This window comes from Burkholderia sp. MBR-1 (assembly GCF_013822785.1).
Lineage (GTDB): Bacteria > Pseudomonadota > Gammaproteobacteria > Burkholderiales > Burkholderiaceae > Burkholderia > Burkholderia vietnamiensis.
Genome location: NZ_CP053609.1, coordinates 1,986,589 through 2,041,840 on the forward strand (window position 1 = coordinate 1,986,589; position 55,252 = coordinate 2,041,840).

A 55,252-nucleotide genomic window follows, 5' to 3' on the forward strand; every position below is an offset into this window, starting at 1 on the left:
TCTGATCGGACCGCTTCCAGCTCCTTCGGCCGTGGTGATGCGCACGAGCGCGGTGTCGGGCATGTTGCTCGCGTCGGAGATTGCGAGGCTCCAGTCAAACAACCCAATTTCGCTGGTGATTTCTTTCCATATGCGCGGCATCGCATTCAACGCCAAATCGGTTTCAGTCGACGATTCGTCGAGCGACGCGGCATCGGCTTCGCTGAGCTGTCGGCCGCGAAGCAATGCCAGCGATAGCCGGCGCATGAAATCGGCGTCGTCGCCGATCGTGTAGCGCGTCGGCACGTCAAGCGCGATGCGGGGCAGGGTGAGCGGTGCGGCGATCATGGGAGCAGCGGGGCCTGTGTCGACGGCAGGCGCAGGCGTTCAATCGTGCCGTCGTTGGTCGAGGCTGCGCGCGCGACGCTGCGCGCGAGAGGCGCGTCATACTTGCCGATCGAGGTCGGCAGGCGCTGGCCCCGATTCAGCGTGTCGGTGCGCAAGCGCTTTCGAAGTTCGCGGAGCGTCATTTCGGTTGCGGGCAGTAGCGCGCATGCAGCGCATTGATGAACGCGACTTCTTCGTCGAGCAGGGGGCATGCGTGCGCGCGCGCGAATTGCTCGACGTCAAGCAGGTAGGAAAGGATCGGATGCGGCGGACGCGTCGTGCCGTTGATGATCGCGTCGACCATCGCGGAAATGTCGCGCGTTGCCATATCTGTTCCCTTCGTGCCGACGGCGCGGCGGAACGTGTAGACGTTGCGATTACCTTTGACGACCGGGCCCTCGATCTCCGCGTTCGTCAGCTCGGGATACGTCTGCGAATAGAAGTCGCGGACCTGCTGGAGTGTGAAGGTCGGTGCAGGGTCGGCGAGTTTGGCCCCGTTGTACGAAAATTCGCGAACGAGCGTTTCGATTTGCATGTGGGTGTCTCCGATCAGTACAGGTCGACGCCAGCGTCGGTCGATTGCGGTTGCACCGCGCTCGTAGGTTCCGCGGGTGCCGGCGCTTCTGCGGCCGGTGTCTCGCTGCCGTCGCTCGGTTGGCCGGTATCGTCAATGCGCATCTGGCGCGGATCGGTCGGACCGGTATCGGCATCGTCGTTGGCGGGCGGGGTGCTTCCGTCACTGGGCTGCGCGGCTTTGGGCGGGCGTCCGCGCCCGCGACGCGGTGCAGGCAGTGTGGATTGGCTGGCGCTTGGCGCAGGCAATGCGGGTGTGGAATCGAGTTGGTTCGCGGCTGCGCACGCGCGCGCCTGGTCGAGCAGCGACGTCGCGCCCGGCGCGTACGCCTCGACCGCGGCCGCGAACTCCGCGTCGAGTTCGGCCGGAGTTGCGAGCAGCGACAGCGGCCAGCGCTGCTTTTCGCCCTTGCCGTTCGGCAGAGGGGTGACGTTGACGCGCAGGTTTTCGTCGCCTTCGGCCGTGATCAGGATGTTGATGCTCGTGGTGCGCGCGAGCTCGTGCAGTGATGTGAACAAGGACATGCGATTACCTCTCAGGTGAAGTCAGGCCGCGAGGCCGTCGTAATTGCGATCGGCGAAATCGGTATCGCCGGGATAGCGGTTCGAGCCGTCGGCTCGATGCCAGCAAAATAGGGAGCCGCGTCGGTGCGGGAACCAGTAACCGGCGCAGTCGCAACGCATGCGCGTCGTGTTGCGGCGGTTCATCCAGTTGTCGACGCGATATTTCCGGCGGTTGCACGTGCGGCACGCCGGTAGGCGCGTGTAGCGATCGGGATGGCGCCGCAGGCATCGGCGCGCGTCGCAGTGCGTGCAGCGAACGTGGCAACGCGGCATCGATCAGTCCTCCGCGTCGCCGGCCTGCAGCCGTTTTACGTCCACGCGTGCAGCTGCGCGGCGTCGTTCGCGCATTTCTCGCGCACGCGCAGACGATTCGAGCGCGTCCCGCACGCTGGCGCGCTGGATTGCGGTGTCAAAGTCGCCGGTCATGTGCAGCAGTTGCCACTCGACGCGCAGCAGATGGGTTGGCAGGTGATCTTTCTGCATGACCGGCTCACGCGCTGTAGGTGCTTTCGCTCGACGCGACCCGTGCTTCGCCGCTGTACGTCCACGCGACGCAACCGATACCGACCGCGAGCCAGAGCAGCACGATTTTCCAGAGGGGCATGGGTTTCGATTGGGGCGCGCTCATTTGGTCAGCGCCTCATGCGATTCGTTGAGGTGCTCCATGCCGGCGGCATTGGCGAGTGCCGTAGCCAGTTCCGGAAAATCTGCGCGCAGCGTGCCGATCAGGTAGGGGAGGAGTTCGTCGCTCAACTCGCTGTACTTGGCGAGATATTCGGCGCGGGCCCGGCCGGCGATTTCGATGCGTCGCAGAAATTCACCGTGCAGCTGCTTGGCGGAACGAATGTTCTTGTACATAGCGCCCCTCACTGACCGATTGCGGGAGCGATCGCGTCGGCGATCAGGTAAAGCACGGCGAGCGCGACAAGCGGGTGCCAGTCGCGCGCCTGCAGCGCACGTGATTTAAGCCACGTGAATCCGTTGCGTTGGAACAGGATCGTAAGCATCGAAATTCGCCTCGTTGTATGCGCAGCGAACGGGCTGCGAACAGGCGAATTTAAGCACACTTAATTTCACGATGCAAAGAAAATTTAGTGGGCTTAAGTTGACGGGCGATCTAGACTGCGGGCATACTGGATATGCATACAGTATCGAAAGCGTTTTGTAGAAAAAGACTGAGGGTGCGCGTCGATGAATTTGGACGAACAGATGAGCGAGGGCCGTATCAATCCGGGGGATCTGGCCGTGATTAGCCGATGCGCCAACAAGGCGCACATCGGTCTGGTGGTGCGGGTAATGGGGGCGCACGAGACGCCCGAATACGACTGGGACGTCGAGTTGCTAGGGATGCCCGTCAAGGGCTACGCGGCAAGGCATGACCGCGTAGGAGTGTTTAGGTGCGCGGCGGTTTTCGATTGGAATCTGAGTCGTCTGGTGGCGTCGGCGCATTCAAGTCGAGCAGATCACCGCGAGCTCTCTCGTGCATAGCCAACACTGCCTTTAGAGGCGCGTGCACGGCTGTGACCGCGAGTTCGCCCATGCCCAGGGCAATCGCCTTTTTGAGATCGGCATAGAACGCCTGCGCTTCGTGCGGCAGATCGTCCTGGGCGTCCTTCATCGGCCCGCGCTTATCCCAAAGCCAGTCGGCGCGCACGCGCAGGAAGCGCGCAACGCGGAACACCGGCGCGGCCTTCAAATTCTCAACGTTCACTTTGCCGCTCGTCCATTGCGAGACAGCTGACGGGGAAACTCCTGCCTTGGCGGCGATTTCCTTGTCGTCGATCGACGCCCCCAGTTCTGCCTCGCGAAGCGTCTTGGCATACCGGAGTCGTCCTACGAAGGTGTCTAGGTCGTTCATTTCAGCAGGCTAAACCTTGGCAGATAAGAGCACTTCACTTTTGAAATTAAGTGTGCTTAAATTCCGTCCATGGAAAACGACCTGCGCATCGCGTGTGCGAGCGAAATCATTGATCGATTGGGCGGGACCGGGGTTGTCGCTGATCTCTTCGAGATTGACGACGCGGCCGTGTCTCAGTGGCGCCGGAATGGCATCCCGAAGCCGAGGATGCAGTTCATTTCTGTTGCGCGGCCGGACGTGCTTGTTGGCCTGGGGCCGCTTGATCGCCCGGAGCGGAATGGTGCGGACGGGAGCATGTCGCGTCAGCGCGCGGGCATTCGATCGCGGTCGCGTCGCACGCCTGCCGCATGAAAGCGGCAAACGAGCGCGAGGCCTGCGCGTCGCTCAAGGCGCGCCGGATCGCGTCACGCATGTGTCGCTTGAGTTGTGGCTTCGGGGTCGCTGTTGCGTGCTGAATTCTGAATTTTTGCGTTTTCATGGTGATGCTCCGTTTGGCGATGGAGCAATTTTCTCGGAAACGCGAGCACGTTAACAGTATGAAAAACGGTGAAATTCAAGGGGTAAATGTGGCTCACCATTACAGTCAAACCGCATGGATTGACGTCCTGTATACGTCCGTATCAAACACGCCCGGGAAAGTCGAAGACGCTGCCCGCTTTCTTACCGAGCGGAGAGGCACGCGAATTTCCGGCGAGCATCTGCGGTTGCGGTTGCGGGAGGTCGAGGGGGCGCGTATTACAGGCGAAATGTTCGAGCTGCTAGTCGAATGGATGCTCGAAAAGAAGCAACCGCATGCGCTCGATGCTGTGTACGCGTTCAACGCTCGGTTCGGGCTCGTCGCAACGGAAACGGTCGCCGATGCCGAGTCGGATTGCGTCCGTGCGCTTGTCGACTCCGCGCTTACGGTAAGTACGAAAGCGGGCAGCCTGGCCGAAGAGGTCCGGCGCGCTGCTGAAGATGGGGTGATCGAGCCGCGAGAAGCCGAGGCCATCGAGCAAGCCGGGCGCGCAGCGCAACGCCAGATCGAACAGACGATCGCAATCGCCCGACGTTCCGCGCAGAGCCGCCGCCGTCGCCGCGGCGCGTAATTGACCTATTCCCGGAGGTTCTCCTGATGGGCGCACACGACCCATTGGATGCGCACGCCCGTACGTCGGCGCCCGAAGCCGAGCAAAGCATCCTCGGCGCATTATTGCTCGATAACGGCGCGCTTGAGGAAATTGCGGGCATCGTCTCCGATGCTGATTTTACGATCGGCGAGCACGCGTTAGTGTTCAAAGCGATCCGTGAATTAATTCAGTGTGGCGCGCGCGCAGATGCCGTCACGGTATTCGAGCGTCTGCATTCCGTCGATGCGAAGGTTGATCAGCCGCTCGCGTTCTTGACTGATCTGGTTCACGCAACACCTAGTGCAGCGGGTGTTCGCCATTACGCTGAGATTGTGCGCAATCGCTCGATTTCTCGGCGGATGCTGCGCGTGTCCGAGCGGCTGCGAAATGCCGTGTTGAAGCCCGGCGGCAAATCCCCTCTTGAACTGTTGGACCTCGCGCAGGGCGAGCTGCTAAAAATTGCGGATACGAGCAGCGCGGCCGATGACGAGTTTCGGCCAATCTCGGCTGCTCTGACGTCCGTAATTCAGCGGATCGACGATCGTTATCACGCCGGTGGCGCTGCACAAGTCGGTGGGACGGCAACGGGCTTTGTCGATCTTGACCGCCATACCGACGGAATGCATGGCGGTGAGCTGATCGTCGTCGCTGGTCGCCCGTCAATGGGAAAGACCTCGTACGCCATGAACATTGCGGAACATGTTGCGGTCGAGTTGCGCATGCCCGTTGCGGTGCTGTCGTTGGAAATGCCTGACGACCAGCTGGCGACGCGGATGCTTGCCGGAACGTCGCGGATCAATCAGCACAAGCTGCGAACTGCGAGTTTGCGTGACGATGACTGGTCCAGGTTGACGCATGGCACACAGATTCTCGTTGACGCTCCGGTGTACGTGCTCGACAGCTCGTCCGTCACGCCGTTGCAGTTCAAGGCAAAGCTCCGTCGCCTGCAGCGCGGCGTCGGAAAACTTGGCCTGATCATCGTCGACTACCTACAACTGATGTCGGGGGATGGCGGATCAGGTGAAAACCGCACAAGCGAGGTATCGCAAATTTCGCGCGAGTTGAAAAAGACGGCGAAGGAATTCGACGCGCCCGTGATCGCGCTGTCACAGCTAAATCGTGGGCTCGAGCAGCGCCCGAACAAGCGGCCCATGATGTCCGACCTTCGCGAGTCCGGCGCGATCGAACAGGACGCTGACGTTATTCAGTTTATTTACCGAGATGAGGTGTACAACCCGGATAGCGCGGACCGGGGTACCGCGGAACTAATTATCGCAAAACAGCGGAACGGACCACTTGCTACGGTGAGATTGGCATTCCGAAATGAATTAGCGAGATTCGAGAATTTTGCAGAACCTACAGGGGCGTATTAATGGCGGGAGTGCCAACATCATTTACCTGGCGCCGGGCGATGACCGCGAGCGACTTGCCTGGTACGACCAAGCTCGTATTGTTCGTCATAGCCGAGTATGCGAACTCGATCGACGACACTTGCTGGCCGTCTATCGATGAAATTGCCGGGCGCGCGACGTTGACTGCGCGCGCCGTGTCAAAGCATCTCGGCGTGGCGGAGCAGGCAGGCTGGATCAAGCGGTGGAAGTCGCGAAAGAGCGGACGGAAGTGGGCGCACGGCCATTATCGTCTGACGGTGCCGGAGGACGTTGCGCGTCGCGCGCGTGATGACCTGAACCTCGACATTGCCGGCGCTGACTTCGATGAGTCGGAACCACGTTCCGGTAATCCGGGGGAGTTTGAGGAACTACGTTCCGGTAACCAGGGCGAGTTCGGCGAACCTAGTTCACGTGTCTCGCCGAAGGCCGGCGATTCTGAGGGTAATCCGGGAAGTTACAGGAACCACGTTCCAACTAACAACCCAACAAACAGAAATTACGAAACTTCTTCTCTCTCTCAAACGCCGTCGGTATACCTGGGCGGTGAAGGTACAAGCAGAGAGGGAAATCGTCAAGAGGGCTTCGCGGAGCTCGCGGCGTGGATGGTTCGGCGTCTTCGCGACAGCGATCCGGGGGGGCGCGAGCCGGATCTTCGTGAATGGGCGTCGGACGTTGATCGCATGTTGATGGACGGATTCGACCCGCAGCAAATCGCAAAGCTGTGGGCGTGGTCGCTGCGCGACGGATTCTGGTGTTCCGTGATTCGCTCGCCGGCGCGCCTTCGAAAGAATTGGGATCAGGTACGCGCGAAGCGAAACCAATCGCTGCGGCGCGAGCGGCAGCCTGCGAATCAGCAAACGCACGACGACCGATGCTGTGCACATGTCGACGGCGACGGCACGCGATGTACCAACGTCGCCACATCGATTCTCGGCGCGGGGTCGACGCGTCGCGGTTATTGCCGGCTTCACGTCGGCCTCTACGAAAATTGAAGCGGGGGAACAATGTCGATTGAAAAGAGATTGGAAAATTGGGCGCGTGCGCAACGGAACGGCGGTGGCGAAGGCGGTAGCGATTCGCTTGTCGCGAGCATCTACTTTCCATCGGTCGGCGGGCGTTCGGTCGATTCGACGCTCGATCTTGAGGACGCGAACAAGGTTGAGGTCGCGGTGCGTAAGTTGATGCCGTTGGATCGCAAGCTGCTGCAATTGCACTACGTTTGGCGCAAACCGCCATTCGTGATCTGCCGTCGGCTCGGACTCAAGGTGCGGCCGACGACAATCTTCGATTTCGCGTTCGCGCATGCGAAACGCGCCGTCGAGGAGAAGCTGGTGCAACCGCCGCCGCGCTACGTCTCGGTGCAGACGATCATCGATAAGATCGCGGAAGGTGTTGCAGAATCGAAATAGCTGTTCTACACTTCGATCCACAATTTGATCCGGTGAGTTTTACCGAGTGCGTGCGGCCTTTGCCGGACCGTCGCTCGCCCCGAAGAATCACGAAGCCTCGACTGCGAAAGCGTCGGGGCTTTTTGCATTGGAGTTCGTGATGCCGAAGAAAGCGCCGACACCTTGCCGGCATCGCGGCTGCGGCCGACTCGTCGACTCGCCGGGGTTCTGCGAGTTGCACAAGGCTGACGCCGTAGGCTGGCGACCGGATCGCGAACGAGGCGACCGCCGGGCCCGCGGCCTTGACCCGAATTGGGAGCGCACGCGGGCCGAGATCATGAAGCGCGACAAGGGCTTGTGCCAGTCCTGCTTACGTGCCGGGCGGGTCGTGCTCGCGACGTCGGTCGACCACCTCGTCAACCGCGCCGAAGGCGGCACCGACGATCACTCGAATCTCGAGGCGCTGTGCGACAAGTGCCATAAGGCGAAGACGGCGAAGGAAGCCGCTCGCGCCCGAGCGCGCCGACGGCGCGCGGGCCGGAAGGCGCCCGCGGTCGACGGGGTGCTCGACTGCTGGCCGACGCCCGGGGGGTAGGGGGTTCAATCTCTGCCGCCTCTCTGCGCTCGACCGCACGTTCAGCTTCGATTTTATGGCGACCATTTTTCAGAGAGGGGGGGGTTAAGACCTTCGCCTTGTAGAGCCGATGAAACAAGCCGATCCGGCTTTTTCGTCGGCTTTTTCTTTGGGAGGGCTCTATGGCCTCGTATGACGGCGAAAACGACGTGTCGAACGTGCCGGACGCGTCGGACCCGGGCGCATCGGTTGGAAAGCAAATCCAGTCGCCGAAGCCGCCGCCAGGTGTGCACTTCGATTCCCAGCATCGCAAGGTGTGGGACTACCTCTGTGCGGCACTGCGGGATGAGGGCGTGCCGCACCGTACCGCGGGCGTCACCCTCGCGATCGTTTGTACAGACTTCGTGCGCTGGGTCAAAACCGAGGTGCAGCTGCGCGACTACGAGCGGATTAACAACGGGTCGTTCATGACGACGACGCCGAACGGTCACACGCAGCCGCACCAGCTGTACTACGCGGCGAAGGCGTTGAAAGAGGGGTTGCTCAAGTGTCTGCCGGAAGCATGTTTGACGCTGCCGTCGATGCTGATCGCGAAATCGAAGATGCAGGACGAGAATCCTCAGGACGATTTGTTCGATCAACTGACGGGACACGCACAGTCCCATCCGAGCGCCTTGCACGTCTGACGCCGGGCGAGCTGCAGCGGTGGGACGTCGAGTACGGCCTCCCGGTGCTGCGCGGCGAGATCGTTGTCGGCGAATTCGTGTTTCTCGCGGTGCTGCGGCATTACGAGGATCTGGTCGACGGGCCGGCGCGTGGGCTGGTGTTCAGTCCCGCCCACGCCTGGCACTGCGTCAACTACATCGAGTCGACGTTCTTTCACATCAAGGGCGCGCTCGCGGGCCAGTGCTTGACGCTCGATCCGTGGCAGTTGTTCTTCACGGCGGTGCTGATCGGTTGGCGCCGGGCCGGTTCTGGCCTGCGTCGGTTCCGCGTCGGGTACGAGGAAGTCGCGCGGAAAAACGGTAAATCGACATGGAAAGCCGGCCTGGCCGACTACCTGTTTCTGATGGACAGGGAGATCGGCCCGGAGGTGTACACCATCGCGACGACGCGCGAGCAGGCAATGAGCGTGTTCAAGCCGGCGCTCGACAACTACAAGCGTCGGCACCGGCGGTCGAAGAAATTCGCGAAGGTCGTGCGCATCTACGACGGCGCGAACCAGGAGCGCATCGCGGTCGGCAGCGGCGTGTTCAAGCCGCTGCCTGCAAACGCCGAATCGCTCGACGGTCTGAACCCGTCGGTTTGCGTCGTCGACGAGCTGCACGCGCATCCGACGCGCGAGGTGTGGGACGTGATGGAGTCAGCGTTCGGCGCGCGGCTTCAACCGCTGCTGATCGCGATCACGACGGCCGGCTACATTCTCGACGGAATCTGTACCGAGATCCGCGGCTATCTCGTCGCGATCCTCCGCGGACAGAAAACGGACGACGCGTTTTTTGGCTTCATTTTCACGCTCGACGTCGGTGACGATCCGTTCGATCCGAAGGTATGGATCAAGTCGAATCCGAGCCTCGGCAGCGCGAAGACTGCCGATTACATGATCGCGCAGTCGACGAAGGCGCGGGAATTGCCGAGTGCGAAGGCGAATTTTCTGACGAAAGACTTGAACGTGTGGGTGAGTTCCGCTCTCACGTGGTTCGACGTCAACGTATGGGACGAGGGCGGGGAAGAATTCGATCCGCGCCAGCTGCGCGGCCGGCGCTGCTTCGCGAGCCTTGACCTTGCGAGCACGACCGATATTACGGCGCTCGTACTCGTATTTCCGCCGATGGACGACGATGACGAGTGGTTCGTCATCGCTCATTGCTTCGTGCCGCGCGCCAAGGTCGACGGACAGTCACGCAGCGACATGGCGCCCTATGCGAAATGGGAGCGCGAGGGGTGGCTGACCGTTACCGAGGGTGACGTGCTCGACTTCAACGTCGTGCGCGAGGCGGTGATCGAGGCCCGCGACACGTACGAGCTGGTTGAGTGCGGCTTCGACGTGTGGAACGCAACGCACCTCGCGAACGAGCTGATCGAGGAAGACGTCCCGATGGTGCAGGTGCCGCAGAGCGTCGCCGGCCTGTCGCCAGGCGCGAAATTGCTCGAGCGGCTTGTGTACGGCAAGAAATGGCGGCACGGCGGTAATCCAGTGTATCGATGGTGCGCACAAAACGTTGCCCTCTACATCGACGGTAACGAAAACATTAAGCCGGACAAAAAGCGATCCAGCGGTCGTATCGATCCGATCGTCGCGACCTGCGGTGCGCTCAGTCGCGCGCTGTTGCATGAATCGCCGAACGATCCGTACGCGGAGCGCGGCCTCAGGAGTCTGTAATGCGTGAAATTTTCAACCGTATCCGGCGCGCGCTGGAGGCATTGTCGCGCCCGCGTCCGCCGTTACGCATCGTGCAGCGTCAGCCCGTTGGGGACGACGGCGCACTGCAGCTGGAAGACGGCGACATTGTTGTTGTTCGTTGTAGTGCGGAGCCGTCGAACGAGTTGCGCGCCATCCTCGAGCGGCAATTTGCGGCGGCGTTTCCACGTGATGTTCGTGTGGTCGTGCTTGGGCCGGGCATCGATTTCGATGTGTTGACGTCCGAGGCCGTAGTGGCGCGCGAGGTGGCGTGATGGGATTTCTCGCAAAAAGCGCGAATCCTTCGATCGTCGACTCGCCGCAGGCGCTGGCCGACATGCTTGGGCTGTCGTACGAATCGGTCACGGGCGTGAACGTTTCGCCTGAAACGGCCATGCGCTTCACCACGGTGTTTTCGTGCGTCCGCGTGATCGCCGAATCGATCGGACTGATGCCGGTGACGCTCAAGCGACGTGTCGGTGACAGCCGCGTTGACGTTCCGAACCATCCGCTCGACCGCATTCTCCGTGTCGCGCCGAACGAGTTCATGACGGCCGCCGAGTGGCACGAGCTGGTCGGCATGTCCCTCGCGCAGGACGGCAATTTCTACGCATGGAAAAACATAGTGCGCGGCGAACTGCGTGAGCTGCTGCCGATGCGGGCCGCCTGCGTTTTGCCGAAGCTCGACGAGAACTGGAGCGTCACCTATCAGGTGACGTTCCCGAACGGCACGACGCGAACGCTGCCCGCTTCGGACGTGCTGCACATCCGGCTCTTTTCGCGTGACGGTTTGGTTGGCCTCAATCCGATTCAGCAAAACCGGGATGCGATCGGGCTGGGTATTGCCGCCGAGCGGCAAGGGGCACGCTGGTTCAAGCAAGGCACTCGGCTGTCTGGCGTGCTGTCGACCGATGGCGCGCTGAAGGATGACGCGTACAAGCGCATCCGCACCGATTGGGAGCGGACGTATAGCGGTGACGAAAACGCGTGGAAGGTCGCGATCCTCGAGGCCGGGCTGAAATTTCAGCCGGTGGCGATGAGCGCCGCGGACGTCCAATGGATCGACGGTCGCAAGATGCAGCGCTCCGAGATTTGCGGGCTCTACCGCGTGCCGCCGCACAAGATCGGTGACCTCGAGCGGGCGACGTTCACGAATATCGAGCAGCAGAGCCTCGATTTCGTTATCGACTGCATCGTGCCGTACGTGGTGAAGATCGAACAGCGATACCTCGTGTCACTGATGAGCCAGAAGGACCAGGCCGACCACTACGCGCGCTTCAACCTGAATGCGTTACTGCGCGGCGACATGCAAACGCGTGCCGCGTTCTACATGCGGCTGCAGCAATGCGGCGCGCTCAGCGCGAACGAGATTCGCGCGCTCGAAGACATGAATCCGCGTGAAGGGGGCGACGTGTACCTCACGCCCGTAAATATGGCGGTCAACGGCGAGGCCGGAAAGGACAAGGGCAATGCTGGTTAAACGAATGGACTGCGGCTTTGAAATCAAGGCCGTGAAGGATACGGGCGAGTTCGAGGGATACGGCTCGGTGTTCAACGTGATCGACTCGTACGGCGACATCGTGCAGCCGGGCGCATTCACGAAAAGCCTGTCCGCGTGGGCGGCGAAGGGGCGCATGCCGGCGATGCTCTGGCAGCACCAGGCGTCCGAACCCATCGGCGTGTACACGGCGATGCACGAAGACCAGTACGGCCTGTTTGTCGCCGGCAGGCTGCTGGTTGACGACGATCCGCTCGCGAAGCGTGCGCATGCGCACATGAAGGCCGGTTCGATCTCTGGTCTGTCGATCGGATACTCGCTGGCAGAAGGCGGTTACACGTACGACAGCGGAAAGGGTGCATTCCTCCTGAGCGAGATCAATCTGTGGGAGGTGTCGCCCGTGACGTTTCCCGCAAACGACGACGCCCGCGTGCAGACCGTGAAGAGCGCGCTTGCGGCGGGCACGCTTCCCGATGCGCGCACGTTCGAATCGATGCTGCGCGATATGGGGTTCAGCGAGAAGCAGGCGGGAATCCTGATCTCGAAGGGATACCGGGCGCTCGACGGTCGCGGCGACGTCGATCCGGATGGGCTGGCTGATTTGAAGTCGGCAATTTTGGCGCGCGGCACGGCGCTCGTTTAATTCACAAGGGGCATTACATGGAAGCATTGCGCGAAATCAAGGAGCTGGTCCAGCAGCAGGGCCAGGCGTGGGAAGAGTTCAAGAAGCAGAACGACGCACGCATCGCGGTACTCGAGAAGGGCGGCACGGGCAGCGACTACGACGCGAAGCTCGCGAGCATCAACACGGCGCTCGACGAGCTGAAGAGCGCGCTGAAGGACGTCGAGACGAAACGCAATCGTATCGATCTGCCGGGCGTTGGCGGTGAAGACGATCCGGAATACAAAACGGCGTTCGTCGGCTTCGTGCGCAAGGGCGCGAACGAGCACGAGCTGCGCGAAAAGGCGGTCAACACCGGCAGCGACGCCGACGGTGGGATCGCGGTGCCGCAGGAAGTCGATCGCAACATCCTGCAGCTGCTCGGCCGTGAAACGCCGATGCGTGAAGTCGCGGACGTCATCACCGTCAGCACCGAGGACTACAAGAAGATCGTGAACCTCGGTGGTACGGGCTCCGGATGGGTCGGCGAAACGGAGCAGCGGCCGGGCACGACGAATTCCAAACTCGCCGCGATCGCGTCGTACTTCGGCGAGATCTACGCGAATCCGGCAGCGACCCAGCGATCGCTCGACGATCTGTTTTTCGATGTCGAGGCATGGATCTCGTCCGAAGTGGTGAAGGAATTCACCGAACAGGAAAACGCCGCATTCACCGGCGGCGATGGGGAAAAGAAACCGAAAGGCTTTCTCGCGTACGACGTCGACAACAAGCGTGACGACAAGCGGGCGTTCGGCACGCTGCAATTCGTCGGGTCCGGCGCGGCGGCGGCGATCGGGGGCGACGGTCTGCTCGACCTGGTGTACTCGCTGAAACGCGGTTACCGCAAAAACGCAACGTTCATGCTGAACGGGCTGTCGGTCGCGGCTGTCCGCAAGCTGAAGGACGAGCGTGGCGACTACCTGTGGCAGCCCGGCCTGCAGGCGGGGGAGCCGGACAAGCTGCTCGGCTATTCGGCTGTTGAGAACGACGACATGCCGGATATCGCGGCCGGCGCGTATCCGATCGCGTTCGGCGACTTCAAGCGCGGCTATCAGATCGTGGACCGCATCGGCATCCGCGTCCTGCGCGATCCGTACACGAACAAGCCGTACGTGCAGTTTTACACCACGAAGCGCGTCGGTGGCGGTGTTGTCGACAGCAATGCGCTGAAGTTGCTCAAGGTCGATGCGGCCGCGGCCGGCGGTGCGTAATTCATCCAGCAGCGAGCGGCCGGCGTGTCCGGCCGCATCTACGAGCGAGGGAGGGATGATGCAAAAGCGTGAACTGTTCCGGGCCGCGCATGTACCGGGCCCGCGTGACGCTCGCGGGCGCCTGCCGCGGCCCCGGCACGCGCCGAGCGCGGCGCGCCTGATGCCCGGTGAAAACCGTGTCCCCGAGCGCGCGACGAAGGGGCGGGAATCGTGATCGATCTGGCGAGGGCGAAGCTGCAGTGTCGCGTGGACGACGACGAAGAGGATGCGCTGATCGAGGGCTACATCGGGGCAGCTCGGATCGGGATCGAGAAGTACCTGAAGCGCAAGCTGTACGACACGCCGGAAGCGCTTGCCGCGGCCGACGATCCGTCCGGCCTGGTGGTCGACGATGCTCACGAGCACGCGATGCTGTTGCTGATCGGCGAATGGTACGCGCATCGCGAGTCGTCCGGGCCGTCAACGGGTGAGTTGCCGCATGCCGTGACGTGGCTGATTTCGTCCGATCGGTTCTATACGGTGTGAGCGATGGAAGCAGGAAAATTTACGGAACGGATCGAGATCGAGCGGCGTACCGGCGCGACGAACGAGAACGACGAGCCGCTGCCGGATGCCTGGGAGCTTCATGCCCGGGTTTGGGCCGATGTTCGGTTCGTGAATGGTATCGAGCACGTTGTTTCGGGCGCCGTGCGTAGTGCGGCTGTCGCGAGCTTTCGTATTCGCTTCCGTCGCGACGTCGACGCCGAGATGCGCATGCGCTATCTCGGCGCGCTGTACGACATCGTGGCCGCGTTGCCTAACCGCGCGAAGGGCTACATCGATCTGACCGTCAAGAACGGGGAGAAATATGTCTAGCGTGCAGATTCTGGGGCTGGGCGACCTGCGTGCGGATTTCGAGAAGCTGGCGAAAGCGCAGTCAACGAAAGCATTGCGGCGCGCGACCGTGGCGGGGGCGAAGGTCATTCGCGACGAGGCACGCGCACGCGCGCCGAAGAAAACGGGAAAGCTGCGACGAAACATCGTGTCAGCTGCGCTTCGCCAGAAGGACGCGCCCGGTGTCGCGACGGCGGGTGTGCGCGTGCGGACGAAGGGCAAGGGCGATTCGCCCAGCAATGCGTATTACTGGCGCTTCATCGAGCTCGGCACGCAGCATATGCGGGCGCAACCGTTCGCGCGTCCGGCGTTCGACGCCTCGATCGGCCAAGCCGAGGGTGCGATTCGCACTGAGATCGCGCGCGCGATCGACGCAGTGATCGGGGGTGGCCGGTGAGCGCCCTCGTTATCCGCAACGCGATCGGCACGGTTGGAGCCGCGAAGGGCTATGTCGGCGCCGCAGCAGCAGCAGCGAAATCGCCGTACTACGTGGTATCGCGAGTGAGCGGCGCGCGGGACATGGCGATGGGCGGTGCGACCGGCGGCAAATCGGGTGTGTTCCAGGTCGACGTCTACGCCAGCACGTACACGGACGCCGACGCGCTCGCCGACAAGGTGATCGATCGTGCGTATGCGGCTGAGCAGTTTTCCGTCGGCGGGGTGAACGACCTGCCGGACGACTATTCGAGCGATTCCGGTGATTTTCGGGTGAGCCTCGAAATATCCGTTGAATTCTGACGGAATCCGCTGTGTGTACGGCCCGCCTCGAGCGGGTCTTTCTTTTTTGTGAGGGGCTTATGGCCGAGAAGAGCAAGCGCATCAAGGCGCAAGGTACGAAGGTCGAGATCTCGAAAACGTCGTCGTCGAACCTCGACGACGAGGCGCTCGTATTCGTCGATCTCAACACGACGAGCAAGACGATCAACTGGCAAGGCGGGCAATCGTCGGAAATCGACGCGACGACGCTCGCCAGCGACGAGAAAGAATCCGAGCTCGGCCTGCCCGATCCGGGCGAGTTTTCGGTCGACGGCAACTATTCGTCGGACGACGCCGGCCAGGTCATCCTGCGCGCTGCGCGCGGCACTGGCGACAAATACGTGTTCCGCGTGACGTTTCGCGACAAGTCTCAATTCCTGTTCATCGGCATGGTACGCCAGTACACCTGGTCCGCCGGCGTCGATGGCATCGTGACGTCGACCTACAGCGTCCGTGTCAGCGGCGCGCCGAAGGAAGTGCCGCCGCCGGTCGTACCGGCGGGTTAATCGATCTGAAAACGTAAGGAAAGAGTGATGACGAAAACCCCGACGGTCGCCGGCGCGCTGCGTGCGGCGATTCTCAATCCGTTGACCGGCTGGCGACACCAGATGGTGTCGATGCCGGAATGGGGCGACGTGACGATTGCGGTGCGCGAACCGTTGCTTGCCGACCGCGCATTCTGGCTCGAGCCGCTGCGCCTCGCTGCCGGCGTCGAGCCGGGCGACGACGAAGAAACGGCCCGCGCCAAGTATGCGCGAGTCCGCCCGGACGAGCACGTGCTCGCCTCGGCGCGCCTCTTCGTTCGCGTGCTCTATGTCGAAACGGCGGCTGGCTGGCGTCGCGAATTCGAGGACGGAGACGCACGGGACGTGGCGTCGGCGTTCGGATCCGCGCACGAACGTATCGTCAACACGGCGCTCGAGCTCGGCAACATGAAAGCCGACGCGGAGGACGATGCAAAAAAAGCCTCCGCCGAAACCCTGATCTCCGACTCGAACTGACGCTGGCATTGCGGCTCGGCAGGACGCTTGCCGAGCTGCGCGCGGACATGTCGACGGCGGAGTTCGCCTTGTGGCAGGCGTTCGATGCCGAGTCACCGATCGCCGATGATCGTTACGACCTTCATGCCGCGATGGTCGCGTCGGCCGTATTCCAGGCGCAAGGTGCGAAGGTCAAGGTGGCCGACATGATGCCGAACTGGTCAGGGGAATCGGCAGAGGCTCAGGAGGTCGCCGACGATCCTTTCTTCGCAGGCCTAATGAGATTGGTAAAGTAGGCGGATAGGAAATATGGGAACGAGTCTCCGCGAGCTGATCGTCAGCGTTACCGCGAATACGACCCAATACGATCGACGCATGCAGCAGCTTGGGTCGACGGCCAGCGGCTATTTCAACGCGGTCCGGGATGGGGGGCGGGCCGCTGATGCGGCGTTCGCGTCCAACGCGTCGAGCGTGCAGGTGACGGTGCGAGCGATCGAGGCCGCGCGCGGATCGCTGACGGCATATGCGCAGGCTGCATCCGCAGCGTTCGGCGTGCACCAGCTGATCGAGTATGCCGACGAATGGACGAACCTGAGCAACCGGCTCAAGATCGTTACGCGGGATCAGATCGATTTCGCCATTGCGCAAGGCGACGTACTGCGGATCGCACAGTCGACCCGTCAGCCGCTCGACGCGACGGCCGAGCTGTATCAGCGGATCGCGAACAACACATCGCACCTCGGCCTGTCGATTAAGCAGGTCGGCCCGCTGGTCGAAACAATCAGCAAGGCGGTTGCGCTGTCGGGCGTGTCTGCCGACACGGCGCGCCTCGGTATCGTGCAGTTGGGGCAGGCGTTCGCGTCCGGCCAGCTGCGCGGGCAGGATCTAAAGAGTGTGCTCGAGGAACTGCCGGGCGTTGCCGACGCGATCGCGCGCGGGATGGGCAAGGGCACGTCCGAGCTGAAGGCGCTGGCGGAGGACGGCAAGCTGACCGTCGAGAGCCTGATCGACGCGCTGAAGAATGCCGGATCGAGCACCGACGCGCTGTTCGGTAAGGTCGACATGACCGTCGGGCAGGCGATGACGCGCCTGCAAACCGAGATCATCGCGTATGTCGGACGCGCGAACGACGCGACGGGTGCGAGCGCCAAGCTCGCCCAGAGCGTGGTCTACGTTGCCGATCACCTCGACGCGATTGTCTCGATTAGCGCGTCGCTCGCGGCCGGTCGGCTTGGCGTGTATTTTGCGCAGACCACGGTGGCCGTCAGCAAGTCGGCCATCGCGTGGAACGCGGAGCGGCAGGCGCTGCTCGCGAAGGCGCAGGCGGAAAACGCTGCTGCGCTCGTCACGATCACGAAGGCGCAGAGCGACCGCGACGCGGCGGCAGCGAAGCTGCAGAACGCGCAGGCGGCAGAGGTCGCCGCTGCGGCCGAACTGGCCGGCATGCGTGCGATGCGCGAAAGCCTCGCGATGCAGTCAGCGCTGACGGCCGGTTCGATCCAGTACACGCAGGCGAAGCTCGCCGAGGCGCGTGCGATCGAGGCTAGCGCCGTGGCGCAGGTCGCGACAGCGCGCTCGAATCTGGCGAACAGCCAGGAGATCGGCACGCGGATCGCCGGTACGCCGTACGCGGCGTTGATCGCGCGCGAGACTGCAGTTGCACAGGGCGAACTCGAGCGGGCCGAGGCATCGCTCGCGCTGGCGCAGCAGCGCCGCGTGGCACTGGAGGCTGCAGCGGCAAAGGGTACGGTCGACCAGACACGCTACGCGGCGGCGCTAGCCGAAACCGAGAAGGGGCTTGCGGTCGCCGAACGCGAGGTCGCAGCGGCGACGCAGGCCCGCGAGCGGGCCGAGCGCGGGGCGACGGCCGCGACGGCGGGCCTCGCTGCAGCGACCGAGCGCGCGGCGGTGGCGCAGACTGCGGCCGCGCGCGCCGGCTCGCTGATGCGCACAGTGGGGTCCGGCCTGCTATCGGTGATGGGTGGCCTGCCCGGCATCATCGCGACGGTTGGCACGGTGGCGCTCGGCGCTGCGGTGAACTGGCTGGTATTCCGCGATCACGCGAGCAGCGCGACATCGAGCCTGATCGACATGCAGGCGCCGCTCGACCAGATCATCGAGAAGTATCGGCAGCTGTCGCCGTTGCTGCAGGAGGTCGAGCGCAATCGGGCGAAGCAGGCGCAGGCGTCGGCGCGCAGCGACGTATCGGACGCGTACGCGGGGCTCGCGGCGCGCGCATCCCAGAGCGTCATCGTTCCGGGCATTGGCGATAGCGCGCCGATCATCACGGACGAGAATCAGGTTGCGCTCGATCGGTTCATCGAAGGGCTGAACCGGATCAAGACCGAAAATCTCGGCGTCGACGAGAAGTCGCGTGAGCTGGCGGCGCTGGTCGGCGTGTTCGTCGATGCAACGAAGGGCGGTGATGAACTTCGCGCCGAGCTGGTGCAGGCTGCGTCGGCGATTGACACGGCTGGCGCCGCAGCTGATAAGGGCACGCGCACGCTCGCCGCGATGGATGCTGCTGCGCGCGGTGCGGCCGACGGTATTCGACTGCTCACCGAAGAGAACAATTTCTTCGCCGGCGGCATGGCGGCCGAGGCCTGGAACAAGTACGTCGAAAAGCTGAAAGAGGCCTCCGACGTTATCGGTATGACCGCGCAGCAACGCGCCGAATACGAAGCAAAAACGAAGGGCGCGAATACTGCAGAGGCGCGGCAGGCAGGCTTGATCGCTGGGCGCGCGGACGCATACAAATCGCTCGAAAAAGCGATACAGGACAAAGATGCTAAGGCCGAGGCCGGCGCGCGGCGGAACATCGACAATCTGACGCGCGAGCTCGCGCTGATGAATCAGCAGATGGTCGTCGCCGCGGCATTGGCGGAATTTCAGGCGGATCTCGTCAGCAAGAAATTCGAGAAATTCGGGTTCAACGCTGACGCTGCGCTCGCGGCCGCCGCTGCGCGCGGCAAAAAGGCGTTCGACGACACGGTGTCGGAATCGGCCGACCAGGTCGCTCGCATCGGCGTCAACGCGCCGGCGCTCGCGCACAAAACCCGGGCCGGCGGGTCGCGTGCCGAGCCGGAAAGCCAGCGCATGCTCGACAACATCGCGCAGCGTATTGCGCAGCTGCGCGTCGAGGCGGTCGCAACCGACAAGCTCACGCAGTCGGAGAAGGATCGGATCGGGTTCGACCAGAAGCTGACCGACTTGGCCGCGAAGCGCACGAAGCTGACCGACGGCGACAAGAGCCTGATTCGTGACCAGGCTGCAATTCGCGCGGCATACGACCGCGCGGTGCAGCTGGAGAAAGAGGTTCGCTATCACGAAGCGATCAACAAGCTGAAGGAGCGCAGCGCGCAGATCGACGCGGAGCTGGCGGACTATGCGACCGAGCGGCAGCGCGAAGTCGCGCGCGAGCTTGCCGCGATGCCGATGGGCGACAACGCGCGCGAGCTCAACCAGGCGACGAGCCGCGTCGGCGACGAATTCCGGCGCCGGCGAGACGACTTCACGAAGGGCGCGCGGAAGGACGGCACGCTCGGCTCGCCGGAGTACCTGGCTGAGATCGACCGCATCAACCGGGCCGAGGCTGATCAGGTCGAGCGCGAACGTGGGTATGTCGAGCAGCGTCTCGCGGTGCAGCGCGACTGGCGCGTCGGCGCGAGCCGTGCAGTGGCGCTGTATCAGGAATCTGCGGAGAACGCGGCTGGTCGCGCGGAGGAAGCGTTTACGAGTTCGTTCCGCAGCATGGAGGACGCGCTCACCTCGTTCGTGTCGACCGGCAAGCTGGATTTTCGCGGGCTGGTCAACAGCATGATCACGGACCTTGCGCGCTTTGCCGCGCGCGCTGCGATGGCTCCGGTGTTCAGTGCGCTCGGGTCCGCGCTTGGGCTTGGCGCAGCCAGCGGGGGCGGATTCAGTTCTGCGTCATTGCTCGGTGGTGTGGCCGGCGGTCTGTCGGACATGGCAGGAGCGACCGGCGGTAACGCGTACGGCTTCCACCTTGCGACGGGCGGGCGGGTCACTGGGCCGGGCACGTCGACGAGCGACAGCATTCCGGCGTGGCTCTCCAACGAGGAATTCGTGGTGAAGGCCGCTGCGGTGCGCAAGCCTGGTGTGCTTCGACTGCTCGAGGCGATCAACAGCGGACAGGATCTCGGCTTCGCGAAGTTTGCGAACGGCGGTCTGGTCGGTGGTGGGGCAGCCGTCGGTGGCGCGCTCGGCGCACCGGGCGCGGGAGTCGAGCTGAATATTCCGGTGACGATCGAGGGCGGCACTGGCAACGCGGCGCAGATGATGGCGAGCGCGGAGTTCGTGAAGCTGCTAACGCAGATGTTGCGCGGATTGGTGGCGGCCGAGAGTCGTCAAGGCGGATCGCTCTGGAAAATGAAAAATGGGATGGGGTGATGACCGATACGTTTATTTGGTCACCGACGGTTGAAGGCTTTGGCGGCGATACGACGCTGCGTGTGCGCAAAGCCGCTTTCGGCGACGGGTATACGCAACGCGCGGCCGACGGCCTAAACAACCGGGTGCCGTCGTACAACCTTCGATTCGTAGGGAAAGCCGAGATGATTTCCGCAATTCTCGAGTTCCTTGATGTGCATGCCGGCGCCGTGTCGTTTTTCTGGACGCCGCCGCTTCGACCGCAGGGACGATTCGTGTGTGAGAAGTACACGGAGCCGGTAAAGAACGGCAACGTGTACACGATCACGGCGCAGTTTGAGCAGACGTTTTCGCCGTAAGGAATCTCATGGCAAAGCTTCAGAAAGTAATTCTCGGGACGCCGCCCAAGGGCAGCGACGGCGATCCCGTTCGCGTCGCTAATTCGAAGGCAAATGCGAACGTTGACGTGCTCGATCGGCAGTCGGCGCTCGTATCGGCTCCGATGATCACTGCATCACAGACGCTCGGCGAGGAGCATATTGGTCGAAGGGTCAGCATCAATATTGCTGTCGGCGGTACGATCAAGCTCCGCAAGGTATCCCAGTGCGAACCAGATTCGATCGTGTGGCTCGTCAACGTCGGGGTAAAGCGCGTGCTGTTAGCGCCCGGCGACGGTTCCGGCGATACAGTGTCAATATCGGGGCTAAATCCGGGCGAAGCGGTGGCTCTTGATGCGGACGGCGCTAGCACGTGGCGAGTACTGATGCGTGGTCGTACTAACAGCGACAACGAAGTGGTCAACGGAAACTGCACCGTTAACGGCAATGAGATGGTGGGGGGTACGTTGAGCGTGGCGGGGCTGGCTGTGTTTACATTGCGCCCCACGTTCGCAGGAAATACACCGTGGGATACTGGAAACTTAGCCCAGCCAGCCACTCTCAATACAAATCAAACATTTGCGGCGGCAAAGACGTTTGGTTCAACTGTAACTCTTGCACAGGCATCCAATGTCAGCCCATCGCTCGTGTTGAACGCTAACGGATATGCTCCATCTATTCGGAGCATTACAAACACGTTTTCTACAGATTTTGTTAATGGCGCGGGCAACGCGGTAAATTTTTCGGTATTCGATACCGGGGCTGCTTACGCTCGCGCTTCATTCACAGTCGGCGATACTGGAAATGTAGACAAGATTACTGTCAAAAACTTCGGCTCAAACCAGGGGGGCGGCCTGGTATTCATTCCAAGTTCAAGTGCCAATAACCCAGTTGTATTCGGGGCATTTGGTGGCGGTGTGTCTGGTTCTATTTCGGTTAGCGGTAGTACCACGGCTTACAACACCACTTCTGATTATCGCTTGAAAGCCAATTATTTCCCGATTTCGAGGGCGCGTGAATCCATCCGCAGGATTAAGTTCTATACTGGCGAGTTTGTGGGTGCGCCTGGCGTTCTCCACGATTATGTTATCGCACATGAGCTTCAAGAAGTAATACCTGAGGCGGTGACCGGGGAAAAGGACGCGATGGGGGCGTGGCATCCGGTATATCGTGATGGCTTTCTCCCGGTAACACAGAAGTGGGTTGATGTTGTCGTGGGATATGCCAGCGATGGTGAGCCGGAGATTAAAAAGCAGATCATCACGGTTCCAACTCCGGTTGAGCCGGGAGATGTGATTGATGTAGTTCAGGAAATCTCTCCGCAGGCAGTGGACTATTCGAAAATCGTTCCTCGCTTAGGTGCTGCCGTCCAGGAGCATGACGTGATCATTGAATCAATCTTGACTCGTCTCGAAAAACTGGAGTCGCTGTGATGATCGCGGCCGACATCCAGAGGCTTGATCCTGGCGCACGGGTCGAAGTTTTCGAAGTCGATTGCACTGCAGTCGGTGGCGACATGCTGCGCTTTCACGGGCATCTTCAGTCAACGTCTGTCTGGTGGCAGGGCAACGAGTACAAGCCGTGGCCGATTCAGGCTGCCGGCTTCGAGCGGACGTCGGACGCCAGGCAACCGGCGCCAACGCTGACGGTGGGCGACATCAACGGCACGATTACGGCGCTGTGCGTTGCGCTCGACGACCTCGTGGGCGCGAAGGTGTTCCGTCGGCGCACGCTGGCGAAGTATCTCGACGCGGTGAATTTTCCCGACGGAAACCCGACCGCGGATCCGGATGAGCAATGGCCGGTCGAGCAGTGGCGCATCGAGCAGAAGAGCGACGAGCAGCCCGGCGTGCAGGTGGAGTTCACGCTGTCGTCGCCGCTCGACTTCGGCGGGCAGCAGGTGCCGGCGCGCCAGATCGTCGGGACGTGCCAGTGGCGCTATCGCGGGCCAGAGTGCGGATATGCCGGCGCGGCGTACTTCGACAAGAACGACACGCCGGTGAGCGATCCGGCGCTCGACCGCTGCAGCCAGAAAATCAGTGGGTGTGAATGCCGGTATGGCGTGAACAACCCGCTCCCGCACGGCGGTTTTTTGTGCGATACGCTCGCCTAGACCGTCGACTATCCCCTTTTCACGGACCCGCCAACCGGCGGGTTTTTTTATGGACGAACGAATCAAGCAGGCGATCGCGACACACGCGCTCGCCGAGTACCCCCGCGAGTGCTGCGGGTTCGTCGTCGGTACGGCTGCCGGCGATGTGTATGTGCCGGGCCACAACATCGCGGCGGCGCCCACCGAGCAATTCGCGCTTGCAGCCGAGGCTTACGCGGCCGCGGAGGACATGGGAGAGATTCTCGCGGTCGTCCATTCGCATCCGAACGGAACGGCTCAGCCGAGCATGGGGGACCGCGCGATGTGTGAGCGCGCAGGCATCCCGCAGTGGGTGATCGTCTCGCTCGGCGTGCAGACCGACGGATTGATCGGCATCGACGACTGGTGCGAGTTCGGGCCGAGCGGGTACGTCGCGCCGCTGTACGGGCGGGAATACGTGCACGGCGTGCTCGACTGTTACTCGCTGGTTCGTGATTGGTATCTCGCCGAACGCGGAATCGTGCTGCCGGATTTCGAGCGCAAGGATGGGTGGTGGGCGGACGGATATTCGAACCTGTATATCGCGCACTACCAAGACGCGGGATTTCTCGATATGGGCCGCGACGCGCTGCTTGAGCCGGGCGATGTGCTGCTGATGCAGGTCCGGAGCAAAAACGGCGTGCCGAATCACTCAGGCGTGTATCTCGGTGACGGCATGTTCGCGCATCACATGTACGGGCGGCTGTCGTGCCGCGCGGTGTGGGGTTCTATGTGGCGGGATAGCTGCGCGACGGTGCTGCGGCACATCGGAGGTGCGAAGTGACGGAAATGTTGCGCGAGGTGAGGCTTTACGGGATTGCGGGCGCGCGATTCGGCCGCGTGCATCGCCTGGCCGTCTCGTCGACCGCGGAAGCCGTGCGCGCGCTGTCGGTGCTGATACCGGGCTTTCGGAAATTCCTGCTCGACGCGCGCGACAACGGGCTGACATTCGCGGTGTTCAACGGTCGCCGAAACCTGACTGAGGACGATCTCAGTGCGCCGGTCGGCGGCGACGCAATCCGAATTGCTCCGGTGATCATCGGCAGCAAGAGCGGTGGGTTGTTCCAGACGATCCTCGGTGCGGCCCTGATGGTCGTCGGCGCCGTCGCATCGTTCTACGGGCAACCGTGGGGCGCTCAACTGATGGGGCTTGGCGCGTCAATGGCACTTGGCGGAGTCGTGCAGATGCTCAGCCCGCAGCAGGCCGGCCTCGCCGGTGCGGCCGACAACGGTACCTCGTACTACTTCAACGGGCCGGTGAACAGCGCGGCGCAGGGTGAGCCCGTGCCGCTCGTGTACGGCGAGATGGTCGTCGGGTCGAAGGTTGTCAGCTCGGGCATCTACACAGAGGACCAGGTGTGAAAAAGATCTATGCGGAATCCGGGCCGAAGCATATTAGCGGCGCGAAGGGTGGTGGCGGTGGAGGTAGTGGCGGCGGTGAATCGCCGGACAACCTGCACTCGATCGCGCGGGCGAAGGTGCTCGACGTCATTTCCGAGGGGCCGATCGTCGGTCTGGCGAAGGGCATGCAGTCGGTCTCTTTCGATGGCACGCCAATTCAGAATGCCGACGGCTCGGTCAACTTCCAGAATTACAGCGTCGACGTTCGCACCGGCACGCTCGATCAGGAATTCATGCCTGGCTTTCCAGCGGTCGAGCGCGAATCGGCCGTAGGGGTGCCGCTGACCTCCGATGCGCCGTGGGTGCGGCAGGTGCAAAACACGCAGCTGTCGGCGGTTCGTATTCGTTTCGGAGTGCCGGCGCTGCAAAAGAGCGATCCGACGGCCGGCGTGTTTGGCTATCGCGTGGAATACGCGATCGACTTGTCGGTTGACGGAGGCTCGTACGCGCAGGTGCTGTCGTCGGCATTTGATGGCAAAACGACGTCGCTTTACGAGCGCTCGCACCGCATCGAATTGCCTCGGGCCACGACCGGCTGGTTGGTGCGCGTGCGCCGCATCACGCCGAATGCGCACAGCTCGCTGATTGCCGACACGGTGAATGTCGAGGCGATCACGGAGGTGATCGACCGCAAGTTGCGGTATCCGATGACGGCGCTCGTCGGCATGACGTTCGATGCTCGATCGTTCTCGCAGGTTCCGGTGCGGTCGTACCACGTTCGCGGCCTGATCGTTCGGGTGCCGTCGAACTACGATCCCGAGACGCGCACGTACTCGGGGGCTTGGGACGGGACGTTCAAGCCGGCGTGGACGAACAACCCGGCGTGGATTTTCTACGACCTGCTCCTGAATGATCGCTACGGCCTCGGCAAGACAGTCGACGCATCGATGATCGACAAGTGGGGGCTGTACGAGATCGCACGCTACTGCGACGTCATGGTGTCGAATGGAAAGGGCGGCGTTGAGCCGCGCTTTACGTGCAACTGTGTGATTCAGTCCGCTGCCGACGCGTTCAAGGTGTTGCAGGACATCGCCGGCGTGTTCCGCGGCATTTCGTACTGGGGGCCGGGTGCGGTGATCGCTTCCGCGGACATGCCGTCCGATCCAGTCTACGTCTACACGGCGGCGAACGTAATCGACGGGGCGTTCCGCTACGTGGGCAGTGAGCGCAAGACGCGATACACGGTCGCGCTTGTCAGCTACAACGATCCGTCGAACCAGTACAAGCAGGCGGTCGAGTACGTGCCTGACGACGACGGCATCGCCCGGTACGGCGTCATCAAGACGCAGGTAACGGCGTTCGGTTGCACGTCGCAGGCACAGGCCCATCGGCTCGGGCGATGGCTTCTTCTGACGTCGCGCTACGAGTCGGGTACGGTCACGTTCAAGGTTGGGATGGACGGTGTGCTGGTCGGCCCGGGACAGGTGATCGCGATCGCTGATCCGCGAAAGGCTGGTCGCCGCATTGGCGGGCGCATTCGCGCGGCGGCCGGGAACGTTGTCACGCTCGACAAGGCGCCGACCGTGGCGCCCGGCGATCGCTTCACGGCAATCCTGCCGTCGGGCATTGCGCAGTACCGTGCGGTGAAGTCGGTCGATGGGGACGTGCTCACACTCGTCGATCGATTCGACGCTGACCCGGTGCCCGGTGCGGTGTGGATGCTGGAGAACGCGGAGGTCGCCGCGCAGCTCTATCGCGTCGTGAGCATCCAGGAAGGCGACGACGACGGACGCATCGAGTACACGATCACGGCGATGATGCACGAGCCGGGGAAGTACGCGGCGATCGACGATGGTGCACAGATTCAGCAGCGGCCTGTGACTGTCGTCCCGCCATCGGTGCAGGCACCGGCGACGAACGTGCGTATAACGACGTACTCGGCCATCGATCAGGGGATCTCCAAAACCACGATGGTGATCGCGTGGGACGCCGCGGATAACGCTGTGGCGTACCTGCCGGAATGGCGCAAGGACAACGGTGAGTGGATCAGTGTCCCGCGTACGGGCGGCCTGCAGGTCGAGGTGCCCGGGATCTATCAAGGGCGGTATGTGGCGCGCGTGCGCGCGCAGAACGTGATGGGCGTTACGTCGCTGCCGGCGATCAGCGCGGAAACGCAGCTGAACGGCAAAACGACGCCGCCGCCGGCGGTTGCGTCGCTTAAGGCCACCGGTGTCGTATTCGGGATCAATCTGGATTGGGCGTTCCCAGGCGACGGCACGGCCGGCGATACTCAGCGCACGGAGATCTGGTACAGCCGCACGCCGAGCCGCGACGATGCGATCAAGCTGTCGGACTACGCGTATCCGCAGGCTTCGACGTCGCTGCAAGGGCTCGCGGTCGGCCAGGTGTTTTATTTCTGGGCTCGGCTCGTCGACACGTCAGGAAACGTCGGGCCGTGGTATCCGGCGGCCGGACCGGGCGTGCAGGGGCAACCGACCACAGACGAGAACGCGTACGAAGATTATTTCCGGAATCAGATCGGGAAGAGCTCGCTCGGGCAGGATCTGCTTGAGCCGATCGAGTCGATTACCCCTCTCATGGCCGGTGATGCTGAAGAGTATGCCGGCGACGAAACGCAGTACGCGGGTGTCTGGTCGTTGCAGTCCGCGATCGCGGAAGGCGACATGGCCGTTGCCAAGAGCGTCGAGACGGTAGCGGCGCGTTTGCAGTCCGCGGCAGGGACGTTGACTGCGGCGGTGCAAACCGAAACGCAGGCGCGTGTCGATGCCGATAGCGCGATGGCGCAGCAAATTACGACGGTCCAGGCGAAGGCCAACGAAAATGCGGCCGCCGTGCAGACCATTGCGCAGTCATATGCGGACCTGAACGGGCGCGTCGCCGCTTCGTATCAGATCAAAACGCAGATTACGGCGGACGGCCACACGTATGTCGCAGGCATCGGAATCGGCGTCGACAACAACAACGGAATCGTCGAATCACAGGTACTGGTGTCGGTGCAGCGATTCGCGGTGGTCGACCCGAACAACGGCGGTTCGATGATCGTGCCGTTCGTTGTGCAGGGCGGTCAGGTGTTCATCCGTCAGGCGCTCATCGGTGCAGGCTGGATCACGAACGCGATGATCGGCAGCTACATCCAGTCCGACAACTACATCGCGGGCCGGCAGGGCTGGCGGCTCGATAAGAGCGGCTGGTTCGAGATCAACGCTTCAAACGGCAGCGGAAATCGACTGGTGCTCGATGGTAGCAGTGTGCGCGTCTATGACGGAAATGGCGTGCTTCGCGTGCGCATGGGGATGTGGTGATGACGGCAGGGCTTCAAATTTTCGATGGCGCAGGCCGACCGATTCTGGATGCGCAGTCGCGCGCGGGGCGGGTCGCGGGGATCGTGCACACGGGCGGCAATGACGGCAGCGTTGCGGTCGATATGTCCGGCGGGGAGCCGTTTTGGGCGTTTATGCCGGATCAAATTTTTTATCGCGTATCGGGCGCCGAACCGTCACCGGTTGTATCCATCAGCGCGGGCGGTATCAGCTGGTCGTACAGCGCGAACACTAGTGGCTCGAACGCCTATGTCCGCGTTCCGGGTTGGATCGTTTTTGGGGTGTATTGATGCCGGCGGGATTTCAGGCGTTCACCGATACCGGGCTGTATCAGATAGATGGCTCGACACCGAACTATCAAATGGTGCAGGCGATGGCGGCTGCCTCGACGGCCGGCGTGCTTCAGCTGGCTCTCAACGATGCCGGGAAGCCGTTCTATACGACGCTGGCGAACGTCGCGTTCACGTTCAATTCTGCTGCCGGGCCGATGTATGGCGTGTATGCGTCGGACGGTGTTGGCATCACCGTATGGCGCACGTTGCGAAGCGGCAATACATATACGCTCACGTTCATCACCGAAAGTCCGTGTACGGTCTACTTCTTTCTGTTCGATCGCGTTCCGCCGGTGGCCGGAAGTTTCGGCCTACAGGTTTTTAGCGAGCATGCCGAATTGATTGCCGATTCGTCGAGGCCATTTCTCCGCGTGCTCGATGTGATCTACGACGAGTATCTGCCGGGGACGGGGTGGGATACGTTAGGCGCACCGGGTGCTCCGTGGCAGTCGCGCAGTTACGGCGTCCCGGTCATCGTGTCGGCGATTTATCCGGTGCGTCAAGCGTGGAGCTATGACCCTGCAGGCATCGAACTTAGCTCGATTCGCGTGAGTGGAAACACGGTTTCGTGGGGCACAACAATGTACGGAGGGGGGCGGAAACCGAACTGGTCTGGGTTTCGAGAGCAGTGGCACTCGCGCTTCATGGTGCTGGATGCGACGGGGATTGTGTGATGGGCCGCCAACTTGGCGGCCTTTCTTTTTACGGGGCAGGAAACGGGGAGCGGTAATGCAAGAGCACGAAAAGACGATTCTGGAGTTGATCCTCATGGGTGGACTGATTGGCATTGCGAAAGTGTTGGTTGGTAGCGAGCAGTTGACGTTCCGGCTTGTGGCCGGGCGCGCCGTGCTCGGTTCAGCGACGTCGATGGTCGCGGGTCTGGCGCTGCTGCAGATTCCGGATCTGCCGCCAATCGCACTGCTCGGCCTCGGTAGTGCGCTGGGCATCGTCGGGTCGCAGTACCTCGAAGTGCTGCTGCGCCGGAACGCAAAACGAATGTTTGGGGAAAAGTGAATATGACCAATCTGACAGCACATTTCACGCTCGAGGAGCTGACCACGAGCGATACGGCGCGCCGGCGCGGCATCGATAACACACCGTCGGCTGCCGTCACTTCGAACCTGCGCAGGACGGCCGAAACGCTCGAGCGCGTGCGGGATGTGCTTGGCGGGCGGCCCGTGATCATCACCTCGGGCTATCGCGCCGCGCCACTCAATCGCGCGGTCGGCGGCGTTCCGAGCAGCGCGCATCTGTCGGGCTTGGCTGCCGATTTCATCTGTCCGAAATTCGGCGCACCGCTCGACATCTGCAGGGCGATCAGCGCGTCGCCGATCGAATTCGACCAGTTGATCCAGGAGGGCACGTGGGTGCATATCGGCCTCGCGCCGATCGGGACGAAACCGCGGCGACAGGTGCTGACGGCATCGTTCGGCGCGACGAGCGCGACGTATTCGGAGGGGCTATGACCTGGTTCGATCCGCGGGTTTGGCTCGCGATCGTCGCGGCGGTGGTCATCGGTTCCGCGGCGGGATACTTCAAGGGCCATCGCGACGCCGACCAGTCGCGCACCGTAGAAACTCAGGCGCAGCGAATCCGCGAACTCGTCGGCGAGCGCGACGAAAGCGACCGTATCGCGCGTCAACAACAGGGGAATGCTGAAAATGCTGCGAAACAACGTGAACAGGCTCGCGCTGCTGCTGACGCTGCCGATGCTGCTGCTAACAGCCTGCGCAAGCAGGTCGTCGAGCTTGTCGCGCGAGCGCGCGATGCCGCCGCTTCGTCCGGAAGCGCGGCAGCCGGCGGCGCCCTCGATCTGCTTGCCGACATGTTCGGCCGGACTGACGAGGCTGCGGGAGAGTTCGCGCGAATCGCTGACGAGCGGGGTATTGCCGGGCGGCAATGCGAAAGCGACTACGACGCCCTGACGGGCGCGGTGCCGCACTAGAAACAGGGCGGCCGAGTGGCGTGCGGGAACACGTCGCTCGGCCGCTTTTCCACTGTCCGAGCCAGTGAATCGGCCAAGGCCCTGCTTACCTACGTAGGCGGGCCGGATTCTACACCAAGTTTAAGAACGGCTTTCACAATGGCAAATCCGATTATTCCGTGGATCGGCGGTAAGCGCCGCCTTGCAGACCATCTCATCCCGCGCTTTCCGGCGCACGACTGTTACGTCGAAGTGTTCGCTGGCGGGGCGGCTCTGTATTTCATGCGCCCACCGGCAAAGGTCGAGGTGATCAATGACATCAACGGCGAGCTGGTGAATCTGTATCGCGTCGTGCAGCACCATCTCGAGGAGTTCGTGCGGCAGTTCAAATGGGCACTCACCAGCCGGCAGGTGTTCGAGTGGATGAAGCTGACGACGCCGGAAACGCTCACGGACATCCAGCGTGCGGCGCGGTTCTACTACCTGCAGAAAAACTGCTTTGGCGGGATTGTGCACGGGCAGACGTTTGGCACGGCTACCACTGCGCCGCCGGGTCTGAATTTGCTGCGAATCGAGGAAGAGTTATCCGCAGCGCACCTGCGCCTCGCTAGCGCATACATCGAGCGTCTGGACTGGGCGGATTGCATGGATCGCTATGACCGGCCGCACACGTTGTTTTATCTCGATCCGCCGTATTTCGAAACGCGCGGCTACGGCGTCGATTTCCCATTCGCAGAGTACGAGCGGATCGCGGAGAGGCTCCGATGCATCAAAGGGCGAGCTATCGTAAGCCTGAACGACCATGAGGAAATCCGTCGCGTATTCGATGGATTTCACATCGAGACGGTTCCGCTGCAGTACACAGTGGCCGGCTCGCATAGAAGCGTCGAACGGAACGAGCTAATCATCTTCAGTTGGGATGATGCGGCCGAGCCCGCTGGCCTGTTTTAAATCTGGCCCGCGCTTGCCGCGGGCTTTCTATTTCGCGGATATGTAATAGATATGTAAAATCGAGGATCCGGGGATATAACAATTTCTGACCTGAGAACCACAATGAGAATAACTCTGATTGCTGCAGTCTTGACCGGGCTTGCTCTATCGGCCTGTGGAGGTGGTGACAGCTCGTCGACGTCGGCCTCGGCCGGCCCGGCGATTCGGCTTAAGTATTCGGGCGTGCCGTTGGTCGCGACGCAGCGCGCCCGAGCGATGGCGGCCGCCGTAGACTCGTCGAGCGCCGCATCAGCAGCGGTCGCAACTGGCGATGTCCAACCGACCATCACGGCGTTGCAGGACGCGCTTAAGGCGCGTGGGGCAGACATCGCGGTTTATCCTGGCATCGTCAATGGCTCGACGCTGCATGACGTCGTGATGAGCGAAAATGGTGGTGTCGGGCCGACTCTTGCCGAGATCGCAAACTCGAAAACCAATATCAGCGAGTGGGCGCTCGTGTACTTCGAGCTCGACAATATGTCGGGCTATATCGATTCGGCAGAGCGGCGCGCCGCGGTGGAACAGTTCAAGCGTGACCTGCAGGTGTATGGCGCGCGTGAATATCTCAAAGGGCGAGTGATCTTCGCTGCCCGCCCGGTCGTATCGTGCGCCGGAGTCAAGGAGGTCAGGACCATCGACGACAACGGCTATGCCGTCGTGACTTCGTACTGGCCCGCGTCGCAGGCGCTGTATGAAGCGATCGATGGCGCCGCTGTCGATGGCGTTGTGACGCCGATCGGCGGAATTGCGAAGCCTGACGCTCCGCACATGGGCGCTGACTGCAATACCCCGGATCAAGCTGTGCGTGACGCACATCTTGCCAGCATCGCTGACCCGCTTGTCGAGCGCTACAAAGTCGCTTTGGATACGATCAACAAGTGCAAGTACAACCCGGAATCCATCCCGGAGGACGGTCGTTCTGCACAGTGCTGGGGTATTGAGCCCGAAAAGAAGTAGCTACACGTCGCGGGATTCGGAGGCTACCTTGACGCTCGCGCTTAGGAGCCTCCGAAGTGCGATCACTTCCAACACCATTCGGCGTATATCTGCACCGTCGACCTGCTCCGGGTTTTTCCACCAGCACCGCAATGTGCCAGTAGACGGCGAGGCAAATTCCGGAAGTGGGTCGTCGCGCCTAGGATCAGACGCATGCAAGAGGGCTTGCTCGCTAGCCTTTGGCTGCAAATGCCTATCCCTCCGCGTCTCATCTAGACGCCGCGTTCCCTCCTTTCCGTAGCCGTGCCAGCGTTCGGCTTCCTCATCCGTCATCCAAAATTTGCAGTCGATAGCACCGTAGTACAGGTCCACGTACTCCCAGCGGTACTCCCAGAGCGGTTCCACGATTCACCTCAAAATACTGTATGGATGTACAGTATAACCCGCGCTAAGATGGTGCGGTCAATGCGAGCAAATTGGGGACGGCGATGTGCACGAACTACGTCGCGCCGGGCGAGGATCCGGGCCTGAGCGAACTCAAGATCGACAGTTTTCGGGACCTGTACCGCTGGACGCCGTGGAAGCCCGAGATCTACCAGGATTACGACGCGCCGATCGTCGGCTACGTCGACGGGCAGTTCAAACCGTTGATCGCCGGATTCGGCTTCTGGCCGCGCGCGCTGCAGAAGGCGAACATCGAGAAGGCGAAGGAGCAGGGACGCAAGCCGCCGCTCATGCGCAGCACGATGAATGTGCGGGACGATAACCTCGGCAAGTCGCCGCTGTACGCGCCGGCGTGGCGCGCCGGTCGGCGCTGCCTGATTCCGGCAAAATGGATATACGAGCCAAATTGGGAAACGGGGAAACATATCCGGTACCGGATCGGCCTGGCCCGCTGGCGGCCGCTGTGTGTCGCCGGCATCTGGCGCACGCTGCAGCACCCGGGTGGCACCGAGCAGCACACTATGGCGATGATCACGGTGAATGGTGATGAGCATCCAATCATGAAGCATATGCACCGGCCCGGCGATGAAAAACGGTCGGTCGTGATCCTGCGGCCGGCCGACTGGGAAGAGTGGCTGACGACGTCGAACCTTGAGGCAGCGCGCGCTATGTTGCAGCTTTATCCGGACGACGAGATAGTCGCTGAGCCGGCACCGTAAGGGACGGGCAGCCGAATTATTGTGGTGAGACATCGAGCATTATTGCGGACGCGCAAGATTATTCGCTATTCATTGAGGTGAAAAAAGAATGGGATTTCGAAGCTCTCCATTTCTATCGTTTTGAATTTCTTTCCTTCCTTGTGTCTTGCATAGCTTCGTTTTTTATCGGACAGGCGGCTGGCCTGGACGAATCCACCAAGCGCTTGAGTTGTCAGCTGAGAGAGTGCCAGTGCAAGCGGGCCTATCTCGTCCGCCATTTTTGAAATGCCGTTACTGACGTCGGTATCGTCCACTTCAAGTGAGAATGCAGCGAACGCCGCGACATCTGCTGTTCTAAACAATAGCTCGTGCTTATTGCTTCCAACAATTATTTCGAAATTGTTCTGGCTGGTGTAGTCGATTGCATCTGTCCATTCGTCAATTTTTGGATAGTGCATCGCATGTCGATTGCGAGCACGATGTAACCACTTGCTTTGATTAAATGCGGTTGTGAATTCTTTGCTCAGAGACGCAACGCTTTTTTCGGTTTCGAATGGTATGCACCATTTGGAAATAAATTCCTGAACTTGTTTTTGATAGATTTTTTCTTTGGCTTCGTAAATTTTTCCACAAAGCAGGCGTGCAATCTGGTGCATCATCTGGAAAGATCCTGCGCGTTCGATGCTTGTTTGCTCCTTCTTTGGTATGGTGTGCGTTAATATTCGCATAAGCGTAGTAATTTCATTATGTATGTGTGCTAGCAACGTCAGACTGTAAATTTCTTGTTCGCTCAGTAAATTGATAAAGTCGCGATGAATATCGATGCGCTGCGGCTGAACGGCGTATGATTTTGTCATGAACTAAAGTAATTTATTGATTCGGAGAATTTGGCGTCAATTTCTTCAGCGGCGCGCCATTCACCCGTTTTCCGGTCAACGTTCAGCAGTCGCGTAGTGCCTCGCTTTGCGACGAGGACTACACCAATGCCGCCATCGTCGTCGTCCGGTCGGAATCCCGATTGAAAGATGACAATTTTTGAGAATGTGTCTGCGACGAGTTGGCGGGCCAGCATCCGAGCATCATAGTCGAGCTGCTCGACGCCGTTCACTAATTCCCGCCAAGCTTCCGCTGCGGCCGGAGCGACATTCGAAGCTGATGCCGTGAGCTGATGCTCGAACGAGTCGACGGTCCGGCGCTCGCTCGTAAGCTGACTTTCGAGCTCGCGTACGCGACGCAACACGGCGGCCGGCGCCTCGCCGTCATCGAATAGCAATGCGTCAGTGACGCGCTGGACTTGAGCTTCGAGCTCTGCGACCCGTTGGCGCGCGCTTGCCAATTCTGCACGGAACGACACACTTCCAGGGTTGCCTTCTATCAGGCGCGTCAGATTTATCTGATCCGAGCAATAGAGCATCAGGGCACGTTCGACCGGAACGACGCTGCAGCTTCTGCTAACTTTGCATCCGGCGCCTTGGCTGTAGGTGACGCAGTGCAGTCTGCGGTGGCCCGGAGCGGGGCGCCCGTCCGCCATACGCCGGCGCCCCATGAGGTTCTGCGCGACGATTGCGGCGCCGCAGTATCCGCAGTAGGTGATGCCCAGGCCCGTGATGACGCCGGGAATTTCGCCCTTGCCCTTGCGGCGACCGCGCTGCTCGGCCAAGTACCTCAGATCCGCGAATTCGGCAGCCGTGATCAGAGCCGGATAGTACCCCTCGAGCCGGAACGTTTCCCCATCCACTTCGACGGACTTTTCGCCGATCAGCATCCGGTTTGCCAGTAGCCGGTAGATATGGCTTGACGCCGAACGGCCGCTGTCCGTTATCTTGAGCCCGCGGTCGGCGAGTTCGCGCACGATCCGGACCGCACCGTGACCCTGCTTGAACATTTCGATGACGAGGCGTACCGCGGCTGCCCGGTCTTCGGCTAGTTCGAACCCGTCGGCCTCCATTTCCCTCACCCAATGCGGATCCTTTCCGACGCGGATCGGTGCGCGCCACGTGCCTGCGATCCAACCTTGGCACTGCCGCCGGATCGCTGCCTTCACGCGCTTACTCTTCGTGTCTGATTCCTCGTGCGCTCGGATCATCACCAGCAAGCTGTATACGAGATCCATCGGCTGCGTCTTGAGGCGCTCGCGGTTGTACTCGCGTCCGTCGCTGGCCGTCACGACGGTGATGCCGGCGTTCACGATTTGGGCGAGCTGCGCCTGCGCCTGCAGTGGCTCAGCGCGGCTCAAGCGATCCAGACCCTCAACGATCAGCACAGAGCCGGCCGGCACTTGACTATCTTCGACTGCCCGCAGGAACACCCCCAGAGCGCCTTGTCGCACATGGCGCTGATGGTAGGCAGATAGTCCTTCGTCCCGTAGTGATAGGGACGCATCCAGCTCCATCGCGTTGTCGGCAGCCCAGCGGGCGGCGTACTCGAGCTGCCGGTCGACGCTACCGCCGGCCGCTTGTTTTGGGTCACTGAATCGTAAATAGCTGTAAACTCTCGCTTTTGCTGCCACGCCCCACACTCCAGATGTCTCAAAAGAATTCGCCGGCTCACTCGCCGGCACCGCGTATAGGTATGGTATCCCTCGGGTGTCCGAAAGCCCTCGTCGACTCCGAGCAAATCATCACGCAGCTGCGCGCCGAAGGTTATGAAATCTCCGGCACCTACGACGGCGCCGATCTCGTCGTCGTCAACACCTGCGGTTTCATCGACGAAGCCGTGCAGGAAAGCCTCGACGCGATCGGCGAGGCGCTGACCGAGAACGGCAAGGTGATCGTCACCGGCTGCCTCGGCGCGAAGTCGAGCGCGAGCGGCTCCAACCTGATCGAGGAAGTCCATCCGAAGGTGCTCGCCGTCACCGGCCCGCACGCGGTCGGCGAAGTGATGCAGGCCGTGCATTCGCATCTGCCGAAGCCGCACGACCCGTTCGTCGATCTCGTGCCGGCCGCCGGCATCAAGCTCACGCCGCGCCACTACGCGTATCTGAAGATCTCGGAAGGCTGCAACCACCGCTGCACGTTCTGCATCATCCCGTCGATGCGCGGCGATCTCGTGTCGCGTCCGGTCGCCGAAGTGATGCTCGAAGCCGAGAACCTGTTCAAGTCGGGCGTGAAGGAATTGCTCGTGATCTCGCAGGATACGAGCGCATACGGCGTCGACGTGAAGTACCGCACGGGCTTCTGGAACGGCAAGCCGATCAAGACGCGCATGACCGACCTCGTCGCCGCGCTCGGCGAACTCGCCGCCCAGTACGGCGCGTGGGTGCGCCTGCACTACGTGTATCCGTATCCGAGCGTCGACGAAGTGATTCCGCTGATGGCCGAAGGCCCGTTCAAGGGCCACGTGCTGCCGTATCTCGACGTGCCGTTCCAGCATGCGCATCCGGACGTGCTCAAGCGCATGAAGCGCCCGGCCAACGCCGAGAAGGTGCTCGAGCGCGTGCAGAAGTGGCGCGAGATCTGTCCGGACCTGACCATCCGCAGCACGTTCATCGCCGGCTTCCCCGGCGAGACGGAAGCGCAGTTCGAAACGCTGCTCGACTTCATCCGTGAAGCGGAGCTCGACCGCGTCGGCTGCTTCGCGTATTCGCCGGTCGAGGGCGCAACCGCCAACGAGCTCGACGGCGCGCTGCCGGACGACGTGCGCGAGGAGCGCCGCGCGCGCTTCATGGAAGTGGCCGAGGAAGTGTCGGCGCGGCGCATGCAGCGCAAGGTCGGCAAGACGCTGAAGGTGCTGATCGACGAAGTCGGCAACGAGGGCGGCATCGGCCGCACGGCGGCGGATGCGCCGGAGATCGACGGCGTCGTCTACGTCGAGCCGGCGGCGAAGGCATCGAAGCGCTACAAGGTCGGCGATTTCGTGTCGGTGAAGATCACCGGCGCGGACGGCCACGATCTGTGGGGCGAGGTCTAGGCGATGAGCGCCGCGGTTCCGGAGATACTCGCGCTCGGCGAAGCGATGATCGAATTCAATCAGTCGCAGCCGGGCCGTCCGGAATTCCTGCAGGGTTTCGGCGGCGACACGTCGAACTTCTGCATCGCCGCGGCGCGCCAGGGCGCGTCGACCGGCTTCGTGTCGGCGATCGGCGACGATCCGTTCGGCCGCCTGCTGGCCGGGATGTGGGCAGACGAGCACGTCGACACGCGCTACGTGCGCGTCGACCGCAGCGCGCCCACCGGCGTCTACTTCGTCACGCATGGGCCTGACGGCCATCAGTTCGACTACCTGCGCGCGGGCTCCGCGGCGAGCCGCTATACGGCGGCCGACCTGCCGCTCGATGCGCTGGCCGCCGCGAAGGCCGTGCACCTGTCGGGCATCAGCGTGGCGATCAGCACGGCCGCATGCGATGCGGCGTTCGCGGCGATCGTCCACGCGCGCAGCAACGGCGCGCTGATCAGCTTCGACACGAACCTGCGCCTGAAGCTGTGGCCGCTGGCGCGCGCCCGCGCGGTGATCCGCGAAGCGCTGTGCCACACCGACATCTGCCTGCCGAGCTGGGACGACGTCGCCGCGCTCACCGGCGCGAACGATCGCGACGCGATCGTCGACGCGATGCTCGAACTCGGGCCGCAGATCGTCGCGCTGAAGCTCGGCCGCGAAGGCGCGTATGTGGCGACGCCGAGCGAACGGCGTGTGGTGCCGGGCTTCGCGGTCGAGGCCGTCGATGCGACGGGCGCCGGCGATTGCTTCGGCGGTGCGTTCGTCGCGCGGATCGTCGCGGGCGACGATCCGTTCGCCGCCGCGCGTTATGCGAACGCAGCGGCGGCGCTGTCGACCACCGGCTACGGCGCGGTCGCGCCGATTCCGCATCGCGACGCGGTCGAACGCTTGCTGCGGGGCTGACGTCGATGGCCGGGATACGGCCGCGATTTTCGAGCGAATTTGAAGAAGGGAGCAACACAACGTGCGGCAATACAAGCAGTGGCAACGGATGCTGGCGCTGGCCGGCGTGCTTGCGGCGAGCCTCGCGCTGCCGCGCGCGGTCGTCGCGCAGGCGGTCGCGCCCGGCATGCAGACGGACGAAGGGGCGCCCGCGCGGCCGCTGCGGCCCAATCCCGAATTCGCGCGCCTGCCGCGCTACGAAGGCATGCTCGGCGACCGCCCGATCGTCGCGCATCTCGGCCCGAAGACGGACGAGGAGGGCGTGCACGGCGAATACCAGTTCGTCGATACGGGTGAGGTGATCCTGCTCGCCGGCGATCGCGACGGCGACACGCTCGAAGTCGAGGAATCGAACGACGGCACCAACATCACCGGAGTATGGGTCGGCCGCTTCGATGCGACCGGCGACCTGAAGGCCGACCGGATGAACGCCGACGAATCGGACCCGCAACCGGTCGTGCTGCGCGCCGCGCCCGGCGCGCGCGCGGCGCTGCAGGTGCGCGACGGCCGCGTGCAGGAAATCGAGACCGTCGGCGGCGTCGTCAACCTGCGTACCGACGACTGAGCACCCGCTGGCTCGGCGCGCGCGGCGCGCATTGTATCGGGCCAAGCGCGGCGAATTTGACTACCCTAGCGACATCTTTCGCAACCGAGCCTCCTACCGGCCTGCCGACATGACTGCATCCAATCCGAAGCGCGCCCTCCAGACCCGTATCGTTCAACCCGACGATGTCATTCCGGACGGCTTCCGTTCGTTCGTGCCGCCGGTCGCGCGCGCGTCGACGGTCGTGTTCCCCGATCTCGCGACGATGCGCGCGCTCGTCTGGCACAACGACAACCAGTGGCGCTACGGGCTGCACGCGACGCCGACCTCGCTCGCGCTCGCGCAGCGGCTCGCCGAGATCGAGGGCGGCACGCACGCGCTGCTGCAGCCGTCGGGCCTCGCGTCGATCACGAACGTCTATTTCGGCATCGTCAAGGCGGGCGACGACGTGCTGATCCCGCACAACGTCTACGGCCCGAACGCCGATCTGGGCAACTGGCTCGCGAAGGACTTCGGCATCAGCGCGCGCTTCTACGATCCACTCGTCGGCGCGGGGATCGCCGATCTGATCCAGCCGAACACGCGGCTGATCTGGATCGAGGCGCCGGGCTCGGTGACGATGGAAGTGCCCGACGTGAGCGCGATCACGTCGGTGGCGCGCGCGCGCGGCATCGTCACCGCGATCGACAACACCTATTCGGCCGGGCTCGCGTTCAAGCCGTTCGAGCATGGCGTCGACATTTCCGTGCAGGCGCTGACCAAGTATCAATCGGGCGGCAGCGACGTGCTGATGGGCGCGACGATCACCGCGAACGCCGAGCTGCACGCGCAGCTGAAGCTCGCGCGGATGCGCTGCGGGATCGGCGTGTCGGTCGACGATTGTTCGCTCGTGCTGCGCAGCCTGCCGAGCCTGCAGGTGCGCTTCGACGCACACGGCAAGAGCGCGCTCGCGCTCGCGCAATGGCTGAAGACGCGCCCGGAGATCGCGACCGTCCTGCATCCGCAACTGCCCGATTGCCCTGGGCACGCGTCGTTCATGCGCGACTTCACCGGCGCCGGCGGGCTGTTCTCGGTGGTGTTCGACGAACGCTACGACAGCGCGCAGATCGATCGTTTCGTCGAAGCGCTCGAGCTGTTCGCGATCGGCTGGAGCTGGGGCGGCGCGTGCAGTCTTGCGATGCCTTACGACGTCGCGTCGATGCGCACGAACTGGCCGCATCGCGGCACGCTCGTGCGGTTCTACGTCGGCCTGGAGGATGAAGCCGACTTGCGCGCGGACATCGAGCGCGCGATGCAGACAACGCTCGGCAGCTGACGCAGCCGCAGCACCCGACGCGGAAAACGAAACGCCGGCGCGATCGAGTATCGCGCCGGCGTTTTCGTTTCTGCCGCGTGCCGCTCAGAACAGCCGCAGCAGCCCGTCCAGCCCGACGTGATCGAACGCGACGGTCGCCGCCTCGCGCACCACGGGCTTCGCATGGAACGCAACCGACAGCCCGGCCTCTGCCATCATCTTGAGGTCGTTCGACCCGTCGCCCATCGCGATCGCGCGACCGGGCTCGAGGCCGAGCGACGCGCAGGTCTCGCGCAGCAAGCGCGCCTTCACGTCGGCGTTGACGATCTCGCCGAGCACCTTGCCGGTCAGCTTGCCGTCGACGATCTCGAGCGTGTTCGCATGCGCGTAGTCGAGGCCGAGGCGCGCCTTCAGGCGTTCGGTGAAGAACGTGAAGCCGCCCGACACGAGCAACGTTTTCAGGCCCGCGGCCTTCACGCCGGCGAGCATCGTCTCGGCGCCCGGCGACAGTTGCAGCCGTTCTTCGTACACGCGCTCGAGCGCATGCGCGTCGAGCCCGGCGAGCAGCGCGACGCGGCGCGTCAGGCTCTCGTTGAAGTCGCGGATCTCGCCGCGCATCGACGCTTCGGTGATCTCCGCGACCTGCGTTTTCAGCCCGCAGAAGTCGGCGATCTCGTCGATGCATTCGATCGTGATCAGCGTCGAATCCATGTCCATCACGACGAGCCCGAAATCGCCGAGCGTGCGCCCGGCATCGACGAAGCCGAAGTCGAGCGCGTGCGTGCCGCAGTACGCGTCGATATCGAGCCGCTGCGCGGGATTCGCGTTTTCGATGCGCAGCGCGTGATCGTCGGTCTGCACGATGCGGGTGCCGCGCGACAGCGCGAGCAGCGGTTTGTGATGGGCGTCCGACAGCGGCGCGAGACTCTGGATGACGAGGTTGTGGGTCATGACGGAATGATTGAAAGCGAATGAAACGCGTGTGCGGCCGCGGCGGCGCCGGCGTGCGGCGCTGCTGCGTCGAGAACGCGCCATTGTATCCGGTTGGTATCCGGCCGGGCCGCGATCGGCTTGGGGCGCTATTCCACTATCTCCGTTCCGAGCGGTCCCAGTACGGCGGGTCGCCAAAGTGTTCGGCCAGGAACCCGATGAACGCGAGCGTCTTTAGCGGCACGTGCGCGCGGCTCGGATAGACGGCCCAGACGGCGACGTCGTCCGCGAACGGGTAGTCGTCCAGCACGGTGACGAGCGCGCCGCTCGCGAGCAGCGGGCCGACGTCCCAGGTCGACTTGATCGCGATGCCGAAGCCGTCGACGAGCGCTTCGCGGATCGCCTCGCCGTTGCTCGCGACCAGCCGCCCGCCGACACGCACGGTCAGCGGCCCTTGCGGCGTGACGAACGACCAGTCGCGCTGATCGCCGAGGATCACGCATTCGTGCTGCGCGAGCTCGGCCGGATGGCGCGGCGTGCCGCGCTCGGCCAGATACGCGGGCGAGCAGCACAGCACGCGCCGGTTCGCTGCGAGCCGGCGCGCGACCAGCGTCGAATCCTTCAGCGCGCCGAGCCGGATGGCGACGTCGTAGCCGTCGTCGACGAGGTCGACGATCTCGTCGGACAGCCGCAGGTCGAGCGACACGGACGGATAGCGGCGCAGGAACGCCGGAATCACCGGCGCCACGTGCTGACGGCCGAACGACGACGACATCGACACCTTCAGCCGCCCATACGGCTCGCTGCGCCCGTGGCCGACGCAGGCGCGCGCGGCGTCGGCGGCCGACAGCAGCGCGTCGGCGCGGGCCATGAACACCTCGCCGTCCTGCGTGAGGCTGATGCGGCGGGTCGTGCGGTGCAGCAGCCGTGCGCCGAGCTGGCGCTCCAGCTGCGCGATGCGCGCGCTCGCCACTGCCGCCGACACGCCGAATTCGCGCCCGGCGGCGCTCACGTTCGCGAGCAGCGCGGCACGCACGAACAGGCCGACGTCGAGCAGATCGAGCGGCTTGTCGGGCGCCGGGACCGGATCGGATGACATTGTTCGGATATTCCTGAAAATGTTTAAGGAAATATAGCGGTTTTCTCGAAGGATAGCGGGGTCTACGATCGTGGTCATGGGGCTGCGCCGCGGCCCGCCTGATTTCCGTGGAGGATGTTCGAGATGAAAGCCGTTGGACTGACTCGTTACCTGCCGATCGACGATCCGCAGGCCCTCGTCGACGTCGAATTGCCGCAACCGGTGCCCGGTCCGCGCGACCTCCTCGTGAAGGTCGAGGCGATTTCGGTGAACCCGGTCGACACCAAGGTGCGCGCGCCGAAACCGCAGGTCGAGGAAGCGCCGCGCGTGCTCGGCTGGGATGCGGCCGGCACCGTCGTCGCGGTCGGCGCCGACGTCACGCTGTTCCGGCCCGGTGACGCCGTGTTCTACGCGGGCAGCATCACGCGCCCCGGCGCGAACAGCGAATTCCATGCGGTCGACGAGCGGATCGTCGCGCGCAAGCCGGAGTCGCTCGATTTCGCGGCGGCCGCCGCGTTGCCGCTCACCGCGCTGACCGCGTGGGAGGCGCTGTTCGACCGCCTGCGCGTGTCGCCGCAGCGGGCAGACGCCGGCAAGTCGGTGCTGATCATCGGCGGCGCGGGCGGGGTCGGCTCGATCGCGATCCAGCTGGCGAAGACGCTCGGCGGGCTGCACGTGATCGCGACCGCGTCGCGGCCGGTGTCGGCGGAATGGGTCCGCTCGCTCGGCGCAGACGACGTGGTCGACCATTTCGGCGACCTGCCGGCACAGTTGCGCGAGATCGGCCGTCCGAACGTCGACTACGTGCTGATCTTCAACGACACCGACCGTCATTTCCCGGCCGCGGCCGAAGTCATCCGGCCGCAGGGCGGCATTTGCACGATCGTCGAAAACGCGAAGCCCATTCCGGTCGAGCTGCTGAAGGCGAAGAGCGCCGCGTTTCACTGGGAGTTCATGTTCACACGCGCGATGTTCGAGACGCCGGACATGATCGAGCAGCACAAGATCCTCAGCGAGGTCGCGCGGCTCGTCGACGGCGGCACGCTGCGCACGACGCTCGGCGAACAGCTCGGCACGATCAACGCCGCGAACCTGCGGCATGCGCACCGGATGCTCGAGGGCGGCCGCGCGATCGGCAAGCTGGTGCTCAGCGGCTTCTGAGCGAGCCGCGCGCGTAAGCGCGTAAGGCAAGCGGCGTCGCGAGCGCAAGCGGGGTAACACCCGATGCGTTCGCGCCGCATCGCGTGCCGCTTGGCGGTAGACTGGCAGCGCATCATGCATCGAAAACCGCGCGGCATATGCGTGCCGCCGCAAGACAAGGAGGTCAGCATGAGCCAACGCAGCTGGTCGGCCGCCGCATCGTGGTCGGCCGTGTTCGCCGTGGCGTGCGTCAGCGCGAGCGTATTCGCGGCGCCGCCGGTGAAGGGCAGCCTGACGGGCGGCGGGACGGGGCAGCTCGAATATACGGTCAAGGTCGACTCGAAGACCTTCGGCAACACGCAGGAGACCCGCAAGATTCGTTCGGGCGAAACCGACGACTTCAACTGGAAGTCGGTGCCGCCGGGCGGCGCGATCGCGATGCCGAACGGCTGCCCCAACGCCGACAACCTGCCGCGCGACGCCAACGGCGCGATGGTGCGTCAGACCCAGGTGCGGCTCGCGCCGTCGGTCGACGCGAAGGGCATCGCGAACGTTCAGCTGAGCTTCCAGGCGGCCGCGCCGAAGGGCACGCGCAACGTCGGCGCGGGCGGCAAGTCGCTGCAGTGCCCGGACGTCGTGTCGGTGAGCCAGGTCAAGTGGGTGTCGATTCCGACCAACGGCGGCTCGAAGTCCGTCACGATGAGCGACGGTACCAAGGTCACCGTATCGATCAAGCACTGAGGCTGGCCGCCGACCGGTGCGTGCGCAACCATCGCCGTTGCGCGCCGATCGGACGGCCACTTGCCCGCCGCAGCTGCGTGACGCCATGCGGCCGTCACGCAGCTGCGGCGCGGCGGTTCTTCTTCCCAGACGTCATTCCAACCCGATCATGCATGCGCGCGCGGCGGCCTTGCCGCGCCGCGCGTCACGACTTGCGTTCCTCGAGCCGCGACGCAATGAAGCGATGGTCGGGCGAGAACAACCGGCGATACGTCAGCAACACGGCGCCGACGGTGCCGAGCGCGGATGCGGCCGCGATCAGGAACATGATGACGATCTGGTAGCGCACGGCCTGCAGCGGCGACTGGCCGGCGAGCACCTGACCGGTCATCATCCCCGGCAGGCTCACGACGCCGACCACCGCCATCTGGTTCAGCGTCGGCACCATGCCGGCGCGCACGGCCTGGCGCGCGGCGTCCTGCGCGGCTTCCCAACGCGTCGCGCCGAGCGCGAGCGCGGTCTCGACGCGATCGCGCCTGGCGGTCAGCTCCTCCATCATCCGCTCGACGCCGAGCGACACGCCGGTCAGCGTATTGCCGAGAATCATCCCGAGGATCGGGATCGCATATTGCGGCGTGTACCACGGATGGATGCGGATCACGACGAACAACCCGATCGCCGCGACGATCCAGCTGCTGAACCAGATCGACGCGATGCTGTCGACGCGCTGGCCGCGGTAGGCGTGCTTGCCGCGCCCGGCGCCCGCAAAGCCGGCGATCAGCGTCATCAGCGCGGTGAGCGGCAACACGACGCTCCAGTGCGGATGACCGAACACCCAGCCCAGCACGTAGCCGATGGCGAGCAACTGCACGACGGTGCGCACGGCCGCGAGCGCGAGCCGGCGGCCCAGGCCGAGCGACAGCGCCGCCGAGATCGCGCCGTTGATCGCGACGAGCCCGGCCGCGATGCCGACGTCGACGAGGCTCAGGTCCTGCAGCGTCGGGCTCATTGCGCACACTCCGTCGGGTTGGCCGCGTGCAGCACGCCGGCCTGCATCACGAGCTGGATCGTGCCAATGCGCGCGGCCTGCGCGGGATCGTGCGAGATCCACAGGTATGCGCGCGCATCGGGCGCCGCATCGAACCACGCGGCGACGAGCGCTTCGATCGCGCGCGCGGACGCCGGGTCGAGCGCCGAAGTCGGCTCGTCGAGCAGCAGCACGTCGGGCTCGAGTTGCAGCACGCGCAGCAGCGCGACGATCTGCGCTTCGCCGCCCGACAGCTCGCTCGCACGCTTGTCGAGAAAATCCGCGCCGCGGCCGGCGCGCGCGGCGAGCGCTTCGGCGCGCGCGCGGTCGTACGCCGCGTCGCGATAGACCGCGAGCGCGTACGGATAGCGCAGCTGCGCATCGACCGTGCCGTCCATCTGCGCCGCGCGTTGACGCACATAAGCGACGCTGCGCCGGTAGCGCGGAATTGCGCCGCGCTTGATGCGCGCGCCGCGCCAGAGGAGCTGGCCGCCATCGAGCGGATCGAGCAGCGCGAGGGCGCGCAACAGCACGCTCTTGCCGGAGCCCGAAGGCCCCGTGATAGCAATTCGCGATCCTGCGGCGACGCTGAGGTCGGTCGGCGCCAGCAGCGTCTTGCCGTTGGTCGCGTCGCGGCGCGTGATCTGCTGCGCGTCGATGAGAGCGGTCGGGGCGGTCATGTCGAAAATGAAAAAAAGCGTTAATGGCGCCGAAGCGTGGCGCGAGCGTGCGCCATAATACCGATTGAAAAGCCGCCGGTGTCGTGCTCTGTGCGCTCGCGCAAGTGGCCCGACATGGCGCGCCAACTCTGCAGAACAACGACGGAACCGCCATGACGCTCGCCCGCACCATCGGCAAATCGGCTGCATGGATCGTCGGTATCGTCGCGGTGATCATCGCGGCGGCCGGCATCTTCATCTTCACGTTCGACTGGAACCGCGCGAAGCCGTGGGTCAACGAACACGTGAGCGCGGCGCTCGGCCGCCCGTTCGCGATCAACGGCGATCTGAAGCTCGGCTGGCGCCGCCCGATCGGCGAAACCGGCTGGCGTGCGTGGGTGCCGTGGCCGAGCCTGTCGGCGACGCAGTTGGAGATCGGCAATCCCGACTGGGCGCAAGGCCAGAAGTTCGTCACGCTCGACGCGGCGCATTTCGATCTCGCGATTCTGCCGTTGTTCGCGCATCAGATCGTCATTCCGTCGATCGACGTGGTCAATCCCGCGGTGGACCTCGAGCGGCTCGCCGACGGCCGCAACACGTGGACCTTCCAATTCAAGCAGTCGGGGCAACCGTCGAAGTGGCAGGTGCGGCTCAAGAGCTTTGCGTTCGCCAAAGGCACGATCGTCTATCGCGACGCGATCACGAAAGCCGATCTGACGATCGCGGTCGATACGCTCGGCAAGCCGATACCGCTCGGCGACGTGCTCAAGCAGCAGGAACAGACGTCGCGCGCCGCGTCCGCGCAGCGCGTCGGCAAGCGCGGCGCCGCGCAGCTCAGCGCGAAGGCCAATGCCGATGCAGCGTCGGGGGCGAGCGGAGCGGCGGCTGCTTCGGGGGCTTCGGCTTCGTCTGCGTCAGCGGTCGTGCAGGCGTCCGCTGCGTCTAGTGCGCGTGCTGCCTCGGGCGCCACTGCGTCCGCGCAGTCGTCCGGTCCGACCTATGCGTTCGGGCTCAAGGTCGATGGCCGCTACAAGAACGCGCCGGTCAGCGGCACCGGCAAGGTCGGCGGCGTGCTCGCGGTCGAGAACGCGACGCAGCCGTTTCCGCTGCAAGCCGACGTGAAGGCCGGCGACACGCGGCTCGCAATCGTCGGCACGCTGACGGACCCGATGCATCTCGCGGCGATCGATCTGCGCCTGTGGCTGCAGGGCACGTCGATGTCGCATCTCTATCAGCTCACCGGCATCACGCTGCCCGACACGCCGCCGTACGCGACCGAAGGCCGTCTGATCGGCAACTTCAAGCAACATGCGAGCACGTTCCGCTACGAGAACTTCAACGGCCGCGTCGGCGGCAGCGATCTCGGCGGCACGCTCGTGTGGGCGCAGCGCGAGCCGCGGCCGAAATTGTCCGGCGAGCTCGTGTCGAACCTGCTGCAGTTTTCCGACCTCGCGCCGGTCATCGGCGCCGACACCGCCGCGAGCAAGGCGAAGCGCGGCGACACGACGCGCCAGCCGGCCGACCGCGTGCTGCCGGTCGCGACATTCCGCACCGAGCGCTGGAGCGCGATCGACGCCGATGTGAAGTTCACCGGCCGCAAGCTGATCAAGAGCCCGCAGTTGCCGATCACCGATCTGTACACGCACATCCTGCTGCAGGACGGCGTGCTGTCGCTCGAGCCGTTGCAGTTCGGCGTCGCGGGCGGCACGCTCGCGACCGATGCGCGGCTGGACGGCAGCCGCACGCCGCTCAAGGGCCGCTTCACGCTGGCCGCGCGGCACCTGAAGCTCAAGCAGCTGTTCCCGACGCAGAAAGTGATGCAGACCGCGCTCGGCGAGATCAACGGCGACGCGTCGCTGTCGGCGACCGGCAATTCGCCGGCCGCGCTCGCCGCGACGTCGACCGGCGAAGTGAAGGCGCTCGTCACCGACGGCCGCATCAGCCGCCTGCTGATGGAGGCGGCGGGGCTGAACGTCGCGAACGTCGTCTACGAGAAGCTGTTCGGCAATCGCGACGTCAACATCAATTGCGCGGCGATCGATTTCGTCGCGAAGGACGGCATGCTCGACCCGAAGGTGTTCGCACTCGACACCGACGACGCGCTCATCAACGTCGACGGCCCGATCAATCTGCGCGACGAGTCGATCGACCTGAAGATCCATCCGCATACGAAGGGCTTCCGGGTGTTCTCGCTGCGCTCGCCGCTGTATGCGAAGGGCACGTTCAAGAACCCGAAGGTCGGCGTCGACGCCGGCGCGCTCGCGCTGCGGGCCGGCGCGATGGTCGGGCTCGGGCTGATCAACCCGTTCGCGGCGCTGATTCCGCTGATCGCGCCGAGCAACAACCGCGACGTGCCGTGCTCGGAGCTGTTCGGGCAGATGAACGCGAGGACGGCGCAGAAGCACGCGCAGAAGGCCGGCAAGTGACGCGACGGCCGGCCGGGCGCGCGGCGCAGCGCGCCGGCTGGCGGGGCCGGAACGGTGCGGTCGGCAGTTTCGCCGACACCTGCTAAAATACACGGTTTTCCGTCGATTTCTCTCTTACGGGACCTGCCGTGCTTTCTACTGCCAACATCACGATGCAATTCGGGCCGAAGCCCTTGTTCGAGAACATCTCGGTCAAATTCGGCGAGGGCAACCGCTATGGTCTGATCGGCGCGAACGGCTGCGGTAAGTCCACCTTCATGAAGATCCTCGGCGGCGACCTCGAGCCGAGCGGCGGCAACGTCGCGCTGGAGCCGAACGTGCGCCTGGGCAAGCTGCGCCAGGACCAGTTCGCGTACGAGGACGTGCGCGTGCTCGACGTGGTGATGATGGGCCACACCGAAATGTGGGCCGCGATGACCGAGCGCGACGCGATCTACGCGAACCCCGAGGCGACCGACGACGACTACATGCACGCGGCGGAGCTCGAGGGCAAGTTCGCCGAATACGGCGGCTACGACGCCGAGGCGCGCGCGGGCGCGCTGCTGCTGGGCATCGGCATCGAGGAGAAGTTCCACAACGGCACGATGGCCGACGTCGCGCCGGGCTGGAAGCTGCGCGTGCTGCTCGCGCAGGCGCTGTTCTCGAAGCCGGACGTGCTGCTGCTCGACGAACCGACCAACAACCTCGACATCAACTCGATCCGTTGGCTCGAGCACACGCTCAACGAGTACAACTCGACGATGATCATCATCTCGCACGATCGTCACTTTCTGAACTCGGTGTGCACGCACATGGCCGACATGGACTTCGGCACGCTGAAGGTCTGGCCGGGCAACTACGACGACTACATGCTCGCATCGGCGCAGGCGCGCGAGCGTCAGGCCGCGGCGAACGCGCGTGCGAAGGAGCGCGTGGCCGAGCTGCAGGACTTCGTGCGCCGCTTCTCGGCGAACAAGTCGAAGGCGCGTCAGGCGACCAGCCGCGCGAAGCAGATCGACAAGATCAAGATCGAGGAATTCAAGCCGTCGTCGCGTCAGAACCCGTTCATTCGTTTCGAGTTCGACAAGAAGCTGCACAACGTCGCGGTGGTGGCCGAGGAGATCACGAAGAAGTACGAGCGCACGATCTTCCAGAACTTCAATCTGTCCGTGCAGCCGGGCGAGCGCATCGCGATCATCGGCGAGAACGGCGCGGGCAAGACGACGCTGCTGCGCGCGCTGCTCGGCAACCTGCCGCTCGACCACGGGACCGTGAAGTGGGCCGAGAACGCGAACGTCGGCTACATGCCGCAGGACACCTACGAGGAGTTCCCGGACGACATCACGCTGATGGACTGGATCGATCAGTACCGCAAGGACGGCGACGACGAAACGATGGTGCGCGGTACGCTCGGCCGCCTGCTGTTCTCGGCGGACGACATCAAGAAGTCGGTGAAGGTGCTGTCGGGCGGCGAGAAGGGCCGCATGATCTGGGGCAAGCTGATGCTGGGCCGCCACAACGTGCTGCTGATGGACGAGCCGACCAACCACATGGACATGGAGTCGATCGAGTCGCTGCAGATCGCGCTCGAGCAGTTCGAAGGCACGCTGATTTTCGTGTCGCACGACCGCGAGTTCGTGAGCGGGCTGGCGAACCGGATCATCGAAGTGCGTACCGACGGCACGCTGTTCGACTTCGGCGGGAATTACGAGGAGTTCCTCGCGAGCCAGGGGCAGGAGTAATCGCACGGGCGATCGTGCCCGCACCGATTCGCGTGAAGCCCGCCAGATGAATGCCTGGCGGGCTTTTTTGCCTCTGTGGGCGTGCGGCATAAGCGGGCGGGCGGTGCGTACGCCCGTTGAGATATGCGAGCACGGCGGCCATGAATCGTGAACCGCTAACCGTTAGCCCCCCTCAGCCCGAAAAATCCGTCACCACCGTCACTCCGGCGCCTTCGAACCGATCCATGTTCATCAGCGCGTCGATCGACTCGCCGAGACTGATTTCCTTGCCGATCAGGCGCTCCGGCGCGAGCTTGCCGGCATGCACCATGTCGAGCATCGCGCCGTAGCGATGCGCCTGCATCCCGTGGCTGCCGAGAATCTCGAGTTCGTGCGCGATCACCTTGCTCATCGGCACGGCCGGCGTCGCGTGTTCGCCGAGCATCAGCCCGACCTGCACGTGCTTGCCGCGCCGGCGCAGGTTGCTGATCGAGTTGAAGCAGGTGGTCGGATGGCCGAGCGCATCGAGCGAGACGTGTGCGCCGCCGCGCGTGATCTCCTTCACCGCGTCGACGACGTCCGTCACCTGCGACGCATCGACGGTCGCCGCCGCGCCGAGCGCGCGCGCGAGCGTTAGGGCACGCTCGGAAATGTCGATCGCGACGACGTTCGCGCCGATCGCGTTCGCGATCATGATCGCCGACAGGCCGACGCCGCCGCAGCCGTGCACGGCCACCCACTGGCCGGCCGACGTGCGCCCCTGGTCGACGACCGCGCGAAACGACGTCACGAACCGGCAGCCGAGGCTCGCCGCGGTCGGGAAGTCGAGCGCATCGGGCAGCCGCACGAGGTTCAGGTCCGCGTGGTGGATGCCGACGTATTGCGCGAACGAGCCCCAGTGCGTGAAGCCGGGCTGAAACTGGCGCTCGCAGACCTGCTGATTGCCCGAGTGGCATTCCGGGCAATGGCCGCAGCCGCCGACGAACGGCACCGTCACGCGGTCGCCGGCCTTCCAGCGCGTGACCGCCGCGCCCGCCGCGACCACCACGCCCGCCAGTTCGTGGCCCGGCACATGCGGCAGCACGATGTCCGGATCGTGTCCCATCCAGCCGTGCCAGTCGCTGCGGCACACGCCGGTCGCCTTCACCTCGATCACGACGCCGTCGGGTGCCGGCCTCGGATCGTCCACGTCCATCAGCCGCGGCGCCGCGCCGAACGCTTCATAAACGACTGCTTTCACGATCTCCTCCTGGGTCGAATGACTCTTTCAATATAGCGCGGCGATAGTGGATTGTTCTTTCGTCTTGCGATTGAGAAGCGCACGATTCTGAGATAGCCTTGCGACGATCGTGCGATTGCCGCAAGGAGCTTTCATGGAGCAGCTGGACAGGATCGATCGCGGCATGCTGGACATGCTGCAGCAGGACGGGCGCGTGTCGAACGCGCGCCTGGCGGAAGCGTTCTCGCTGAGCGAGACGTCGTGCTGGCGCCGGCTGCGCCGGCTCGAGGAAGCGGGGCTGATCGCCGGCTATCACGCGCGGCTCGATCGCAGAAAGCTGGGGTTCGGCGTGATGGCGTTCGTGCAGATCGTCTGCACGCAGCACAGCGAGGCGGTGACCGCGGAGTTCGAGCGCCTGATCCAGGCGAGCCCGAACGTGCTCGCCTGCGACAACACGACCGGCGAAGCGGATTTCCTGCTGCAGGTCGTGGCAGCCGATCTCGACGACTACAGCCATTTCGTCGAAAGGGTGTTGCGCAAGCTGCCGGGCGTGCTGAGCATTCGCTCGAACCTGTCGCTGCGGCAGCTGAAATCGACGCAGCGGCTGCCGATCGCGTGACGCGCACGGCGGCGCTCAGTCGGCGAGCCGTTTGTCGGCGAGCGCCTTGCAGCAGTCTTCGTACACGCGCTGCACGAGTTTCGCGCGGTAGTCGAGATCGTCGGTATCGACGATCTCCTCGACGGCGTCGCGCGCCCAGGACGCGTCGACGAAGCTCGCGTGCCGTTTCGCGATGTCCTGCGCGAGCGCGGCCAGCTTCGCGAGCGCGAGCCAGTCGGACTGCCGGCGATGGCGGTCGAGCCAGCGGTGCGCGGCCTGAACCTGGAACGCCGCGTCCGGCCAGCATTCATTCAGATAAAACGCGCCGAGATTGCCGCAGGTGAGCCAGCACAGCAGCTCGAGGCGGTCTTGCGAGCCGAGGGTACGGGATGCGTCGGTCATGGCAGCGCTCACGAAAGGCATCGATTCCGGGTGGCGCGGCGTGCAGCGGCCGGCGCCGATACTAAAAACATAGCACGATGCGCGCCACCTGGCGCACCGGCGTCGCGGGCTCGGCTCGGAAGGTCGAACCCGGGGCCGGCGGCGCGCGCACCGCAGCCCCACCGCGCGCCCGCAGCGGGTCGGCCGCGTCGGCTTCCCACGCGTCGCCGCACCCGTCGCACCGTCGTTAGAATGGCCGTTTTCCGGGAGACAGGAAGCGATGAAAATCTACGATCAGTTCTACATCGACGGCGCATGGTGCAAACCGGCCGGAGCCGGCACCATCGACGTGATCGATTCCGCCACCGAGGCGGTGCTCGGCCGGATTCCCGAAGGTGCGGCGACGGACGCACGGCACGCGGTCCGCGCGGCGCGCGCCGCCTTCGACGCGTGGGCCGCGACGCCGCCCGCGACGCGCGCCGGCTACCTGCGCAGGATCGTCGAGCGCTTGCAGACCCGCAGCGAGGAGCTCGCCCAATCGATCACCGGCGAGGTCGGGATGCCGATCAAGCTGTCGCGCGCGATCCAGGTCGGCGCGCCGGTCTACAACTGGAAGGCATACGCCAAACTCGCCGAGTCGTTCGAATTCGAGGCGAAGGTCGGCAATTCGCTGGTGGTGCGCGAGCCCGTGGGCGTCGTCGCGGCCATCACGCCGTGGAACTATCCGCTCAACCAGATCACGCTGAAAGTCGCGCCGGCGCTCGCGGCCGGCTGCACGGTCGTCCTGAAGCCGTCCGAGGTCGCGCCGCTCAATGCGTTCATGCTCGCCGAGGCGATCCACGAAGCCGGGTTGCCGGCCGGGGTGTTCAACCTCGTGTGCGGATACGGCCCGGTGGTCGGCGAGGTGCTGGCCACCGATCCCGAGGTCGACATGGTGTCGTTTACCGGTTCGACGCGCGCCGGCAAGCGCGTGGCCGAATTGGCGGCGGCGACCGTCAAGCGCGTCGCGCTGGAGCTCGGCGGCAAGTCGGCAGCGGTGATCCTCGACGATGCCGATTTCCCGGCGGCGGTGAAGGGCACGGTCAACGCGTGCTTCCTCAATGCAGGCCAGACCTGTTCCGCGCACACGCGCATGCTGGTGCCGCACGCGCGCTACGACGACGCGCGCGCACTCGCGAAGGCGGCCGCCGAAGCCTATGTCGCGGGCGACCCGCGCCAGGAGACGACGCGCCTCGGCGCGCTCGCGTCGGCCGTGCAGCAGCAGCGCGTGCAGGCCTACATCCAGCGCGGCATCGACGACGGCGCCGAACTCGTGACGGGCGGCACGGGCCTGCCCGACGGGCTGACGAAGGGCTTCTTCGTGAAGCCCACGGTGTTCGGCCGCGTCGACCCGACGTCGGCGATCGCGCAGGAGGAAATCTTCGGGCCGGTGCTGTCGATCATCACGTATCGCGACGAAGACGAAGCGGTGCGCATCGCGAACGACACGCCGTACGGGCTGGGCGGCGCGGTATGGGCGGGCAGCGACGAGCGGGCGCTGCGCGTCGCGCGCCGGCTCCGCACCGGGCAGGTCGACATCAACGGCGGCAGCTGGAACAGCGCCGCGCCGTTCGGCGGCTACAAGCAGTCGGGCTACGGCCGCGAGAACGGCGTGTACGGGCTCGAGGAGTACCTGGAATACAAGTCGATGCAGCTCAGGCCGGCGAATCCGTCCTGACGCGTTTCACGCCGCATCGCTCGCCACGGCACGCTCGCGTGCCGTTTTTTTGTTGACGGCCATCAAGATGCACACCGGTGGATCGTCGATCATCGCTGTTCCGATGTTTCGACGAGGCTCCAGATGACCGTACCCACTCCCTTCCCGCCGCTCACGATTCGCGGGCGCACGCTACTGCCGGTGGTGCAGGGCGGCATGGGCGTAGGCGTGTCCGCGCACCGCCTTGCGGGCACCGTCGCGCGCGAGGGCGCGCTCGGCACGATCGCGAGCATCGACCTGCGTCATCACCACGCGGATCTGCTCGCGCGCTGTCGCGCGCATCCCGACCGGGCGACGCTCGAGGCCGCGAACCTCGAGGCGCTCGCGCGCGAGGTTCGCCTCGCGAAGACTTACAGCGAAGGGCGCGGGATGATCGCCGTCAACGTGATGAAGGCGGTGAGCGCCCATGCGGACTACGTGCGCGTCGCGTGCGACGCGGGCGCGGACGCGATCGTGATGGGCGCGGGCCTGCCGCTCGATCTGCCCGATCTCACCCAGGGCCACGACATCGCGCTGATTCCGATTCTGTCGGACAGCCGCGGAATCGCGCTGGTGCTGAAGAAATGGATGAAGAAGGGCCGGCTGCCCGACGCGATCGTGATCGAGCATCCGGCCTATGCGGGCGGCCACCTCGGCGTCACGCAGATCGACGACATGCACGACGCCCGATTCGATTTTGCGCGCGTGCTCGACGAGACGGCGCAGGTGATGGCCACGCTAGGACTCGAGCGGGACACGATCCCGCTGATCGTTGCGGGCGGGATCGGCAGCCACGACGCGGTGCGCGCGGCGCTCGCGGCCGGCGCGAACGGCGTGCAGATCGGGACGCCGTTCGCGGTGACGGAAGAAGGCGATGCGCATCCGAACTTCAAGCGCGTGCTGGCCGATGCGGTGCCCGACGACATCGTCGAATTCGTCAGCGTGACGGGGCTGCCGGCGCGCGCGGTCCGAACTCCCTGGCTCGATCGATACCTGCGTAACGAGGCGCGCATCCGCAGCAAGCTCGGTGCGTTCAAGCAACGCTGTCCGACCGCGCTCGAATGCCTGAGCGTATGCGGGTTGCGCGACGGCATCGAGAAGTTCGGGCACTTCTGCATCGACACGCGGCTCGCGGCCGCGTTGCGCGGCGACGTTGCGAACGGGCTGTTCTTCCGCGGGCGCGAAGCGCTGCCGTTCGGCACGGCGATCCGCAGCGTGCGCGATCTGCTCGAGCTGTTGCTGACGGGCCGTGTCGCAGAGCCTGCGGCAAACCGCCCCATGTTTACGCTCGCTTGATCGATATCAAGATGAAAAAAAGACCCTATTGGGAGAATGGTATCCATTCTTTGGGGGTCCGTACCATGCATAAAGCGATTCAAACATTTGTCACCACCACCGCCGTCGCGGCCAGCCTTATCGCGATGCCTTCGCTGTCCCACGCGGCTTCCGCGGGCGACGGTATCAATCAGGGTGACGTCCTGGTGCGGTTGCGCGCGATCAGCATTCAGCCGAACGAGCGCGGCAGCGACACGCTGGGCGCGATCAACACCGGCGTGAACAACGCGATCGTGCCTGAACTCGACTTCACGTACATGATCCGCGACTACCTGGGGGTCGAGCTGATCCTCGGCACGTCGCGCCATCAGGTCACGTCGAGCCTGGGCAATCTCGGCGGCGTGGGCGTGCTGCCGCCGACGCTGCTGCTGCAATACCACTTCAATCACGCCGGCAAGGTGCGTCCGTATGTCGGTGCGGGTCTGAACTACACGTACTTCTACAACAACGGTCTGAATGTCGGCGGTCAGGGCGTGTCGATC

The 55,252-nt window shown here is 63.9% G+C and carries 62 protein-coding genes (2 of these 62 running past the window's edge); 45 read left to right on the forward strand and 17 right to left on the reverse strand.

Features of this window, described 5'->3' with window-relative positions; translation table 11 throughout:
* The 9 genes from MBR110_RS09135 to MBR110_RS09180 form a co-directional block, all read right to left on the reverse strand.
* Nucleotides 1-327, reverse strand: partial view of a PRTRC system protein F gene (locus MBR110_RS09135; RefSeq protein ID WP_181708999.1) — the 5' end (the start) only. 735 nt of this gene lie to the left of the window's left edge; 327 of the gene's 1,062 nt are visible here — the first part of the coding sequence; it begins with the start codon at nucleotides 325-327; its stop codon lies beyond the left edge, outside the window.
* On the reverse strand, nucleotides 324-509 hold the full coding sequence (locus MBR110_RS09140) for a hypothetical protein (RefSeq protein WP_181709000.1): 186 nt from the start codon (nucleotides 507-509) through the stop codon (nucleotides 324-326). Before MBR110_RS09140 ends, MBR110_RS09135 begins: the two co-directional genes overlap by 4 nt.
* A complete protein-coding gene (locus MBR110_RS09145; protein ID WP_181709001.1) occupies nucleotides 506-901 on the reverse strand; it encodes a PRTRC system protein C in 396 nt (131 codons plus the stop codon). The genes MBR110_RS09140 and MBR110_RS09145 overlap by 4 nt, the downstream gene beginning before the upstream one ends.
* A gap of 14 nt (nucleotides 902-915) precedes the next feature.
* On the reverse strand, nucleotides 916-1,464 hold the full coding sequence (locus MBR110_RS09150) for a PRTRC system protein E (protein WP_181709002.1): 549 nt from the start codon (nucleotides 1,462-1,464) through the stop codon (nucleotides 916-918).
* A 315-nt stretch (nucleotides 1,465-1,779) separates the two neighbouring features.
* Entirely contained in the window at nucleotides 1,780-1,986 is a 207-nt protein-coding gene (locus tag MBR110_RS09160; protein WP_181709003.1) for a hypothetical protein, read from the reverse strand.
* Between the two features lie 141 nt (nucleotides 1,987-2,127).
* On the reverse strand, nucleotides 2,128-2,361 hold the full coding sequence (locus tag MBR110_RS09165) for a hypothetical protein (protein WP_181709004.1): 234 nt from the start codon (nucleotides 2,359-2,361) through the stop codon (nucleotides 2,128-2,130).
* 8 nt (nucleotides 2,362-2,369) lie between these two features.
* Entirely contained in the window at nucleotides 2,370-2,510 is a 141-nt protein-coding gene (locus MBR110_RS09170; RefSeq protein WP_181709005.1) for a hypothetical protein, read from the reverse strand.
* 386 nt (nucleotides 2,511-2,896) lie between these two features.
* Nucleotides 2,897-3,361, reverse strand: a complete 465-nt coding sequence (locus MBR110_RS09175) for a helix-turn-helix domain-containing protein (RefSeq protein ID WP_181709006.1) — start codon at nucleotides 3,359-3,361, stop codon at nucleotides 2,897-2,899.
* A gap of 214 nt (nucleotides 3,362-3,575) precedes the next feature.
* Nucleotides 3,576-3,839: a hypothetical protein gene (locus MBR110_RS09180; protein ID WP_181709007.1), complete on the reverse strand. Its 264-nt coding sequence runs from the start codon at nucleotides 3,837-3,839 to the stop codon at nucleotides 3,576-3,578.
* Nucleotides 3,840-3,897: 58 nt separating this feature from the next.
* On the opposite strand from MBR110_RS09180, the gene MBR110_RS09185 reads away from it, so the two are divergent.
* The 33 genes from MBR110_RS09185 to MBR110_RS09345 all read left to right on the forward strand — a co-directional run bounded on the left by MBR110_RS09185 (nucleotide 3,898) and on the right by MBR110_RS09345 (nucleotide 33,127).
* The gene (locus MBR110_RS09185; protein ID WP_181709008.1) at nucleotides 3,898-4,449 is read left to right on the forward strand and encodes a phage regulatory CII family protein; all 552 of its coding nucleotides are present in this window, start codon (nucleotides 3,898-3,900) and stop codon (nucleotides 4,447-4,449) included.
* 26 nt (nucleotides 4,450-4,475) lie between these two features.
* Nucleotides 4,476-5,843 (forward strand): replicative DNA helicase, encoded by a 1,368-nt coding sequence (dnaB, locus tag MBR110_RS09190; protein ID WP_181709009.1) that lies wholly within the window; start codon nucleotides 4,476-4,478, stop codon nucleotides 5,841-5,843.
* A gap of 38 nt (nucleotides 5,844-5,881) precedes the next feature.
* Nucleotides 5,882-6,853 carry a helix-turn-helix domain-containing protein gene (locus MBR110_RS09195; RefSeq protein ID WP_181709010.1) on the forward strand — a complete coding sequence of 324 codons (972 nt, stop codon included), beginning with the start codon at nucleotides 5,882-5,884 and terminating at the stop codon, nucleotides 6,851-6,853.
* 12 nt (nucleotides 6,854-6,865) lie between these two features.
* Nucleotides 6,866-7,270 carry a hypothetical protein gene (locus MBR110_RS09200; RefSeq protein ID WP_181709011.1) on the forward strand — a complete coding sequence of 135 codons (405 nt, stop codon included), beginning with the start codon at nucleotides 6,866-6,868 and terminating at the stop codon, nucleotides 7,268-7,270.
* 139 nt (nucleotides 7,271-7,409) lie between these two features.
* Nucleotides 7,410-7,844: an HNH endonuclease gene (locus MBR110_RS09205; protein ID WP_181709012.1), complete on the forward strand. Its 435-nt coding sequence runs from the start codon at nucleotides 7,410-7,412 to the stop codon at nucleotides 7,842-7,844.
* A gap of 161 nt (nucleotides 7,845-8,005) precedes the next feature.
* Nucleotides 8,006-8,509 carry a P27 family phage terminase small subunit gene (locus MBR110_RS32080; protein WP_258569955.1) on the forward strand — a complete coding sequence of 168 codons (504 nt, stop codon included), beginning with the start codon at nucleotides 8,006-8,008 and terminating at the stop codon, nucleotides 8,507-8,509.
* Nucleotides 8,510-8,553: 44 nt separating this feature from the next.
* Nucleotides 8,554-10,206 (forward strand): terminase large subunit, encoded by a 1,653-nt coding sequence (locus tag MBR110_RS09215; RefSeq protein WP_181709013.1) that lies wholly within the window; start codon nucleotides 8,554-8,556, stop codon nucleotides 10,204-10,206.
* Entirely contained in the window at nucleotides 10,206-10,499 is a 294-nt protein-coding gene (locus MBR110_RS09220; RefSeq protein ID WP_181709014.1) for a hypothetical protein, read from the forward strand. The genes MBR110_RS09215 and MBR110_RS09220 overlap by 1 nt, the downstream gene beginning before the upstream one ends.
* Nucleotides 10,499-11,704, forward strand: coding sequence for a phage portal protein (locus MBR110_RS09225; protein WP_181709015.1), 1,206 nt, complete (start codon nucleotides 10,499-10,501; stop codon nucleotides 11,702-11,704). Before MBR110_RS09220 ends, MBR110_RS09225 begins: the two co-directional genes overlap by 1 nt.
* Before the next feature lie 4 nt (nucleotides 11,705-11,708).
* A complete protein-coding gene (locus tag MBR110_RS09230; protein WP_258569973.1) occupies nucleotides 11,709-12,365 on the forward strand; it encodes an HK97 family phage prohead protease in 657 nt (218 codons plus the stop codon).
* Nucleotides 12,366-12,382: 17 nt separating this feature from the next.
* Nucleotides 12,383-13,594, forward strand: a complete 1,212-nt coding sequence (locus MBR110_RS09235; RefSeq protein WP_181709016.1) for a phage major capsid protein — start codon at nucleotides 12,383-12,385, stop codon at nucleotides 13,592-13,594.
* 210 nt (nucleotides 13,595-13,804) lie between these two features.
* Nucleotides 13,805-14,119, forward strand: a complete 315-nt coding sequence (locus MBR110_RS09240; RefSeq protein ID WP_258569956.1) for a head-tail connector protein — start codon at nucleotides 13,805-13,807, stop codon at nucleotides 14,117-14,119.
* Between the two features lie 3 nt (nucleotides 14,120-14,122).
* The gene (locus tag MBR110_RS09245) at nucleotides 14,123-14,449 is read left to right on the forward strand and encodes a phage head closure protein (protein ID WP_181709018.1); all 327 of its coding nucleotides are present in this window, start codon (nucleotides 14,123-14,125) and stop codon (nucleotides 14,447-14,449) included.
* The gene (locus tag MBR110_RS09250; protein WP_181709019.1) at nucleotides 14,442-14,864 is read left to right on the forward strand and encodes an HK97-gp10 family putative phage morphogenesis protein; all 423 of its coding nucleotides are present in this window, start codon (nucleotides 14,442-14,444) and stop codon (nucleotides 14,862-14,864) included. Before MBR110_RS09245 ends, MBR110_RS09250 begins: the two co-directional genes overlap by 8 nt.
* A complete protein-coding gene (locus tag MBR110_RS09255; RefSeq protein WP_181709020.1) occupies nucleotides 14,861-15,205 on the forward strand; it encodes a hypothetical protein in 345 nt (114 codons plus the stop codon). Before MBR110_RS09250 ends, MBR110_RS09255 begins: the two co-directional genes overlap by 4 nt.
* A 59-nt stretch (nucleotides 15,206-15,264) precedes the next feature.
* Nucleotides 15,265-15,729: a phage tail tube protein gene (locus tag MBR110_RS09260; RefSeq protein ID WP_181709021.1), complete on the forward strand. Its 465-nt coding sequence runs from the start codon at nucleotides 15,265-15,267 to the stop codon at nucleotides 15,727-15,729.
* 27 nt (nucleotides 15,730-15,756) lie between these two features.
* Nucleotides 15,757-16,224: a phage tail assembly chaperone gene (locus tag MBR110_RS09265; RefSeq protein ID WP_181709022.1), complete on the forward strand. Its 468-nt coding sequence runs from the start codon at nucleotides 15,757-15,759 to the stop codon at nucleotides 16,222-16,224.
* Nucleotides 16,221-16,499, forward strand: a complete 279-nt coding sequence (locus tag MBR110_RS09270; protein ID WP_059703920.1) for a phage tail assembly protein T — start codon at nucleotides 16,221-16,223, stop codon at nucleotides 16,497-16,499. Before MBR110_RS09265 ends, MBR110_RS09270 begins: the two co-directional genes overlap by 4 nt.
* 13 nt (nucleotides 16,500-16,512) lie before the next feature.
* Nucleotides 16,513-20,613, forward strand: a complete 4,101-nt coding sequence (locus MBR110_RS09275; protein WP_181709023.1) for a phage tail tape measure protein — start codon at nucleotides 16,513-16,515, stop codon at nucleotides 20,611-20,613.
* Complete coding sequence (locus MBR110_RS09280) at nucleotides 20,613-20,951, forward strand: phage tail protein (RefSeq protein WP_059703918.1); 339 nt, start codon at nucleotides 20,613-20,615, stop codon at nucleotides 20,949-20,951. The genes MBR110_RS09275 and MBR110_RS09280 overlap by 1 nt, the downstream gene beginning before the upstream one ends.
* A gap of 8 nt (nucleotides 20,952-20,959) precedes the next feature.
* Nucleotides 20,960-22,402 carry a tail fiber domain-containing protein gene (locus MBR110_RS09285; protein WP_181709024.1) on the forward strand — a complete coding sequence of 481 codons (1,443 nt, stop codon included), beginning with the start codon at nucleotides 20,960-20,962 and terminating at the stop codon, nucleotides 22,400-22,402.
* Nucleotides 22,399-23,082: a phage minor tail protein L gene (locus tag MBR110_RS09290; RefSeq protein WP_181709025.1), complete on the forward strand. Its 684-nt coding sequence runs from the start codon at nucleotides 22,399-22,401 to the stop codon at nucleotides 23,080-23,082. Before MBR110_RS09285 ends, MBR110_RS09290 begins: the two co-directional genes overlap by 4 nt.
* A gap of 49 nt (nucleotides 23,083-23,131) precedes the next feature.
* Nucleotides 23,132-23,884: a C40 family peptidase gene (locus tag MBR110_RS09295; RefSeq protein ID WP_181709026.1), complete on the forward strand. Its 753-nt coding sequence runs from the start codon at nucleotides 23,132-23,134 to the stop codon at nucleotides 23,882-23,884.
* Entirely contained in the window at nucleotides 23,881-24,462 is a 582-nt protein-coding gene (locus MBR110_RS09300; protein WP_059703914.1) for a tail assembly protein, read from the forward strand. Before MBR110_RS09295 ends, MBR110_RS09300 begins: the two co-directional genes overlap by 4 nt.
* Nucleotides 24,459-27,764: a host specificity protein J gene (locus MBR110_RS09305; RefSeq protein WP_181709027.1), complete on the forward strand. Its 3,306-nt coding sequence runs from the start codon at nucleotides 24,459-24,461 to the stop codon at nucleotides 27,762-27,764. The genes MBR110_RS09300 and MBR110_RS09305 overlap by 4 nt, the downstream gene beginning before the upstream one ends.
* Complete coding sequence (locus MBR110_RS09310; protein ID WP_181709028.1) at nucleotides 27,764-28,072, forward strand: hypothetical protein; 309 nt, start codon at nucleotides 27,764-27,766, stop codon at nucleotides 28,070-28,072. Before MBR110_RS09305 ends, MBR110_RS09310 begins: the two co-directional genes overlap by 1 nt.
* The gene (locus tag MBR110_RS09315) at nucleotides 28,072-28,788 is read left to right on the forward strand and encodes a hypothetical protein (protein WP_181709261.1); all 717 of its coding nucleotides are present in this window, start codon (nucleotides 28,072-28,074) and stop codon (nucleotides 28,786-28,788) included. The genes MBR110_RS09310 and MBR110_RS09315 overlap by 1 nt, the downstream gene beginning before the upstream one ends.
* Before the next feature lie 55 nt (nucleotides 28,789-28,843).
* Entirely contained in the window at nucleotides 28,844-29,128 is a 285-nt protein-coding gene (locus MBR110_RS09320; RefSeq protein ID WP_059668049.1) for a phage holin family protein, read from the forward strand.
* 2 nt (nucleotides 29,129-29,130) lie between these two features.
* Nucleotides 29,131-29,580, forward strand: coding sequence for a D-Ala-D-Ala carboxypeptidase family metallohydrolase (locus tag MBR110_RS09325; protein ID WP_181709029.1), 450 nt, complete (start codon nucleotides 29,131-29,133; stop codon nucleotides 29,578-29,580).
* A complete protein-coding gene (locus MBR110_RS09330; protein WP_181709030.1) occupies nucleotides 29,577-30,059 on the forward strand; it encodes a DUF2514 family protein in 483 nt (160 codons plus the stop codon). Before MBR110_RS09325 ends, MBR110_RS09330 begins: the two co-directional genes overlap by 4 nt.
* Nucleotides 30,060-30,197: 138 nt before the next feature.
* The gene (locus MBR110_RS09335; protein ID WP_181709031.1) at nucleotides 30,198-30,989 is read left to right on the forward strand and encodes a DNA adenine methylase; all 792 of its coding nucleotides are present in this window, start codon (nucleotides 30,198-30,200) and stop codon (nucleotides 30,987-30,989) included.
* Between the two features lie 102 nt (nucleotides 30,990-31,091).
* Nucleotides 31,092-31,985: a hypothetical protein gene (locus tag MBR110_RS09340; RefSeq protein WP_181709032.1), complete on the forward strand. Its 894-nt coding sequence runs from the start codon at nucleotides 31,092-31,094 to the stop codon at nucleotides 31,983-31,985.
* A gap of 467 nt (nucleotides 31,986-32,452) precedes the next feature.
* The gene (locus MBR110_RS09345) at nucleotides 32,453-33,127 is read left to right on the forward strand and encodes an SOS response-associated peptidase family protein (RefSeq protein ID WP_181709033.1); all 675 of its coding nucleotides are present in this window, start codon (nucleotides 32,453-32,455) and stop codon (nucleotides 33,125-33,127) included.
* 65 nt (nucleotides 33,128-33,192) lie between these two features.
* Here the strand turns inward: MBR110_RS09345 and MBR110_RS09350 are convergent, their stop codons facing one another.
* Nucleotides 33,193-33,963: a hypothetical protein gene (locus tag MBR110_RS09350; protein WP_181709034.1), complete on the reverse strand. Its 771-nt coding sequence runs from the start codon at nucleotides 33,961-33,963 to the stop codon at nucleotides 33,193-33,195.
* Nucleotides 33,960-35,615 carry a recombinase family protein gene (locus MBR110_RS09355; RefSeq protein WP_181709035.1) on the reverse strand — a complete coding sequence of 552 codons (1,656 nt, stop codon included), beginning with the start codon at nucleotides 35,613-35,615 and terminating at the stop codon, nucleotides 33,960-33,962. The genes MBR110_RS09350 and MBR110_RS09355 overlap by 4 nt, the downstream gene beginning before the upstream one ends.
* Before the next feature lie 14 nt (nucleotides 35,616-35,629).
* Between MBR110_RS09355 and rimO the strand changes: the two genes are divergently transcribed.
* From rimO to MBR110_RS09375, 4 genes are all read left to right on the forward strand, one after another.
* Entirely contained in the window at nucleotides 35,630-37,015 is a 1,386-nt protein-coding gene (rimO, locus tag MBR110_RS09360) for a 30S ribosomal protein S12 methylthiotransferase RimO (RefSeq protein ID WP_181709036.1), read from the forward strand.
* 3 nt (nucleotides 37,016-37,018) lie between these two features.
* On the forward strand, nucleotides 37,019-37,945 hold the full coding sequence (locus MBR110_RS09365; protein ID WP_011884942.1) for a sugar kinase: 927 nt from the start codon (nucleotides 37,019-37,021) through the stop codon (nucleotides 37,943-37,945).
* 88 nt (nucleotides 37,946-38,033) lie between these two features.
* Entirely contained in the window at nucleotides 38,034-38,549 is a 516-nt protein-coding gene (locus tag MBR110_RS09370; protein WP_232356153.1) for a hypothetical protein, read from the forward strand.
* 109 nt (nucleotides 38,550-38,658) lie between these two features.
* Nucleotides 38,659-39,843, forward strand: coding sequence for a cystathionine beta-lyase (locus MBR110_RS09375; RefSeq protein WP_059453847.1), 1,185 nt, complete (start codon nucleotides 38,659-38,661; stop codon nucleotides 39,841-39,843).
* An 84-nt stretch (nucleotides 39,844-39,927) separates the two neighbouring features.
* Here the strand turns inward: MBR110_RS09375 and serB are convergent, their stop codons facing one another.
* Complete coding sequence (gene serB / locus MBR110_RS09380) at nucleotides 39,928-40,773, reverse strand: phosphoserine phosphatase SerB (RefSeq protein WP_046428697.1); 846 nt, start codon at nucleotides 40,771-40,773, stop codon at nucleotides 39,928-39,930.
* 136 nt (nucleotides 40,774-40,909) lie between these two features.
* Nucleotides 40,910-41,851 (reverse strand): LysR family transcriptional regulator, encoded by a 942-nt coding sequence (locus MBR110_RS09385; RefSeq protein WP_014723084.1) that lies wholly within the window; start codon nucleotides 41,849-41,851, stop codon nucleotides 40,910-40,912.
* Between the two features lie 123 nt (nucleotides 41,852-41,974).
* On the opposite strand from MBR110_RS09385, the gene MBR110_RS09390 reads away from it, so the two are divergent.
* Nucleotides 41,975-42,991 carry a zinc-binding alcohol dehydrogenase family protein gene (locus MBR110_RS09390; RefSeq protein WP_059462606.1) on the forward strand — a complete coding sequence of 339 codons (1,017 nt, stop codon included), beginning with the start codon at nucleotides 41,975-41,977 and terminating at the stop codon, nucleotides 42,989-42,991.
* Between the two features lie 168 nt (nucleotides 42,992-43,159).
* Nucleotides 43,160-43,711 carry a DUF6013 family protein gene (locus tag MBR110_RS09395; RefSeq protein ID WP_045579461.1) on the forward strand — a complete coding sequence of 184 codons (552 nt, stop codon included), beginning with the start codon at nucleotides 43,160-43,162 and terminating at the stop codon, nucleotides 43,709-43,711.
* Nucleotides 43,712-43,895: 184 nt separating this feature from the next.
* Here the strand turns inward: MBR110_RS09395 and MBR110_RS09400 are convergent, their stop codons facing one another.
* Both MBR110_RS09400 and MBR110_RS09405 read right to left on the reverse strand, forming a co-directional pair.
* Complete coding sequence (locus tag MBR110_RS09400) at nucleotides 43,896-44,699, reverse strand: ABC transporter permease (protein ID WP_011884935.1); 804 nt, start codon at nucleotides 44,697-44,699, stop codon at nucleotides 43,896-43,898.
* A complete protein-coding gene (locus MBR110_RS09405) occupies nucleotides 44,696-45,397 on the reverse strand; it encodes an ABC transporter ATP-binding protein (protein WP_045579066.1) in 702 nt (233 codons plus the stop codon). Before MBR110_RS09405 ends, MBR110_RS09400 begins: the two co-directional genes overlap by 4 nt.
* A gap of 152 nt (nucleotides 45,398-45,549) precedes the next feature.
* Between MBR110_RS09405 and MBR110_RS09410 the strand changes: the two genes are divergently transcribed.
* On the forward strand, nucleotides 45,550-47,802 hold the full coding sequence (locus MBR110_RS09410; protein ID WP_181709037.1) for an AsmA family protein: 2,253 nt from the start codon (nucleotides 45,550-45,552) through the stop codon (nucleotides 47,800-47,802).
* Nucleotides 47,803-47,930: 128 nt separating this feature from the next.
* On the forward strand, nucleotides 47,931-49,523 hold the full coding sequence (locus MBR110_RS09415; RefSeq protein WP_014723081.1) for an ABC-F family ATPase: 1,593 nt from the start codon (nucleotides 47,931-47,933) through the stop codon (nucleotides 49,521-49,523).
* Nucleotides 49,524-49,695: 172 nt separating this feature from the next.
* On the opposite strand, the gene MBR110_RS09420 is transcribed toward MBR110_RS09415, so the two are convergent.
* Nucleotides 49,696-50,742, reverse strand: coding sequence for a zinc-dependent alcohol dehydrogenase family protein (locus tag MBR110_RS09420; RefSeq protein WP_034193160.1), 1,047 nt, complete (start codon nucleotides 50,740-50,742; stop codon nucleotides 49,696-49,698).
* Between the two features lie 133 nt (nucleotides 50,743-50,875).
* Here MBR110_RS09420 and MBR110_RS09425 point away from each other — a divergent pair, with 133 nt between their 5' ends.
* Nucleotides 50,876-51,340, forward strand: a complete 465-nt coding sequence (locus MBR110_RS09425; protein WP_011884930.1) for an Lrp/AsnC family transcriptional regulator — start codon at nucleotides 50,876-50,878, stop codon at nucleotides 51,338-51,340.
* 15 nt (nucleotides 51,341-51,355) lie between these two features.
* On the opposite strand, the gene MBR110_RS09430 is transcribed toward MBR110_RS09425, so the two are convergent.
* Nucleotides 51,356-51,721 carry a hypothetical protein gene (locus MBR110_RS09430; RefSeq protein ID WP_011884929.1) on the reverse strand — a complete coding sequence of 122 codons (366 nt, stop codon included), beginning with the start codon at nucleotides 51,719-51,721 and terminating at the stop codon, nucleotides 51,356-51,358.
* A 259-nt stretch (nucleotides 51,722-51,980) separates the two neighbouring features.
* Between MBR110_RS09430 and MBR110_RS09435 the strand changes: the two genes are divergently transcribed.
* The 3 genes from MBR110_RS09435 to MBR110_RS09445 all read left to right on the forward strand — a co-directional run.
* Entirely contained in the window at nucleotides 51,981-53,417 is a 1,437-nt protein-coding gene (locus MBR110_RS09435) for an aldehyde dehydrogenase family protein (RefSeq protein WP_014723079.1), read from the forward strand.
* Nucleotides 53,418-53,540: 123 nt separating this feature from the next.
* Nucleotides 53,541-54,731 (forward strand): NAD(P)H-dependent flavin oxidoreductase, encoded by a 1,191-nt coding sequence (locus MBR110_RS09440; protein WP_011884927.1) that lies wholly within the window; start codon nucleotides 53,541-53,543, stop codon nucleotides 54,729-54,731.
* Between the two features lie 65 nt (nucleotides 54,732-54,796).
* A protein-coding gene (locus tag MBR110_RS09445) for an OmpW/AlkL family protein (RefSeq protein ID WP_011884926.1) crosses the window boundary here: on the forward strand, nucleotides 54,797-55,252 show its 5' portion. 186 nt of this gene lie beyond the right edge of the window; the window shows 456 of its 642 coding nt (coding positions 1-456); it begins with the start codon at nucleotides 54,797-54,799; the stop codon falls past the right edge of the window.

Bases quoted from the DNA above. Each gene is read 5' to 3' on its own strand.
- rimO (WP_181709036.1), top strand. From the start codon at position 35,630: ATGTCTCAAAAGAATTCGCCGGCTCACTCGCCGGCACCGCGTATAGGT.
- MBR110_RS09250 (WP_181709019.1), top strand. From the start codon at position 14,442: ATGTCTAGCGTGCAGATTCTGGGGCTGGGCGACCTGCGTGCGGATTTC.
- MBR110_RS09195 (WP_181709010.1), top strand. From the start codon at position 5,882: ATGACCGCGAGCGACTTGCCTGGTACGACCAAGCTCGTATTGTTCGTC.
- MBR110_RS09175 (WP_181709006.1), bottom strand. From the start codon at position 3,361: ATGAACGACCTAGACACCTTCGTAGGACGACTCCGGTATGCCAAGACG.
- MBR110_RS32080 (WP_258569955.1), top strand. From the start codon at position 8,006: ATGGCCTCGTATGACGGCGAAAACGACGTGTCGAACGTGCCGGACGCG.
- MBR110_RS09245 (WP_181709018.1), top strand. From the start codon at position 14,123: ATGGAAGCAGGAAAATTTACGGAACGGATCGAGATCGAGCGGCGTACC.
- MBR110_RS09295 (WP_181709026.1), top strand. From the start codon at position 23,132: ATGGACGAACGAATCAAGCAGGCGATCGCGACACACGCGCTCGCCGAG.
- MBR110_RS09285 (WP_181709024.1), top strand. From the start codon at position 20,960: ATGGCAAAGCTTCAGAAAGTAATTCTCGGGACGCCGCCCAAGGGCAGC.
- MBR110_RS09390 (WP_059462606.1), top strand. From the start codon at position 41,975: ATGAAAGCCGTTGGACTGACTCGTTACCTGCCGATCGACGATCCGCAG.
- MBR110_RS09400 (WP_011884935.1), bottom strand. From the start codon at position 44,699: ATGAGCCCGACGCTGCAGGACCTGAGCCTCGTCGACGTCGGCATCGCG.
- MBR110_RS09185 (WP_181709008.1), top strand. From the start codon at position 3,898: ATGAAAAACGGTGAAATTCAAGGGGTAAATGTGGCTCACCATTACAGT.
- MBR110_RS09385 (WP_014723084.1), bottom strand. From the start codon at position 41,851: ATGTCATCCGATCCGGTCCCGGCGCCCGACAAGCCGCTCGATCTGCTC.
- MBR110_RS09405 (WP_045579066.1), bottom strand. From the start codon at position 45,397: ATGACCGCCCCGACCGCTCTCATCGACGCGCAGCAGATCACGCGCCGC.
- MBR110_RS09440 (WP_011884927.1), top strand. From the start codon at position 53,541: ATGACCGTACCCACTCCCTTCCCGCCGCTCACGATTCGCGGGCGCACG.
- MBR110_RS09230 (WP_258569973.1), top strand. From the start codon at position 11,709: ATGGACTGCGGCTTTGAAATCAAGGCCGTGAAGGATACGGGCGAGTTC.
- MBR110_RS09140 (WP_181709000.1), bottom strand. From the start codon at position 509: ATGACGCTCCGCGAACTTCGAAAGCGCTTGCGCACCGACACGCTGAAT.
- MBR110_RS09170 (WP_181709005.1), bottom strand. From the start codon at position 2,510: ATGCTTACGATCCTGTTCCAACGCAACGGATTCACGTGGCTTAAATCA.
- MBR110_RS09280 (WP_059703918.1), top strand. From the start codon at position 20,613: ATGACCGATACGTTTATTTGGTCACCGACGGTTGAAGGCTTTGGCGGC.
- MBR110_RS09165 (WP_181709004.1), bottom strand. From the start codon at position 2,361: ATGTACAAGAACATTCGTTCCGCCAAGCAGCTGCACGGTGAATTTCTG.
- MBR110_RS09205 (WP_181709012.1), top strand. From the start codon at position 7,410: ATGCCGAAGAAAGCGCCGACACCTTGCCGGCATCGCGGCTGCGGCCGA.
- MBR110_RS09375 (WP_059453847.1), top strand. From the start codon at position 38,659: ATGACTGCATCCAATCCGAAGCGCGCCCTCCAGACCCGTATCGTTCAA.
- dnaB (WP_181709009.1), top strand. From the start codon at position 4,476: ATGGGCGCACACGACCCATTGGATGCGCACGCCCGTACGTCGGCGCCC.
- MBR110_RS09180 (WP_181709007.1), bottom strand. From the start codon at position 3,839: ATGAAAACGCAAAAATTCAGAATTCAGCACGCAACAGCGACCCCGAAG.
- MBR110_RS09160 (WP_181709003.1), bottom strand. From the start codon at position 1,986: ATGCAGAAAGATCACCTGCCAACCCATCTGCTGCGCGTCGAGTGGCAA.
- MBR110_RS09310 (WP_181709028.1), top strand. From the start codon at position 27,764: ATGACGGCAGGGCTTCAAATTTTCGATGGCGCAGGCCGACCGATTCTG.
- MBR110_RS09225 (WP_181709015.1), top strand. From the start codon at position 10,499: ATGGGATTTCTCGCAAAAAGCGCGAATCCTTCGATCGTCGACTCGCCG.
- MBR110_RS09265 (WP_181709022.1), top strand. From the start codon at position 15,757: ATGACGAAAACCCCGACGGTCGCCGGCGCGCTGCGTGCGGCGATTCTC.
- MBR110_RS09145 (WP_181709001.1), bottom strand. From the start codon at position 901: ATGCAAATCGAAACGCTCGTTCGCGAATTTTCGTACAACGGGGCCAAA.
- MBR110_RS09370 (WP_232356153.1), top strand. From the start codon at position 38,034: ATGCTGGCGCTGGCCGGCGTGCTTGCGGCGAGCCTCGCGCTGCCGCGC.
- MBR110_RS09350 (WP_181709034.1), bottom strand. From the start codon at position 33,963: ATGACAAAATCATACGCCGTTCAGCCGCAGCGCATCGATATTCATCGC.
- MBR110_RS09410 (WP_181709037.1), top strand. From the start codon at position 45,550: ATGACGCTCGCCCGCACCATCGGCAAATCGGCTGCATGGATCGTCGGT.
- MBR110_RS09320 (WP_059668049.1), top strand. From the start codon at position 28,844: ATGCAAGAGCACGAAAAGACGATTCTGGAGTTGATCCTCATGGGTGGA.
- MBR110_RS09235 (WP_181709016.1), top strand. From the start codon at position 12,383: ATGGAAGCATTGCGCGAAATCAAGGAGCTGGTCCAGCAGCAGGGCCAG.
- serB (WP_046428697.1), bottom strand. From the start codon at position 40,773: ATGACCCACAACCTCGTCATCCAGAGTCTCGCGCCGCTGTCGGACGCC.
- MBR110_RS09275 (WP_181709023.1), top strand. From the start codon at position 16,513: ATGGGAACGAGTCTCCGCGAGCTGATCGTCAGCGTTACCGCGAATACG.
- MBR110_RS09425 (WP_011884930.1), top strand. From the start codon at position 50,876: ATGGAGCAGCTGGACAGGATCGATCGCGGCATGCTGGACATGCTGCAG.
- MBR110_RS09430 (WP_011884929.1), bottom strand. From the start codon at position 51,721: ATGACCGACGCATCCCGTACCCTCGGCTCGCAAGACCGCCTCGAGCTG.
- MBR110_RS09335 (WP_181709031.1), top strand. From the start codon at position 30,198: ATGGCAAATCCGATTATTCCGTGGATCGGCGGTAAGCGCCGCCTTGCA.
- MBR110_RS09260 (WP_181709021.1), top strand. From the start codon at position 15,265: ATGGCCGAGAAGAGCAAGCGCATCAAGGCGCAAGGTACGAAGGTCGAG.
- MBR110_RS09365 (WP_011884942.1), top strand. From the start codon at position 37,019: ATGAGCGCCGCGGTTCCGGAGATACTCGCGCTCGGCGAAGCGATGATC.
- MBR110_RS09340 (WP_181709032.1), top strand. From the start codon at position 31,092: ATGAGAATAACTCTGATTGCTGCAGTCTTGACCGGGCTTGCTCTATCG.
- MBR110_RS09315 (WP_181709261.1), top strand. From the start codon at position 28,072: ATGCCGGCGGGATTTCAGGCGTTCACCGATACCGGGCTGTATCAGATA.
- MBR110_RS09435 (WP_014723079.1), top strand. From the start codon at position 51,981: ATGAAAATCTACGATCAGTTCTACATCGACGGCGCATGGTGCAAACCG.
- MBR110_RS09220 (WP_181709014.1), top strand. From the start codon at position 10,206: ATGCGTGAAATTTTCAACCGTATCCGGCGCGCGCTGGAGGCATTGTCG.
- MBR110_RS09325 (WP_181709029.1), top strand. From the start codon at position 29,131: ATGACCAATCTGACAGCACATTTCACGCTCGAGGAGCTGACCACGAGC.
- MBR110_RS09345 (WP_181709033.1), top strand. From the start codon at position 32,453: ATGTGCACGAACTACGTCGCGCCGGGCGAGGATCCGGGCCTGAGCGAA.
- MBR110_RS09395 (WP_045579461.1), top strand. From the start codon at position 43,160: ATGAGCCAACGCAGCTGGTCGGCCGCCGCATCGTGGTCGGCCGTGTTC.
- MBR110_RS09330 (WP_181709030.1), top strand. From the start codon at position 29,577: ATGACCTGGTTCGATCCGCGGGTTTGGCTCGCGATCGTCGCGGCGGTG.
- MBR110_RS09200 (WP_181709011.1), top strand. From the start codon at position 6,866: ATGTCGATTGAAAAGAGATTGGAAAATTGGGCGCGTGCGCAACGGAAC.
- MBR110_RS09150 (WP_181709002.1), bottom strand. From the start codon at position 1,464: ATGTCCTTGTTCACATCACTGCACGAGCTCGCGCGCACCACGAGCATC.